This window comes from Ktedonospora formicarum (assembly GCF_016587355.1).
Lineage (GTDB): Bacteria > Chloroflexota > Ktedonobacteria > Ktedonobacterales > Ktedonobacteraceae > Ktedonobacter > Ktedonobacter formicarum.
This window is the reverse complement of record NZ_BNJF01000001.1, coordinates 4,371,719-4,429,389: the sequence shown is the minus strand read 5'-3', so window position 1 is coordinate 4,429,389 and position 57,671 is coordinate 4,371,719. Positions and strand designations below refer to the sequence as shown.

The window sequence follows — 57,671 nt, the reverse complement described above, 5'->3', positions numbered from 1 at the left end:
TATCAGTGCCGCGCAAGCATTGCTCCTGGGTGAGGGACAGATCGCCCTCGCGGGTGGTGGCGAGAATATGACTCAGGCTCCCCATGTCATTCGCGGCGCACGTGCTGGCTTCAAACTTGGCGCGGCTCCCCAGTTGGAGGATAGTCTCTGGGAAGGGTTAATTGATAGCTATATCGGGTGTGGCATGGCAATCACTGCGGAGAATCTAGCCGAGCAATACCATCTCTCGCGCGAGGAAATAGACGCATATGCACTTCGTAGCCAGATCGCGGCACGCAAGGCCCAGCAAGCAGGATACCTCGCAGAAGAAATTGTCCCAGTCAGCATTAAGGACCGTAAGGGCAATACAAGTTTGTTTAGCCAGGATGAGGGTATTCGCGATACCTCGCTAGAGGCACTGGCAAAGCTTCCAGCACGCTTCCGACAGGGAGGAGTGGTCACGCCGGGCAACGCCAGCGGTATCAACGACGCAGCGGCCTGTGTCGTGCTGGCAAACGAAGACGCGGTCAAGCAATATAACCTCAAGCCAACTGCGCGCCTCGTCTCCTGGGGCATCGTGGGCGTGCCTCCGGAAATCATGGGCATTGGTCCCGCCAATGCGATCCGCCAGGCCCTCAAGCGAGCCGACCTGCGACTCAACGATATGGATCGTGTTGAGGTCAACGAAGCATTCGCTTCACAATACCTGGCAGTCGAGAAGGAATTGGGGCTGGATCGCGACAAGACAAACGTCAATGGTGGTGGCATCTCTATTGGTCATCCACTCGCGGCTAGCGGCGCGCGTTTGGTACTCTCACTAACCAACGAATTGCGCCGCCAGCGACTCAAGTATGGTGTGGCTTCGCTCTGTATAGGTGGCGGACAGGGCATCGCAGCCATTTTTGAGAACGTCAGCGAATAGATTGGCAGGCGTCACGGGGTGCTGGTATGGCAGGTATCGGCGGGTTCATCAGCACCTCATGACACCGGTATGCCACTATCACTAGCTTATGCTCCCGATACAGATCAAGGCCATTTCAGGGATGGAGGCAGAGGAACGAGGCATGCATATGCTATAATTGGGCTACTGCTAACGATCCGAGAGCCGTTGAAGTCGGCAAGCGACAGCATTAATTCATCTGGACACTAGCACACTCAGGACTCAAAACCCGCACACAACGACGTATCTTTTTCAACCAGGAGGAATCGTTATGGCTAGTAACCTCAATTTTGAGGATACCGACACTATTTTGATTGAGAATCGCCTCTTCTCCCCTTCAAGTGATGTAGTAGATAATGCCAACATCACCGCTTACATGCGTTCCAAGGGCTTCGATGACTATGAATCCTTCTATAAGTGGTCGTTGGAGAGTCGCTTCGAGTTCTGGGACGACATGGCAAAAGAGCTTCATTGGTTCGAGCCCTGGACCAAAACCTTTGAATGGACCGATAAACCTTTCTTCAAATGGTTCACCGATGGCAAACTCAACATCGCCTATAACTGCCTCGACCGCCACATGGAAACGGAGACACGCCACAAGGTTGCCTTCTATTGGGAAGGTGATGATGGCTCTAACCGTACCCTCACCTATGAACAACTCTATGTGCTGACAAATCGCATGGCGAAGGCCCTGCAAAACCTGGGCGTCAGCAAAGGTGATCGCGTCGCTATCTACATGCCCGCCATCCCCGAACAGGTCGCGGCCTTACTAGCCGTCGCGCGCCTGGGCGCGGTTCATACCGTAGTCTTCGGAGGCTTCGCTGCTAGCGCTCTCCGCGAGCGCATCAATGACGCTGGCGCGAAAGTCGTGATTACGGCTGATGGCAACTATCGCGGTGGTAAGCATATCCAGCTTAAAAAGATTGCCGACGAAGCCGTGGAAGAGACGCCAACCGTCGAGAAAATGCTGGTTGTACGCCGCCTGGATAGCGATGTCAATATGCAGGAGGGGCGTGATTACTATCTGGATGAACTCTTCAAAGATATCCCAGAAGATACCGTGGTCCCCTGCGAGCCAATGGATAGCGAAGATCTACTCTATATCCTCTACACGAGCGGAAGCACTGGCAAACCTAAAGGCGTTGTGCATGTGCAGGGTGGTTATGCCGTTGGCGCGTATACAACCACCAAACTGGTCTTTGATATTAAACCTGACGATGTCTACTGGTGCTCCGCCGATATTGGCTGGGTAACAGGGCATAGCTATATCGTTTATGGTCCGCTAATGAACGGCGCGACCAGCGTGCTCTTCGAAGGAACACCTACCTATCCAACACCTGACCGTTGGTGGAGCATCATTGAGAAATTTAAAGTCACGATCTTCTATTCCTCCCCAACTGGCATCCGTGGCCTGATGCGCTTCGGCGAGGAGTGGCCCGCGAAGCATGATCTCTCCAGCCTGCGCGTACTGGGGTCCGTTGGTGAGCCCATTAACCCCGAAGCCTGGATGTGGTATCGCCACAATATCGGTCGCGACGAACTCCCTATTATGGACACATGGTGGCAGACCGAAACCGGCTCGATCCTGATCAGTCCGACGGTTATCCTACCCCTCAAACCCGGCAGCGCCTCGCGTCCCATGCCTACCATCGAGGCCGATATCGTAGACAAGAATGGCAATCCGATTGGTGAGAACAAGGGCGGCTTCCTGGTTGTTCGCCATCCCTGGCCCTCTCAGATGCGCACCATCTATGGCGATCCCGCGCGCTACCAGACCTATTGGGAAACCATTCCCGATGTCTACTTCGCCGGAGATGCCGCGACCAGGGACAAAGATGGCTACTTCCGCGTTCAAGGCCGTGTTGATGACGTAATCAAGGTCAGTGGTCACCGCCTGGGTTCAATGGAGATCGAGTCCAGCCTGGTCAGCCATCCCGCCGTAGCCGAGGCCGCCGCGATTGGCAAACCAGACGAAGTGAAGGGTGAGCATGTCAAGGTCTTTGTCATCCTTCGCGATGGCTACGAAGCCTCAGAGGAGATGGAGAAGACCCTCAAGCTCCACGTACGTACCATCGTTGGGCCGCTGGCGGTTCCCGATGAACTAGAGTTCACCCCCAGCCTGCCCAAGACCCGTTCAGGCAAAATCATGCGTCGCGTCATTCGCGCGCGCGAACTGGGTGAGCCAGTAGGCGATACCAGTACACTTGACGCCTAGTAGTTCCACCTTGAGAAGGAAACCTAATTGCCCTCCGAGACTACGATAGTCTCGGAGGGCATACACTTTATAGGCGAGCCTTCACTCAGCCTCCCCAAACCCCGAAAGCACGGACAACAGGCCGTGGCAGACGCTCAGACAAGACAGTATTAACCCTGCAATTCTTTCTGCCGTACTTGACCATATATCGAGCCTGGGTTATAGTAGCAGGTGCAATGTCGTTAGAGCAGAGCAAAACAATTTGGATGAGGCAGAGATATATGCCCGAAGTACAGCAAAAGCAAGATCTTTACACCTATTTGTCCGCTATAGTCAAGCAAGCGGCAAGTCATTATATTGAGCAAGAAGGCATCAACTACGATGTCGAGCAACTTCCCATCGACCTGCGCTTCTCCGCGCAATCCAGCTTTGGTGACTACTCCATCCCGGTCATGCCCTGGGTGAAGAAGAGGCTTGGCCGTCCACCACTACAAATCGCTGAGGCTATCGCAACATACATCAACAGCCTCCATGTGCCCGAGCTTGAGGAAGTTAGCGCAACCAAGCCCGGCTTCGTAAACTTCCGCCTGAGCCGCCCCAGCGCGGGACAGGCCATCATCGAGCGCGTCCTGGAGGAGGGGCCAGACTTCGGTCAGGACCAGACCGGTCAGGGAACACGGGTCATCGTAGAGCATACCGCCATCAATACGAATAAAGCGGCCCATGTTGGGCATCTGCGCAACTCCTGCCTGGGCGACACTCTCGTCCGCATGTTGCGCTCACAGGGCTACCACGTTGAGGCCGAGAACTATATTGATGATTCGGGCGTCCAGGTGGCAGATGTTGTCGTGGGGCAAATTCTGCTTCAAAAGGGGCAACTTCAACTTGCTGAGGGAAACGAACCGCTTCCAGGCGAGTCCTTTGACTACTATTGCTCACGTGTCTATGTAGCCGTAAATCGGCTCTACGAGGACAAAGAGTCGGAACGGGGACAGAACGCGATCCAGCTTCGCCGTCAGGTCCTGCACGCCATTGAGCATGGCGAGGAGCCCGAGTCAGGCCCCGACTATCCAACCCTGGCCGCCGATCTCTCGCATCAGATTGTACAAGCACACCTCCAGACAATGGCGCGACTCAACATCTCCTATGACCTACTCACCTGGGAGTCTGCCATTCTGCAAGCGGGACTCTGGCAGCATACCTTCGACTTCCTGCGCAAACATAATCTGCTCGAAAAGCCCGAGACTGGTCCAGCCGCTGGCTGCTGGATTCTGCCTTTTGGCGACAATGAAGGCGATAACGAGCGCATGAGCGATAAGATCCTGGTCCGCAGCGATGGCACCGCGACCTATACCGCCAAGGATATTGCCAACCAGCTCTGGAAATTTGGTATCACCGATAGCCCTGAATTCAACGTCCAGTTCCACTTCGTTCCCTGGGGTACTCAGCACGATGGGCGTCAGCTCTGGACCATGCGCACACCCAAGGACGCACTACAAAGCGATCAGGAGAGTGATCCCAAACGCTTTGGGCACGCGCAACGCGTCGTAAATGTTATCGACGTGCGCCAGTCATATCCTCAGCAGGTCGTTTACGAGAGCCTGCGCCGTCTGGGTTATGTTGAGCAGGCTGAGAATTCCAAGCACCTGGGCTACGAGGTTGTCACACTCTCAGCAGCTACCGCTGCCAAAATGGGCATCGATACCTCCGATGGGCGTGAATCCTACGCCATGTCGGGACGCAAAGGCATTGAGATCAAGGCCGATGACCTGATCAACGCGGCGGTTGAACGCATGCAAGAGACACGGCGACAGGAGGAGAAGCCGGAGATTGATGAAAGGACAGCGGCCATTCTGGCGGCCTCCGCTATTCGCTACTTCATGATCCGCTTCAACTTGCAACAGATCATAGCCCTGGACATGGATGAGGTACTACGTCCCAACGGAGATACCGGCGTCTATCTGCAATATGCCTATGCACGCGCTTCTAATATCCTGCGCCGCTTGCAAGAGGCAGGTTATACCATTCCTGGCAAGCTGACCACCTTGCCAGAGCAGCTAGCCCAAAGCGAGTGGGAGCTCTTACGCCACATCGATACCTACCCGCGCCACCTTGCAGAGGCAGCGGAGCAGATGTCAGCTTCGGCACTAGCCGCATATGCCTATGACCTGGCCGCGCACCTGAATGATTTCTACGAACATACACCACCAATCGTGAAAGAAGAGAACGAGCAAACCAAAGCCTTTCGCGCTCTGCTCGTTCAAGCCACGGTTCAAACGATGAATAACGTTTTGCGCATTCTAGGCTTTGAACCCCTGGAGCGCATCTAGCACCTTTTCGGAGAGCAACCGTGAAACGTTCAGTTTTATGGTCCCATCTCGACAAGCCCGGCCTTGAGCATCTCTTCCTCCATGCCCGTGAGGATGGGGTGCTCGCCGATGGGCAAGTCATTACACTGGAGCAAGGGGTGCCATTGCGTGCCCACTATGTCGTACATTGTAATTCCGACTGGCAAGTTGTTCAACTCGACCTCGATATGCTCGAACGTCAGGAGGCAAGTATTCACTTGCGCGCTGATGGAAGGGGCAATTGGTTCTTCTCCGAAGGAGAACCCATACCTGATCTCGAAGGCTGCATCGATGTCGATCTCTCCATCTCATCCTTTACCAATACGCTTCCCATCCGTCGCCACAAACTTGCTGTCAATGATTCAGTTGAGATCGTGGTCGCGTATGTCGCTTTACCCGACATGCAGATAACCCCGGTTCGCCAGCGCTACACCTGCCTGAGTGATATGCCGGGCGAACGTGTCTACCGTTACGAATCGCTTGACAATGAATTCAGTACCGAGATCACAGTAGATGACGATGGGCTGGTACTGAACTATCCCCATCTCTTCGAGCAAGTCACGGTCAAATAACCAAACCCCTTAGAAACATAACCAGACAAGCAATAGAGGGCAAGAGCGGAAACACAATGGAGATTTGTGTTCCCACTCTTGCCCTCTACGAGCCTATTCCACTCATCAATGAGCACTAAACAAGGGCATGGCGTATAGTATTGATCTGGTTGCGTACCCGCCGCGCCTCTTCAGCAGAGGCGCTCGCGAAGTCATCACCCGCGCTAGCATAGAGCACTGAGCGGGAAGAGGATATGATCGCCAATTCGCCGTGCTCGTCAACACCGGCCAGAACCGAGGCTTCAAGATCGCCTCCCTGTGCTCCAATACCAGGAATAAGAATCGGCATATGGGGACAGATAGCGCGAATACGGCGCAATTCTTCGGGATACGTCGCACCCACTACCAGACCACAATTCCCCTCAGTATCCCACTCCCGCACGCGCTGCGCCACGATCTCGTAGAGAGGACGCTCCTCACCCTGCTCATCAAGCACACGCACATCTTGCAGATCGCGCGCGCCAGGATTGGAGGTACGGCATAACAGGATCGTTCCCTTATCGCGATACTCCAGGAAGGGGCAACACTATCGCGCCCCATATAGGGATTCACTGTCGCGGCATCGCATCCATAGGTCTCAAAGAGCGTTCGTGCATAGGCGCGCGCGGTATTCCCAATGTCTCCACGCTTGGCGTCCGCAATAACTGGGATATGAGATGGTATCGCTTCGATCACCTCTTGCAAAGCGCGCAGACCTGCCGGACCAAGCACTTCAAAGAAAGCCAGATTGGGCTTGTAGGCACACACATATGGCGCGGTCGCCTCGATAATGGCCTGACAGAAACGCACTATCGCGCGCTCGACAGGCTCCTGGCGAAAACCTTTGGGCAAGCGCCCAGGCTCAGGGTCCAGACCCACACAGAGCAAGCTCTGCTGCTGGCGCGACGATGCAATCAACTTCTCAACAAAACCCATGTTGATCCTCTCTTTTCGAGCTATGATTGAACTTCCAGGGCCTTCTGCTTCGCCAGGAAGGCACGTCCCTTACCTAGCTCAATATTGACGGGCACACCATCGCGGCAGAAGGGGCACTCCTCGGCTGTATACGTTCGTAGAGACAACTCGATAAGAGCATGGATTGGCACATCACCAACCTCCTCCGCCTGCACATTACCACGATTCGCCAGGACACTCAAACCAACGACATTACCACCATAACGACGAATGGTCTCAATGGTCTGACGCGCGGAGTTACCTGTGGTCAAAATATCTTCGACGACCAGGATATTGCGCCCAGAGATCCATTTGTCATATCCTCGCCCAAAGTAGAACTGTTTGTCGACACCATCCGCACCCTTCTCGGCGAAGACTGCCAGCACCTCACCCACCGCTTTGCGCTGCGAGAGATGATACGCTGTCCATTGTGACAGAATTACCGCGCCAATCACTGGACCAACCACGACATCTATCTGCTCAGGATCATAGGGCTGAGCCATACGCTCGCAGATCGACGAGATAATTCGTGGTCGCAGATAGAGTGCATCTTTATTCACATAGACTGAGCTATGACGACCGGAACTATAGACGAAGTGGCTGTCCTTGACAATAGCGCCAGCCTCCTCAAATAACTGCATTACCTCAGGATCGTTCATATTGCTCCCTTTCCAGCACAATACACCTGCACATCAACATCAGGCAAACGGCCCTTTCCTTGCTTCAGGAAGGGGCCGTTTATACATTACGCTCTACAGCTATTTGAGTACCTCATCTACAGCATAATCATTCCATGCTTTGATGGGGAGCGTCTCCAGACGCTTATGAGTGATGGCGCTAATGAAGAGACGAGCCTGCTTGACCTTGGTAATGAGAGGGATATTGTGATCGACCGCGTGCCGCCGCATTGCGTAGTCGTCGTCAATCTCTTTCATGACATGGCGATCTACAACATTGATTGCCATATCGATCTTCCCCTCGCGGAAGTAGGTCAACACATTCGGCTCCATCTGCTCGTGTAGCTTATACAGTCGGGTCGTCTCAATCCCATTCGCCTGTAAGAACTCGCTGGTCTTCTCGGTGGCATAGAGTGGAATGCCCTTCTTCGCAAGCAAACGAGCACTTTCCAGGAAAGTCGCCTTCTTATCATCCCCACCCAGGCTAATAAAGACGCCCCGCTGGGGAATTTTCCCACCAGTAGCGATGATTGCTTTCAGATAGGCTTCTTCCAAATCGTCGCCGAAGCAAGCAACCTCGCCCGTTGACGCCATCTCAACACGCAGAATGGGATCAGCCCCGGTCAGGCGTGAGAAGGAGAACTGGGGAGCCTTCACCGCTGTAAAGGGTAGGTACGGCATCGTTACTACGGGGATATCCTCCTGGAAGAGGGCATCCACAAACATCTCGATCAGGTTCACACCAGTAACCTTAGAGATGAAGGGGAAGGTGCGCGATGCGCGCAGGTTCGCCTCAATCACATAGACCTGATTATCCTTAGCCAGGAACTGAATATTGAATGGGCCAGTGATATTGAGGGCGCTCGCGATAGCACGTCCAACTGCTTCAATGCGTGATTTCGTCTCGTCATTAATGGTCTGTGGTGGCAGGACAATCGTGGCATCGCCAGAATGGACGCCTGCGTTCTCCACATGCTCCGAAATGACAAAGGCTTTAATTTCGCCGCGCTGTGCGACGGCATCCAGTTCGATCTCCTTGACCTTCTGGAAGAAGCGCGTCACGGTCACGGGATATTCGGGTGAGACCGCCATAGCCTCTCCCACATAGCGCTCTAATTGGTCCTGATTGTAACAGACATTCATAGCGCTGCCAGAGAGCACATACGAGGGGCGTACCAGCACTGGATAGCCAACGCGCTCGGCGAAGGAACGCAGGTCCTCAATGCTTGTAAAGGTTGCCCATTCTGGCTGATGAATATTCAATGTATCCAGCAAGTGCGAGAAGCGATAGCGGTTCTCGGCCCCATCAATGTTCTCAGCACTGGTACCCAGGATCGGAATACCATACTGGTGTAACGCCGGAACGCGGTTATTCGGTGTCTGTCCACCCACCGAAACGATCACGCCATGAGGGGCTTCAAACTCGCAGATATCTGCGATTCGCTCGAAGGTCAATTCCTCGAAGTAGAGGCGGTCTGAGGTATCGTAGTCAGTCGAAACCGTCTCAGGATTGCAGTTGATGACGATGGAACGCTTCTGATACTTCTTGAGGGCCTCAACCGCGCTTACCGAGGTCCAATCAAACTCGACCGAAGAACCGATGCGGTAGGGACCAGAGCCCAGGACAACCACTCCATCTTCCCCAAACGCCTGAACATCGTTATGTTGAGCGTTATAGGTTGTGTATAGATAGTTGGTATCCGAAGGGAACTCCCCCGCCAGAGTATCAATCTGCAATGCGACAGGTACAATGCCCAGGCGCTTGCGCTCCGCGCGCACTTCTAATTCTGTCATCCCTGTGAGATCAGCGATACGCTTGTCACAAATACCAGCTTGTTTGAGGCGCGTGAAAGCATCGCGTGAGAGATCTTTTGTCTCACGTAGCGTCTCTTCCAGGCGCAAGATATGCTCAATACGCTTGAGGAACCAGTTATCAATACCGGTGATCTCATGAATCTTCTCGATGGAGAAGCCCTGCTTCATTGCCAGTGGAAGCGCGAAAATACGCTTGTGCGTGGGGCGATACAGGAACGTCTGGAAGATCTCTTCGGGCGACTCCAAGCCCTGGAAGCCACGCTCACTTGTCGCGCCCTCCAGATCCAGGTCGAGCATACGAATAGCCTTCTGGTACGCCTCCTCAAAGGTGCGACCAATGCCCATGACCTCACCGACGGATTTCATGCCGGTACCGATAGTGAACTCGACACCCTTGAACTTCTCCAGGTCCCAGCGGGGAATCTTGACCACCACATAGTCCAGGCTTGGCTCGAAACACGCCTGTGTGACGCCAGTCACTTTGTTCGTGAGCTCAGTCAGCGCGTAATCCAGCGCCAATTTTGCCGCGACATACGCCAGGGGGTACCCGGTGGCTTTACTCGCCAGAGCAGAGCTACGCGAGAGGCGCGCGTTGACCTCAATCACATAGTATTGTGAGGTCTTGGGGTCGAGCGCGTACTGGACGTTACATTCGCCCACAATCCCCAGGCTACGCACAATCGAAATAGCCGCTGTGCGCAGCATGTGATACTCGTGGTTGGTGAGCGTCTGACTGGGCGCGATAACTACGGACTCACCAGTATGGATACCCAGCGGGTCCATGTTCTCCATGTTACATACGGTGATACAGTTATCATAGGCGTCACGGACAACTTCATATTCAACTTCTTTAAAGTGGTGGAGATACTGCTCAATCAAGACCTGCGGCGCGAAAGCCAGCGCGCCCGAGACTATCTTGCGCAACTCCGCTTCGCTATGCGCGATGCCTGACCCCTGACCACCCAGGGCATAGCCCGCGCGCACCATCAGCGGGAAACCCAGTTCGTTGCCAATACGCAATGCCTCTTCCAGCGATTCAGCGGTGCGACTCTGAGGGGTGGGAATATTAATAGAGCGCAAGTGCTGCGCGAACTCTTCGCGATCCTCGGTCAGAATAATCGCGGAAACTGGCGTCCCCAGGATGCGCACACCATACTTTTCCAGCACCCCACTCTGATGAAGCGCTATGCCACAGTTTAATGCTGTCTGCCCACCAAAGGAGAGCAGAATGCCATCTGGGCGCTCCTTCTCGATAACTTTCTCGACAAACAGTGGAGTCACTGGCAGGAAGTATACCTGGTCTGCCATTTGTTTCGATGTTTGAATGGTTGCGATGTTTGGATTGATGAGGACTGTAGAGATTCCTTCTTCATGGAGAGCCTTGAGGGCCTGGGAGCCGGAGTAGTCAAACTCCCCGGCCTGCCCAATCTTAAGCGCGCCTGCACCCAACACCAGCACTTTTTGTAATGACTTCACTTAGATCAAAGCCCCCTTTGTTTCGTGTACCTTCTCCAGGAAGAGATCAAACAGCCATTCAGTATCCATGGGTCCTGGTGTGGACTCGGGATGGAACTGCACCGAGAAGATTGGTAGATAATTATGGCGCAGCCCTTCATTGCTGCCATCGTTAGCATTCGTAAACCAGGCCGAGAAGTCAGTCGGCAGTGTTCCCACAGCGAAGCTATGGTTCTGCGTCGTGATGTAACAGCGCTTACTCTCGGCAAGCAGGCAAGGCTGGTTCTGGCTCCGATGCCCAAACTTAAGCTTGTAGGTGTCGCCGCCAGCCGCCAGAGCCAGCAACTGATGCCCCAGACAAATACCCATTATAGGAATTTCGCGCTCGATAGCTTTGCGCAAGTTTTCAATAGTCTTTTGTGCCATCTTAGGATTGCCCGGTCCATTGGAGACCAGGATACCATCAAATTCGAACGGGACGTCCTCGGCGCACAGATCGTAATCCCAGGGCACAACAACGACGCGAGCGCCGCGAGCCACAAGGCTGCGCACGATATTGCGCTTGGCACCGCAATCGATCAGCGCGATGGTCGTCTCACCGCTCCCAAACTCGCGCACCTCAGGTGTTGAGACCTGCGCAACCAGATTCTCGCTATCGGGATCATGAAAAGGGATATCCTCTTCAAACACAATCTTGGCAAGCATTGTGCCATGTTTACGAATATACTGGGTGAGCTGGCGTGTATCTTTAATCTCTAGCGCTGGAATCTGCTCACGGCGTAGCCACGTCCCCAGATCCATTGTGCTTTCAACATGCGAAGGCGTCCCGACATAATTTGAGACAATCAAGCCAGCGGCATGAATGCGATCATCTTCCCACTTTGACGCGTCAGGCACGCCGTAGTTGCCAATAATCGGGTAGGTCATAGTAAGGATCTGCCCAGTATAGGAAGCATCGGTCAACGCTTCTGGATAGCCCACCATTCCCGTACAGAAAACTACCTCACCAGCTACCGGGCCTTCATATCCAAAGGAAAAGCCTTCGAAGCGCATGCCATCTTCCAGCACCAAGACCCCTTTGCGTGTAGTTGCCTGCGTCACCTGAGCATCCTCCACGACATCATTTAAAAGCGTATTTGTAGTGTCCACATCAAGCATCATAAGGGTATCCTTCCAGTATCGGCTACTCATGATCAGTCTACGTTTTCCACGCGAAATCTTGAGCGCATCTAATGGCGCTCATTTTCGCGTAAGAGCTCAGGCACGCCCCAGCACAAGGGCCAGGAGGGCCATACGCGTATACAAACCATTACGAATCTGTGAGCGCAGATACACGGCTCTAGTATCCTTATCGACCTCAGTGTCAATTGTTCCAATACGAGGCAGGGGGTCCATTACAATTGTTTCCTGACCGGCGTATTGCGCGAGCAGTGCGGGTGTCACCGTGAAGCGCTGGGCTACCATATCATTATATTCTGAAATCGAGTCAAAGCGCTCTTTTTGGATACGCGTCCAGTACCAGAACTGGCAATCCCTGGGGATATCTTTCTCGCTCGTAATTTCATGGATAATCAAATTACGGGAGCGGAAAAGTGCCAGGTCTTCGCGTTTGAGGCGCAATTTCTCGGGAGAGAGCAGATAAATTGTATTATTTTCGAAGAGTGAAAGGCCGCGCAAGAGTGAGTGAAGCGTCCGGCTATTGAGGACATCGCCAGCCAGCAAGCCAGTTAGATTATCCAGGCGACCAAAGCGTTCATACAATGTGTAGAGATCAAGAATTGTCTGTGTAGGGTGCTCATTATTGCCATCACCAGCATTCACGATCGGAATAAACTCGGCGCACATTGCCGCGCGTCGAGCCGCGCCTGGTTGCGGATGACGCAGCACAATGGCATCGGAGTAGGCTTCAAAGACACGAATCGTATCTTCAAACGTCTCACCCTTTTTGACAGAAGAGACTGTTTCCGGGTTCTGAATATCTATGGTTTGCCCGCCCAGGCGCTTGATTGCGGAGGCGAAGGAACCGAAGGTCCGGCTCGATGGCTCAAAGAAGAGGAGTGAGATGACCTGCCCGGCGAGTAGTTGGCATGGCTCTTTATCAAGCACAAGCTGTTTCATATGCCCAGCAAGAGCAAAGACACGATGCAAATCGTCAGCAGAAAGCTGGTCGAGAGAGACAATATCTTTGCCTTTAAAGTCACCTGCGATGGCAGAGAGCTTCTCGTTTGTAGATAGAGTAACAGTCTGACTCATAAACATCCCCTTTATTGCTATAGCTCATTCCCCGCGTACATAGACACATCGTTTTCCATGTATACCAAGCACAACCGGTTGACTGGTCATCATTTGCCTTTTCACCAGAGATGTAGGGTAGCTTGTGCCTGACAGCGCATGCTCCTCACATTCCGGGCAAAAAAAAATCCCCGCCTCCAAAATCAATGGAGAGAGGAAGGAATTCTCAGCTTCGCCAGGGCTGGATCACCCCCCCAATGGAAATTCCAATAACCAGACAATGTAGTTGCCTGTATTGTTCTTTTCCAGGTAGTCGAAGCCATGATGATACCACACCTTTTCAGCGTTCAAAATTCTTGGGAACTGGTCTCAAATTGTTAGAATTATACCTTCGGATCGTGCAAAAGTCAAGGGTTATGCCGTTTGCCATAAGGCCACCTGGATAGTTCTATCGGCTTTCGGCGCGCGAAGAAGAGGGGTGGCAACTTTCTTAAGAAAAGAAAGGGGCGACTCCGGTATTACGTTCATACCGAGGTCGCTCCTTTGCCCTTCTATTCTCCCTGGAGAGATATGCTCCTACAGATGAAAATGCTAGGACACAGTTACTACTGTCACATCAAAGACGATGGTCGAGTTTGGCGGAATCACATCGCCACTTCCTTCTTTGCCATATCCCAGATCAGGCGGGATAATCAAGCGACGCGTACCACCCGCTTTCATGCCGATCAATCCCTCATTCCAACCTGGGATCACACTTGCATTTCCAACATTCGCTAACTCGAAGAGCTCACCCTTGCGGTCATAAGAGCTATCAAATTTCTTGCCATTACTTTCTAACCAGCCCGTATACTCAACTTTGACGGTGCTACCTTTGGTGACCTCTTTCCCATTACCGGTCTTCACATCAATATATTGCAGTCCAGATTTCGTCTTTACAGTCTTACTAGTATCTACCACGGGAGGTTTGTCTGGGCCCGCGCTTGGAGTAGGGGAACCACCTGTTGCAGTCTGCACAGCATTCGCAATACCTGTCGCTGTCGCTTTCACCTCAGCAGTGCCCTTTGCGTCGGCTGTTGCCGTCGCGCTCTTGCTCGCCGCGAGGGCCAATTGATTGTTATATTGCTGGTATTGCACAATGCCCCAGACACCCAGGGCAATCAGTACTACAGCGACAATTGAGACAGTCCATGTCCTGGCACGGCGTTTACGCCGCTCTTTGCGGTTTATGCGCTCCTGCTGACGCTGCCCAGGCCGTCCTTGCTTTGGCGATGGATCTTTTTCGCTACGTATGGTCTGTGACATAATACGCTCTCTCCTCGTATCTGTGTAGAATAATTGCAGCTTGAGGTTACCATTATTTCTTATATCTGACAAGGGGTTAATTATAAGGTGGTACCGGGCTAAGATGCCACTAACTTATAACAATGAGGCAGAAGAAGGCCCATTTGATCGCTTTTAGGGCACCTCCATTGTTGTATACCACTGCTTTAAAGCCTATTTACCTCTTCAATTCCTAGCCTCCCTTTCCAGGCTATGCTATAATGTAGGTCCACGCACACCAATTTTTCAGGCTTTGCTAATATAAATATTACGTACACCAATTTCGTTATTCGACACACCTTAGCAACTCACATTACTCTTACTATGACAACAAACGAGCAAGAGAAGCTAACTCAGCTCCCGACAAACGAATACCTGCCACCCAAACCATCCCAGGGGTACATCCGTTACCCAACTATTCACGGAGACTCAATTGTCTTCGTGGCGGAAGATGACCTCTGGCTAGTATCAAGTAAGGGAGGCCGAGCCGAGCGCCTAACGGCTGGTCAGGGCCGAGTGAGTCATCCTCACTTTTCGCCCGATGGCAACTGGCTCGCGTTCGTAGGCCGCGAAGAAGGGCCAGCAGAAGTCTATGTAATGCCCGCCCTGGGAGGGCCTGCGCGCCGCCTGACATTCGACGGTGGCTCCTGCATTGTCCTTGGTTGGACACCTGACGGGAGCACGATTCTCTATGCCAGTAGTACAGGTCAATTCACGGCTAAATACACAGTCATCAACGCTGTCAGCCCTGCTGGCGGACCACCTCAACAAATACCAGTCGGGATGGCGAATGCTATTTCCTATGGCCCCAACGGAGGGGTGGTCATTGGACGTAACATCGAAGAACCAGCTTACTGGAAACGCTATCGTGGCGGAACCGTAGGGCATCTTTGGTGCGATGCGGATGGCAAAGGAATCTTTAGCCGCCTACTTAATATCCTCGGTAATATTGCTGATCCATGCTGGGTTGGTGATCGCATCTACTTTATCTCCGATCATGAAGGGGTGGGCAATGTCTATTCCTGCACACCCGATGGCGAGGACCTCCAACGCCATACCTTCCTGGACACTTTCTACGCCCGCCAACTCTCTACTGATGGTGAGCGCCTGGTGTTTCAGTCCGCCGCAGACCTGTATGTGCTCAATCCAACTCAGAATCAGGTCCATCTCCTACCTGTCTCATTGCCAAGCCAGCGCACGCAGCTGAGTCGGAAGTTCGTGCCAGCTGATCAATATATTGATACATTTACGCTTCATCCGCTCGGCCACGCCCTGGCGATTACTACTCGTGGCAAGGCGTTTTGCCTGAGTAATTGGGAAGGGGCAACGATCCAACATGGCATTCAGGACGGCGTACGATACCGCTTTCTAGAATGGCTCAACGATGGTTGGCGACTGGTAGCTATTAGCGATGCTCCCGGTCGTGAAACCCTGGTCATCATAGATCCTATAAGTGATAACGATCATATCCTGCTGACCGATATCGAGTTTGGGCGTACCATCGAATTAGCAGTGTGTCCCGTCGAGAACATCGTTGCCATTACTAACCATCGACAAGAACTGATTATTATAGACCTGGACACAAAACAGCATGGAGTTTTGGACCATAGCGAGCATGGACGAATCTTCGATCTTGCCTGGTCGCCAGATGGACGCTGGCTGGCCTATAGCTTCGCAAGCAGTTCACAGAAGCGCGCCATCAAGCTAGGCAACCTAGAGACTGGCGAGACCCACTTTGTCACCGAACCTATTCTGGCTGATGTCAGCCCCACGTTCGATCCAGAAGGACGATACCTCTACTTCCTGGGGTACCGAGTCTACAATCCAGTCTCCGACAATATGCAGTTTGAGTGGAGCTTCCCACGAGGAGTACAGCCCTATGCCATTCCCCTGCGCAAAGACCTCCGCTCGCCCTTTGTCACTGAATCACGACTTTCACGCGATCTGCAACGCAGACCCGGTTTCGCACCCGAAACAGCATCATCTAATGGTGCAAGCGCTCCTGCGCCATCATCAAGTGCCCAGGGGACACCAGCACGAATCCAGATTGATCTGGAGGGCATTACCAAACGCGCTGTGGCTTTCCCGACAGGCGAGGCTCGCTATGTAGATATTCTTGCCATGCGCGGTAAGGTCCTGTTCATGGTCGCTCCTTTGACGGGAGCACTCTCCGAGGGCAAAGGACGTGGATGGATCGAGAGTTTCGATATGGACACCCAGCGCCTGGAACGCATTTTTGATAACGTGAGCGAGGCGGAACTTTCCCGTGATAACTCAACACTCCTCTATCGCTCACGCAACCGTTTGCGGGTCACACGCAACGCGGAGAAACCACGCTCCGATGCCGATTACCCAGGACGCGATACGGGCTGGATCGATCTCAACCGCATCAAGGTTTCAGTGCTCCCCGCCGCCGAATGGCAACAAATGTTCGCTGAAGCCTGGCGCTTGCAGCGCGAACAATTTTGGACAGAGGATATGTCTGGTGTGGACTGGGATGCGATCTATGAACGCTATGCCCCCCTCGTCAAGCGGGTTGGCTCACGCTCCGAGCTCTCCGATCTGATTCATGAGTTACAAGGGGAGTTGGGAACCTCTCACGCCTTTGAGTATGGAGGTGAGTATCGTCTTGGGCACTACTATCGCCAGGGCTCACTCGGCGTCGATTGGGATTATGACCCCACCACAGAACGCTATCGGATTGGGCGTATCATCCAGGGTGACCCCTCCGATGAGGATGCGACCTCACCTCTCAGCGCGCCAGGTCTGGGCATTGCGGAGGGAGACGCGATCATCGCTATTAATGGTCAGCGAGTAGGGCCACGTCTGAGCCCTCAAGAACTCCTGGTCAACCAGTCGAGCAATGAAGTGAGCCTGGTTGTTGAGCCACGGGAAGGTGCAACCAGACGCGGCGTAACCGTCACAGCGATTTCGCTCTCAACGGAGAGTGATGCACGCTATCGCGATTGGGTTGAGCACAACCGCCGCATCGTGCATCAGAAGTCACGGGGGCAGGTTGGCTATATCCACATTCCCAATATGGGGCCACTAGGTTTCGCGGAGTTCCATCGCAGCTTCCTCGCCGAGTATGACTATCCAGCTTTGATAGTGGATGTGCGCTGGAATGGTGGTGGCAACGTTTCCAGCTTGCTTTTGGAGAAGCTCTCCCGCCGCCGCATTGGCTATAAATTCTCGCGCTGGGGCAAGCCCATGCCTTATCCAAAGGAATCTCCTCGCGGACCAATGGTCGCGCTCACGAATGAGCATGCGGGTTCCGATGGCGACATCTTTAGCCACAGCTTTAAGCTCCTAGAACTTGGACCACTCATCGGCAAACGAACCTGGGGCGGCGTTGTCGGCTATACACTGAACCACCAGCTTGTGGATGGTACTACCACCACGCAGCCAGAATTCGCGAACTGGTTCGAGGATGTAGGTTGGGATATTGAGAACTATGGTACAGAACCAGATATTGAGGTCGATATTGCCCCACAGGACTATGTGAACGACATCGATCCCCAATTGGAGCGCTCTATTAGCGAAGCGATGCATCTGGCTCGCGAGGCGAAGACGCTTGAGCCTACACCTGGAAAGCGCCCCTATCGCGGCTGGGTTAATCGACCCGATGAGAGTGACACCGATATCGAGAGCGCTTCACAGTAAGGTAGACACATAATAAAATGGTGGCGTAGATGTTCCTACGCCACCATTTACCATCTGAAGATTAATCCTCACGATGATGGACACAGCGCCCACCAACCCAGGTGCGAGCAATAACCGTTGAGGATACGCCAAAGAACAGCGTATCGAGCAGATCCTCGTCGCTCCATCCACGCACCTGTGGGTGTTCCAGGTCAATCTCCACAAAATCCGCGAACTGGTCCGGCGCAATCTCGCCCGTTGCGATGCCTAGAGCCTGGGCCCCACCACGCGTGCCAGTGGTCAATAGCAAAGGACCCGGCGCATCTAGTTCGCCCGCGACCAGAATACGCCGACGTTGGTAGCGCATACGCGCACTATATTCAGCCCAGCGCAGTTCCTCAAAGGGGTCCAGGCGCGTATTGCTATCCGCCCCAATCGCCAGAGGAATATTCCGCGCGGCCAGCTCTTGATAGGGAGCGATACCATCTCCGAGGTCACCCTCAGTGGTTGGGCACACGCAAACCGTGCAGCCATACTGGTCCAGAAGAGATAATTCATACTCGTTCGCATGTGTAGCGTGAATGATCGTCGTGCCGGAATATAAGGCATCATAGCGTTCCAGCAGCTCAATGGGTCGACAGCCGTGAACGCTTTGGCACTGCTCAATCTCCGCCATCTGTTCGTCTGCGTGTACATGTAGAGGAAGGCCATGCTCACGGCTATAAGCAGCAAGAGCCCGAAACCAGTCCCCAGGAACTGCACGCACCGAATGAGGCGCAAGCCCTACGGCAAATCCAGCCTGACGTAACGCCTCCACGCGCGCCAGGTATAGCTCCACAGAGCCGTCACAGAAGCGCCGCTGGCCCTCCTCTGCTGGCTGCTGAAAACCGCCTCGCGCATACGCGCTCAGAAGCATGACTACGCGTATACCTGCATCCTGACCAGCCTGCAAGATAGCTTCAGCCATCGCGTTCGGGCGCTCATAGGGAGTACCATCTAGCTGATGATGAACATAGTGGAACTCGCCTACGCTGGTATAGCCAGCGGCAAGCATCTCACGATAGGTGTGGTACGCGCTCTCATAGAGCAATTCTGGCGTCAAGCTTTGGGCCTGCGCATACATCGCGCGTCGCCAGGTCCAGAAGGTATCCTGGCGCGAAAGGGGTCGATGGGTATGTCCACGTAACTCACGCTGAAAGACATGACTGTGCGCATTCACAAAGCCTGGTAAGAGCAAGGTCTTCGGCAGATACTCAATCTGCTCACCCTCCGTAATCTGCTCATGCTGCCTTGCATCACCCATCATCACGATCCGCCCATCATCGCCAATCGCGATGAGCCTGTCTTTCTCCAGCCCTCCTTGGGTATATACATATGCCGGTGCCAGATACTTCACCAGAATCAAACCCTCAACTTTCCGCTAAAATCTTCCATGCTCGGTCCTCTACAACAAGCCGCGCCCACATTTTACCATGCGCAGGTCTGAGTGGTAATTATATAGGTGAAGCACTCCTAAGCATTTCTCCACATTTTCGCCCACCGTTTCTTTGGACACTGGTACATCCAAAGAAACGGTGGGCGAAGGATTATCCTTCTGCCCTCAACTAGAAAGCGAGAGGCAGGGCAGCCAGGCTCCGAGAGTTCAGACTGAAGTGCCAGGTAATGCTCTCTCGCGGGATAGCGAGGCGCAGGTTAGGCATCCGACGAAGGAGGGTAGTAAAGGCAATGTCTCCTTCCAGGCGAGCAAGTGGAGCTCCTAAACATGTATGAATGCCATATCCAAAGGCGATGTGACGATTGAGTGCGCGCGCGATATTTAAATCTTCTGGATCTGGGAACTGGCTCTCATCACGATTCGCCGAAGCAGGCAGCACCAGGAGCACATCTCCCTGCTGGATCTGTTGACCCGCCAGTTCGGTATCTTTCTTCGCGAAGCGTGGTGCCACAATAGTCGCGGGTCCATTATAACGTAGTAGCTCTTCTACCGCTGCTGGAATCAGGCTGTGGTCGGCTTTGAGCTTCTCAAGTTGTTCAGGATAATCCAGGAGCATCAAGGTGCCAGTCGCGATCAAATTGGAGGTAGTCTCATGACCTGCAAAGATGAGCAAAGTAATCATTGAGAAAAGTTCCGCCTCGCTGAGGCGATCTCCCTCTTCTTCAATGGCAATCATCTGGCTAATCAGATCATCCCCTGGCTGTTTACGCTTCTGGGCTACTAGCTGAGCAGTATATTCCCCAAACGCGCGTTGATGCGCCGCCACACCTGGATCGCGCCCTCCCACGCTTTGCCCCTGAGCCAACGCCTGCGACCAGACGCGAATCTGATCGTGATCTGAGCGAGGCACACCCAGCATCTCCGAAATGACGTTGATGGGCAACGGAAAAGCATAGTCGGTGACCAGTTCTATCTGCCCCTGGTCTTGTACCCGATCCAGCAGGGTATCAGCAATCTCCTGGACGCACGGGCGTAAGCTCTCGATATACCGGGGAGTGAAGGCTTTAGACACCAGGGAGCGCAAACGTCGATGGTCAGGATCGTCAACAGAGAGCATAGTTTGAGAGAGCATCATACTCTCCGCCCCGACATAATCCGCCGCAGTCTGATGAGAAGAGTTGGTATCGCCGATGGAACGAGGATCAACCGTAAAACTGGCAAGATCTTTAAGCACCTGGACAGCCTCTTGCATACGCGTCACCAACCAGGCCCGCTGACCAAGTCCTGGCAGGGAAAACGGTAACTGTATAACGGCTCCCATAGACCGCATCTGTGCGAATAGAGGAAAGGGATTAGCAACTAATTCCGGGGCACTGCCACTCAACACGCCCAACATCTGCTGTGATGAAGCGGTCTGATTCGACATATCCATGCTGTTTATCCTTCCATTTATCTCTTCTTTCCTTCGCGTATCCCTCTCTGCGGATATCCTGCCAAAAGGAATCACGCATCAGATAACCTGTTTCTGTTAGCCTTCGAGTTATACAAGTCTTCCAATACCGCAAAGAGCAGTATTTCTGTATCTTGACTCTCTTACCCTCCGATATCTCCCAGGTTCATGAGGAACTTGCTTGGTGGCAATCACCACCTTCCTGGTAAAGAGACATCTGTTATACTATCCATACAGGTGTCTCTTTGCAGTCTAAGCTCCCTGGTGGCAAACCGTCAAGCCACAAGAGCATGAGGATTGTTGACTAAGCAACAGAGGAGAAAGAGATGTTGAGAAACTCATTCCCCAATCCTGAAGATCCACGTGTCAAACGGACCCAGAAACTCCTCTGGGAGACTCTGCGTGCTCTGTTAGAGGTCCGTTCCTTCGAAGAAATCAGCGTCACCGACATTTGTACAGAGGCAACAATCAATCGGACAACCTTTTATAAGCACTTTGAAAGCAAATACGAGCTGTTATCCTATGGGATCAAGTTCGATCAAGAGACAGCACGCAGAAAACACTGTCAAGCCAAAAACGCAGAAGAGCGAGAGCAGGAACTTGTGCAATTATTTGAGCGTATCACCTCGGATTATCATTACTACGAACGCTTGCTAGTGGACAAAGAGAATCAAATGCTTTCTACCCTATTACGGCGCCAGACAGCAGAGGTAATTGAGGCGCAATTGGTGGAATCTCAAAAGAGTGGGCGTCGCTTCACAGTCCCCTTGCCTATCATCGGACAATTTTATGCAGGAGCTAGTTTGGCGTTGGCAACGTGGTGGCTTGAGAATCAACACACTATTTCATCTGAAGAGCTTGCTCACTACTGGCGTTACCTGTGTCAGGGCATGGAGCCGCTGCCGGATGGAGACACGGAAACAGAGCAATCATCACCCTCAACAGAACTGCATATGCGCTAATTCTGAGCGCTATTCAGAGAAGGAATAATCGCGTTAAAGATGAGTCAGGCTTAACGTGACATGCCTGGAGAGAGCAATGGCCCGCGTCTCCAATCAAATGAAACGCGGCCCAGAAGTAAGGATGGACCCGGTAATCTCGCGTCGATGATTGTGCCTGAGAGATAAATGCACGCTGAGCCTTGGCTAAAGCCCCAGCCTTGCTCTCCCCTCGCAGCAGTTCATAATAGAAGAGTTGCATCAGTTCCGCGCTACTCGCATCTTCGACTTTCCAAAAAGTGGGAAGCAGCGTAGCGGCTCCGGCATAGAGGAAACCACGCCCCAGACCAATGACCTCATCAACGCCCCCAATGACAGCGCGCCCTGTCTCGCAAGCACTTAATACGACCAGCGAGCACGACGAAAGGTCCAGATTGAAGGCTTCAATCGTGCTTAGTTGTCGATCAGACAGGTGAATGGAAGAGAAATTTGGCGCGTCCAGGCGAAAGAGGCCATGCGCGGCAATATGCACCAGTGGGCTTCGCGCCCCCTGCTCTCGCAACAAAGAAGTTGTCGCCTGCTCATTTAGCGCTGCCTCCACCCCCAGTTGAGTCGCAACACCTCTAGCCTCCTCAAGAGCATGTGGTAATCGTCCATGTTCAGCGAAACCCAGCACTAGCGCTTGGCGAAGAGCATCCCGGCTAAGTAATGTGCACTTTCCACGTCGCCGACAAACATCCCAGAGCGTTGCCGAAGGAAGATATGAAACCTCCACCTGCTCCACCAGAAAGCGATCACCATCCCACAGAGCATGGAAAGGCAGATAATGAAGAATGCCATATGGCACAATAACCAGTCGGTGACACCCTTGTATGGCTTCTTTTGCTGGACGCAGAAGGATGTCATAGAGGCGCTGTAACAATCCTGTACAGTTCTCTCGTAACTCCGAGCAGACTTGAGCCTGGTCCGGCATTCCTACCGAACGCGCCACCAGATCTAGATTCATTCGCAGCAGAGACATCAAGCGCTCAAGCTGCGGGACAGCCTCTGGAAGTCGCCTCACTACTATTCCACTGCGTGTCATCTGAAACACATAGAGATCCTGGGCAGCGATATAATATTCCAGAATAAGCGTCTTCGAGTCAAGCTTTGGGCCAAGTTGTGTAATCAATGAGTTGGTCCATTGCTTTTGCGGCAAATCCATCACTTCACGCATTGAACGCAGTTGCATCTGTTCCATCAGGTGCTCAATATGGCGTTCACGTTGTAACATTTCCTTACGAGCAAGCACAGGTCCCACAGCTAACCTACGACGTGCGGCAGTATCGCTCAGGTTACCTTCTTGCTCCACACCATACACAATCGAGCTGTACCATGCCTGCTCTTCACGCAGGTGAGAAATGTCTTCAAGTAACTTCTCGCTTACCTTGTCCTCCACACTGACACGAATATCGATGTTGTTACGCAGGTAATCACCCAACGCACGTGACTTGGCCTTTTCGACATAGACGAGCGCGCGCGATACATCTTCACACTGTAATGAGAGCAACATGGCACGCCGATATACCTCACCTTTGTTTTCCAGAAAACTGACACGCTCATCTAACACCAGGCGACTTTGTAATTCATCAATACGCTGAATGGCACGGTCATAATACGTCAAAGCCTCATTGATTGCACCACTGCGCTCGGCCAGATGTCCCAGCAGGTCATAGCAGAGATATTGTAACTCCAAGATCTCCTGTCCCTGTGCAATATCGAGCGCATAGAGACTCAAGCGCTGAGCGACTGAAGGATTCTGCCTCGCCTCAGCGATGCGCGCCTGCAACAGCATGGACCTGGCAAGGTTAGGCAGGTCTTCTTGATCGGCAAAGACGTCGGCAACATACTCAACCTCACGCAGACTCTCTTCGAGCTGTCCATTCGCATAATATAAGTCCGCACGGCGCAAGCGCGCAATCGCGGAGAGGCGCACAAAGCCGCCTTCCACCAACAAGATGCTTGCCTCACGCAGCAACTCATCAGCCTCTTGGTAGCGTTGCATAAGTGATGCCGCATTTGCCTGACGCATGAGTGCATGTGCGAGATTATCGCGCTGGGCCGAGGAAGAGCGAAAGAACTTCACCACTTCAGATGCCAGGTCATACGCCTCACGCGAGCGATTCAGGCGCAACAAGCAGACGCACATCTGATGTGTGGCCTCGGCGCTGGAATCATACATGTGGTACTTCTTGAAGGTCTCACGACACTGATTGTAGAGCAAGAGAGCCTGGCTATAGCGTCCCTGTGCAGAATAAATCTCGGCGATATTCAGATCCTCACGCGCAACGGAGATCTCTTCGTGATCGCCATACTGCTCGAATGTCGCGCGCGCCTGCTTGTGAAGCGCCACAGCCTCGCGGAAACGCCCTTGAGCCGCAAGGGTCAGAGCTTTGTTGCCCCGCGCTCGCGCAATGTGTAGATCGACATTCTCGCTACACATCTGGTAGGTTTCAATGGCCCGATCAAACATACGCAAGGCAGTATCATACTGAGCCAATTCATAGTTAATAATAGCCGCGTTCACATCGATCTGGCCCGCACGCAATAGCTTTCCATGGCGCACAAAGATATCGCGCGCGACCGCTGCATCCCGCAAAGCCTCAGTCATACGATTAAGATGCAGGCAAGCGCTAATACGCCCAATACGGGTACGCGCCCAACTCACCTCATCGCTTATTTCGAGGAACTCCTCACCAGCCGCATCCAGAAAAGGCAATGCCTCCTGATAGCGCTCCATACGACGCAACGCATCGCCACGTGCCATCAATCCGAGCGCATGATACGACTTATTGCGCGCGAGATCGCCTATAAGCATGAGGTAGCCAGAGAGCCTGAACGAAAGATCCACATCACTAAACCAGGAGCGGTCCGCCTCGGACTTCACCTTGTTCATCAATAGCTTGAGATCAGCGGCGGACAAACGAGGGACATACACATGGAGTAGCTTTAGCCCCTGCTCCTCATTCGCTCGTACCAGCGTAGCGGCAAGTTCTAGAGGTGCCATAGCGTTTATTTTCAAGTGCGCACTTCAGTAGCAGAGCCTGCGAAGAAACTCTTCTCAATGCAATGCATGCAGTTATATCCTATGCCTGCTCGTCAGCATCAAGGGTAATGAAAACTTCTTCGATTACCACGCAACGCTCTGAAAAGTGCAATTCTAGAGAATACATCTTGGGTGCGAGATGGGGAAAGATAAAGTTGCCCAACTCATCAATCTGCTGAGTATAAGTATCGCGTTCGTCTCGCGAGAGCAGTACGACCGGTGTTCCCTGTAACGATGAGAGAGATGTCTCTTTACGAGAGACGAAACCCACCAGTTGCGCGGTCCCATTTGTCTCTAGCTGAAGCGAAATGCTCACATCTTCAGCTGTATAGCGCTTCGGCCATAGAGCTGCGGCGCCACGGACTCCATAGAATGAGGGTTGGGGTGGCACCAGTATAGCAGCGACACGGCGTATACCTACGCGAACAGGCTCGAGGAGGCGATCAACGAGTTGCGCGCCCCTCTCCTTAACCACATGACTATTAGCCATCATAGCGGGAACAGCGACAGGTTTAATAAGCAAGTCATCCTGTTCCAAAAATGTAGATAACGCTTGGAACTCGGCGGCACACAGGACACAAGTACCCAGGTGTGTTTGCACCTGCGCCTCTTCCTCAGCATTCAGTAGCCCTAATTTATATTCACCTAGCTCCTGGTTTGAAGGACAATCCCAGCGATAGAGCTTGCTCGTCAACACCTGTTCAAGGCGTTGATAAGCAGCAAAGCGCGCCGTACAGCTCGCGCATTGCTCCATATGCTCCTTCACCACAGGCCGTACCTTCTCTCCTGCAAGGTATGCGATTATTTCTTCATCACGAATCGCACCTGGTTCACAACACTCCATAGGTGCTCCCTCTCCCGAATAATACAGCGCTCGTCCAGCCTGGCTGGTTCATACAACGATGCTTTGTACTCCTCTATTGTATCAATATACCAACCAAACGAACAGGCTTTATTTGGACGATTGTTGGGCCTCAATAAGGTTATGGAGGTCACTTACACATGTCCTTCTAAGTAAACGTGTGTTACCACTTTTTTCGTGGCTATGCCTTATTATCCGTTCTTATTGTTACTACTGAAAGAGTCTGCGCAGCCTTCGATTACGCCTCAGGCGCTCCAGAGTATTCCGTTTGATACGATACACATCATCAACTGTAGGGAAGAGGTGGCGATGGCGCTCACAAATTTCACTCGGCTTCATGCCCTGCACATAAGCGAGATAGAGTAAGATGCGTTCTTCCTCGCCATTCAATTCCTCTTGAATTACCGCCCACAAACGCTCAGCCGAGAGCCGAGCAACAACATCTTCAGCAGGATCATGCGCTGCTGGCTCATGCTCTATATCCTCAAGAGTCTCCTCATATTGCCTTGCCTGGCGTGCGCGTACCTCGTCTGCGACCACACTATGCACACACATTTTAAGGTACTTCAGAACCGAGGCGAGTGAATCGAAATTCTCGATTTTGGCGGGCGTGAGCGCCTGCGAGAACTTGGCAAAGGCACCATTTACTAGAGCGGCTCCTCCTTCCTGGCCTAACAATTGAGTTACGCTCTGGTGCTGTGTAACCCATGTCAGAACAAGGGGCGCGTATTGCTGGTAAATCGACTGCCACGCCGCATCATCACGCCTGATAATTGCGCGCCGAAACAATTCCAGGCAAAAACGGTCATTGGAGGTACTTTGCTTGAGAAATTTCGTTGTTTCCTCCGCACAACAACGCGCCAGTTCCGCTATCGATAGTTGCTCTGGTGGTTGGGTACAATCACCCTGTCCCCTCTTCTCTGATGATTGCTGAGAGAAACGAGAGAGGTTTAGAGACTCCATCGACAATTGCCCCCTACTTCCAATATTTACTAACATACCCCAACACGTATACAACGAACAATGCGCTTCTAATACCGTGAAAGAACAGGCCACTTCAGAATTCACGGTATCAATCACGTCGCGCTTTTCTGTTTATTATCGCATTTTTCTGGTGAAAAATGCTAGCAACTCTTCGAGATGCTCTGCATTTCTAGGCACGCTTCCGGCGTGTTACAATCGCAGGTTATAATTCCGCGCCATAGCTAGTGATGGCCCTAGAGCAGTTTCTTGAGAGTTTCGATACCGATGACAAAATATACACCGCGATACGTTTAATGATTCAAAGAGTCAAGGCAAAGAGCAGAGAAGGGGACCCTGTCTTCGCCTTGAGATAGGAGTTTCGGCACGCGATGTATACATGTTTTTCAATTTATGTCTTTTTATGTTATCCTATATGGTGCTCACAGAAACACTAGAGCCATCAGCCCCCCTTGTAGCTTTATTCCATAAGGCCTTACGCGAAACCTAACGCCGCTCGTCGCGGCTAGCGCACATTCCTTGTGCGAACATCTGAGCACGGAGCGCTAGCTGCCATGAAGGCAGCGCCGTGCCCTCGAATGAGGGTTGATGTTCGTATCAAGAAAAACGCGCTCAGGTTTTCGGAGAAGGCTTAACATGTGCTTACAAGATTAATCGCATCAAATGTTACCAATGGGTGCTCAATATGCCGCCACAACATGGAACATACACAGATAAATTGAATAATGTTATACAAGTCATTCAATTGGGACGCAAGACGGGCCGACTTAGTGTACAACGAGGCGAAGGCGCATCTCTGGAGCAGGGTGAGGTCATATTCTACCGTGGGCAGGTCACTCAGGCCAGTCTAGGGTATTTGAGTGACCAACAAGCATTATTTCAGCTCCAGAGCTGGAGTGGATGTCTTTTTACCTTCATCCCTCAAGGTGGAGAACGTAATACAGGTCCACAACCACCTGTAACGGGCCCCCAGCTGCCAGTAAATCAACATCTCCCAACGACACAATCCCTACCCAACTGGAATAGAGAGCAGGCTCCCATTCCCAACAATCGCTTCACCCCCTATGAACAAGTGATACCACAGCGCTTACGCGAAATGCAGAGTTCACTCTGGCTCTTGGAGCAAGCGGGATTAACTCGCAATCACCGTCGCCTTCTTCTGCTCATTGATGGCCATCGAAATATCGCCGAACTCACGCGCTTAACAGGCCGCTCACCAGAGGAGATACGGTATCTTCTCCTGGATCTTGAAAACATTGGCATTGTTCGGTAGTGTGTAAATATTCGTAATGTTAGGAAACCTTATGCCCAAAGCTGACTCTCAAACAAAGCAACGTCGCCTGATTTCATTACCATTGCGGATCGCATTTGGTCTGGTCTTTGCTACTATCATTCCTCTAGCGGTAACGCTATTTATCACTGAGTGGCAAACCCAACCCATTTTGTCTGATCGCGCAAATGATGCAATGCAAAGCGATGCCAAATCGCGCGTCGAGTTGATAGACACCTACTTAAAAGAGCGTGTCCTTGATGCCCAAACCATCACTCAGGTGGCAACCGTCCAGCAATATCTCGCGACTCCACCCGCTCCGACCGATCCTGCATATCAGGACCAGGTCAAGCATACAGTCGTTGCTCTGGCTGCTGGCATGTACCGGGATAAGAACTACACAACCTGGCAACTCTATGATAGCAAGGGTAAGATCCGTCTGTACTATCCCACAACTACAGCTCCACAACCACATGGAAAAGACCTGGTACCAGGGCACTATCTTGATAATGTGCTAGCTGGTCAAGACTTCATTTCGACAGTGTATTTCTCAAATGACAGTAAAGCGACAGTGGATATCTACGCTCCAGTGAAGGCTTCCACACCAGAAGGTAAGACAACAAATAAGCTCCTGGGCTTTATTCGAGTCACCCTGGGGTTAGATCGCATCTGGGACAGTGTGAAGTCTGATACCCAAAACGGCAAGGGAAGCTATGCCTTTATTCTCAATGAAGATGGGATACGCATCGCCGATACCGACCAGACACGCGTGTTACAGGCCATAGATACATTACCCGCTAATGTGAGACAGGAAATCACGGATGAGAAGCGCTATGGCGATATTGATCCCGTCCCAGTTACTAAAGATCCAACCCTAAGCCAACATCTACGAAACAAGGAAAATACCTACAAGGCCAAACTCGCGGGGCAGTCTGAGGAGTACCAGATCGTACAGAAAAGCACGACAGAAGTTCCCTGGAAATACTTTGTGCTCAGCCCTGTCAGTACCGTCAACGCGGTTGCCAATCAGCAGCTTCAGACCACAATTATTATCGCGTTTGTCATGTCCGGCCTGATGGCGATTATAGGTCTGTTCACTGGTCAGAGTCTGACCAGACCCATTCTGCGCGCCGCGAACTCACTGCGCGACAGTAGCGATGCGCTCAGCAGTCTGGCATCTCGCCAACGCGATGCGGCCACTGAGCAGATGTGGGTGGTAGAATCCTCCCAGATTGGACTCCAATCTGTCCAATACTATACCGAAGCCATCAACACAGCAGCTACACAGCTCGCAAATATGGCAAACAGTTTTACCCACCAGCTCGACCAGCTTGATCAGCAACGGCTACGCCAGGCCATTGAACGCGTGCAAAGCACCTCGAAGTACATAGAGAATGCGGCACAATATCAAAACGACAGCAACAAGAAACTCTCGACCGCGCTCAATGTAACCAATCAAGTTACCGAGCAACTCGCATCTGGCGCGACCTCAGCCACTGAGGCGGCGGCTCAGCTTGAGGAAGTGGTCAAGGAGCTACGCGCAGTTGTAGGCTAATCAAACCCTTTGGCCCACATTCGCTCTCACCAGAGCAAACGAAATGAAAGAGCCAGCATCCTTCCTACCAATGAAAGGGATGCTGGCTCTTTGGCATAATCTTAGCGCCTACTCACCGTAGGGGACCCAGATGTTCTTGACCTGGATGGAGGCACGCAAGAACTCCTCGCCTTCTCCCTGGAGGGGGCTGAGCCAATCACGCTGAGCTCCATAGTTAACCCAGGTTCGCTTCATATTTCCGGCAGAAGCGTGCTCAACCATTCTGGACCCTTCCTCAGAGCCAAAGTACCAGCAAGCTTCAACATCGTCATGCTCAGCAAGCACCTTACTCAAGGCATCGCGCTCGCCTGTCACAATGTTAATCACTCCGGCTGGCACATCAGATGTCTCAAAAATCTGGTAGCAGTCGGTCGCGCTCAAAGGAGCCTTAGGTGAAGGAATCACGACGACAGTATTACCCATCGCGATAGCTGGCGCGACGAGCGAGACAAATCCCAGTAACGGGTATTCATCCGGGCAGGCCATACCAATCACGCCTATCTGCTCATGCATCGCCAGGACGACGCCTCGCATCGGGGGGCGATGAATTGTGCCCTCAAACTTATCAGCCCAGGCGGCATAGCTAAAGAGGCGCGAGAGGGAGGCCTGAACCTCCTTAACCGCTTCTACATGCCCACAACCTGTCTGTTGAGCAATACGCCGGGCGAACTCATCCTCGCGCGCTGCCATATTCTCGGCAATATAATAGAGGATCTGAGCACGATTATGCGTGGTACCACTGGCCCATTTGCTCGCGGCATGGGCGGCTTCAACAGCATTACGAATATCTTTGCGATTCCCTTCGCCAACCTCACCAATCAGGCTACCATTGGCCCCAATGACGCGCAGGCTATACCCCGAATCTGGACGCGCCTGCTTGCCGCCAATAAAAAGTTTGGGCGTGCGATCAATGGCAGGCGGGTTGACCTCAGATAGTGTAGACTCCTCACGCTCCTCAGAGGCGACCTGGGGTTGTCTGGCCTTCGACACGCTCTTGCTTCCACTCCAGGCAGGGCGAATGTACTCGTACAAGCCTTCTTTGCCGCCCTCACGCCCAAATCCGCTCTCGCGATAGCCACCAAAGCCGCTGGAGGCATCAAAGACATTCGTGCAATTGATCCAGACACTTCCCGCCTTCACTTTGGGTGCAATATCGAGCGCCAGGTTGATATTCTCACTCCAGATGCTCGCGGCCAGGCCATAGCGGGTATTGTTCGCCAGTTCGACAGCTTCGGCAGGTGTGCGGAAGGTCATAGCAACCAGAACCGGACCAAAGATCTCAATCTGAGCGATAGTAGAGGCGGGGGTAACATTGGTAAAAAGCGTCGGCGGAAAGAACGAGCCTTCGGTTGGGCAGGCCCAGGACGGCTGCCACTTCTCGGCCCCTTCCGCTTCTCCTTGCGCGACCAGGCGCGTAATCTCTTGCAACTGCGCGGGAGAGACGATGGCGCCAATGTCGATAGCCTTGTCCAGTGGATCACCCAGGCGTAGTTTCTCCATACGCGCGCGAAGCTTGCTAAAGAGGCGCTCAGCGATGTTCTCCTGCACAAGCAAACGCGAGCCGGCACAGCAGACCTGTCCCTGGTTGAACCAGATGGCATCTACGACACCTTCGACAACACTATCCAGGTCAGCATCATCGAATACTATGAAAGGCGACTTGCCCCCCAGTTCGAGCGAGAGCTTCTTGCCTGAGCCTGCTGTCGCGCGGCGAATGCTACGCCCAACATCTGTCGAGCCAGTAAAGGCAATCTTGTTCACATCCGGGTGCTTAACTAGCGCGTCACCAACTTGCGAGGCTTCGCCAGTTACAATGTTGATAACACCAGCAGGTAGCCCGGCTTCCTGTATGATCTCAGCGAATTTGAGCGCGGTTAGCGGTGTGTAGCGTGCAGGCTTGAGCACAACCGTATTGCCCATGGCAATAGCTGGAGCAATCTTCCAGGCCAGCATCAGCAAGGGGAAGTTCCAAGGGATAATCTGCCCGACGACACCAAGCGGCTCGTAACCAGACAATTCACGTCCCATCAATTGCGCCCAGCCAGCATGATAATAGAAATGACGAGCGACCAGGGGAATATCAATATCGCGCGTCTCCCGGATGGATTTGCCGTTATCTAGCGACTCCAGAACAGAGAGAAAGCGAGCATGTTTCTGGATGGTGCGCGCCAGAGCGTAGAGATAGCGAGCGCGCACATGGTCCGGCGTCTTACTCCATGTCTTGAAGGCTTTACGCGCCGCGCTCACGGCAGCGTCAACATCATCACTATTGGCCGAAGCAACCTGCACCAGGGCCTTGTTAGTCGCGGGATTGGTGCTCTCCATATACTTTCCGCTCGCTGGCTCTACCCATCGGTTCCCGATAAATAAGCGGAATTGCTGATGCTCCTGCAGCCAGGATTGCACCGTGGAAGCCGCCTCCGGGGCCGGACCATACTCCATTGTCTCAAATATATCCATGACATTCATTGTTCTCTATACTCCTGAAGGTCAGACCAGCGGGTTATGATGTGCCGCCGCATAGTGTCCACTGACAAAGTGCTCTACCTGGCGCTCAATATCCGAGAGTAGGCCACTGGCTCCAATACGGAACAGTACGTTATTGAGCCAGTCATTACCAAGTTCTTCTTTCATCAGAATCAACCAGTCAAGTGAAGCTTTCGCGCTACGAATACCACCTGCTGGTTTGAAGCCAACCTTATAACCAGTTTGTTCATAGTAATCACGGATGGCACGAGTCATCACCAGACCCACGGGAAGGATCGCATTCACAGATTCCTTACCAGTCGAGGTCTTGATAAAGTCGGCACCCGCCATCATGCATATCAGGCTCGCCATGGAGACGTTGCGCAATGTCGCCAGTTCATGGGTCGCTAGAATGGTCTTGAGATGCGCCTCGCCACACGCCTCACGAAAGGCTTTCACCTCATCATAAAGAGCCTGCCAGTTCCCCGTCAGCACATGGGCGCGTGAGATAACAATATCGATCTCGCGAGCACCAGCCTTAACCGAAGCTTCTATCTCACGTAGTTTGAGGTCAAAGGGCGTCTGACCTGCGGGAAAGCCTGTCGAGACAGCGGCAACGGGAATGCTCGTTCCCTGGAGGGCCTCGACTGCCACTGGCACCAGGTTATGATAGACGCAGACCGCGCCTGTCTGAATGTGCTCAACACCGAGCGCATCTAATAACTCTTGCCGCACTGGCTGTCGGGCCTTGGCACAGAGTCGTATGACGTTGCCAGGAGTGTCATCCCCGCCAGGGTGGTCAAGTCGATGCAGGTGATCGCACGCAAGAGCCAGGCAACCTGCCATTCTTTCTTCACCGTCCGCCTGGTAGTCAGAGTGGTGGCACGGCGCTCGACAGCGCTACGATTAACGTGTACGCGGTGTATCCAGTCCAGATCAAGGGGCATTCCTGGGTTACGCGCCAGGGCGCTATGGGCCTCTTGTGACTGGTCCTTACTGTGTTGTAATTTGGGTTCTGTTGTTGTCATATCTCTCGTCCTCGCACTATGCTAGTGGCAAAAGTTAGCGTCCACAGGGCATTCTACCTCACAGCACCATAAAAGTCACACCCTCTTTCTCTAAGAAAGATCTATAAACGGGGTATAGAAATCGCTGATATTGACTATCAATATACTCTACGCCCGTCACGCTATTAGCGCGTGTCTATTTGACGCAGCTCGTACACTGAATAGTGGTAGGAAAGAGTATCCAGTATGACAAGTTAAGATAGCATCTTCTAGCTGCTTGTTGGGTTAGGTAAGAAATAGTACCGGATGAGGGGAGGAGAGTTGTGGAACATCAAGAACTGACCTGCCTGGTAACGATTCACGGTATCGGTTTTCAGCAACCACCAATAGGGCGTATTTCTGGATATGCCGATAGGCTGCACGCCCATCTGAATAAACACCTCAATGATTCGCAATTGAGCTCTGATCCCTTACGCGACTATTGCACGCGCGCGGGGGGCGATGGCCCTATCTATGTACAAAGTTGCTGGCCCTCAGGCACGCGGCACCGCGAGGCAGGACTGGCACGCCTTGGAGTTTGGTCGCAAGGCAGTCACAGCCAAATCGATACCACAAACGCACCTCTGACAAATGGGAAGGGGTGCGTTTCCCATGTAGCGCTAGTCTATTCGGATATAGAGGAAAATGTAGGAAGAGTGCTTCCCACACTCAACGCAAGCCTGATGACTCTCTGCTCGTTTCCGAGTTATATCTCGCCGCTCAGACTGGGACTCTTCTTCAAGAAAACGGTGCCCCCCTATTCTCAAGACATCACACAGGCAACCAGCCTCATGGACCTTCATTCTTACCACGCCGTGACCTCAAACATCAGAACAGTCCTTTCTTTATCCTGCAACAGTTGCAAACTGATGTCGCGGCATATGTGAGTCATAATGAGCAGCGCGAACGAATCCGTAGCTTTGTCCTTGATGCGCTTCTACGCCTGGCAAGCCGCACAGATGTTGGGCGTATTATCATCAACGCGCATAGCAATGGGACTGTCATCGCGTACGATGTGCTTCGCCAGCTCCCACTGTATGCGCGTCAGAAAGTAGCAGCATTCGTGACCGCAGGTAGCCCCTTGCGTAAGTATGTAACCCTCTTTCGCTGGGGACGAGATATCGAGAGCGATTTCGCGCTGACCACCTGGCTCAACTTCTGGGATGAACATGATCCAATCGCCGACCCCCTGGAACCACCTCTGTCATGGCGCAGAGAGACAACCATCCCTCCGAAAGGCCCTCAACTCTTCCAGCGGGTTGATCCCTATACCGGAGAACAATTCGACGTGGAGGTTGAAGATATACAGGTCGATAACCTGCGCTATAGTCAACGCGGAGGACTACAAGCCCACAACTACTGGGATAACGAGCGTCAGTTTGTTCTCCCGCTGGTCAAGCTACTTCTCCCACCCATTCCCTAACGCCAGATAGGACAGTGAGACTGCCCCATGCACAGATTGGATGTCACCTAGCGCCACGCGTCAATCAAGGAGGCCCAGGTGGGCATCTGTGTGTTGAACGCGTGTAAGAGTTTCAGGGTTGAACCCACCTCTCGCTCACCTAGCAAGCGCGCATCTTCGCTCTCTACTGACTCACCCAGCGAGCGCCGCATATTGAAGAGGAGCCACCCAAGCCAGGTTCCAAGAAAACCATGCAAGGCGATCTCACTGTCCTCATGAAGAACTCCTCCTGTCCGGTGATACCCTTCCAGGACCGCGTCAAAGCTCTCCTTGCGCACTTCGCCCGCGACAAGCCCACTCCAACAGAGAGCCACACCCACCAGTTCTAATGTTGGATTGATAGATCCGGCAGCCTCCCAATCAAGTAGGAACGGAGTCCCAGACACATGCCAGAGGACGTTCTTCTGGTCCAGATCACGATGGCTGACGACCTGCCGCTGTAGCAGTGTAGGGCCAGCTTCTTCATACAAGTGGCTCCACGCAATCAAGCGTGGCATGGCAGCACGCGCGGAATAAGCCCAGCTGAGGTCCCGCGAGGCAGCATGGAAAGTGAGCTTATCCCAGGTATCATCCGAGAAATGTTCCCACTCCTCTTCTTGATCTTCCGGCAAACGTAGCGCGGCGGCATGCATACTTGCAAGAATAGCACCTATCTGGCGAGCCTGTTCTGGTTCAGCGCTGTTAGTAGAGAGCATCCTTCCCTCGCGCCAGGGATAGATGAGAAAAGAACCATCATCATCCTGGTACAAGGGATCACCAGCGCGCTCAAGAGCGGCTATCGCTGGGATATCACGACGACGCATCTCGCTAGCAATCCGCTCAGAGGCGCGATAGGCATGCTCTATGCCAGGCTTGAGCATGATGGCAGGATTGAGTTGCTTAACCGCGTAGCGGCCCTGAGTCGTTTCGAGCTGCCACATCTTATGCAGCAAGCCTCCTTTCACCGCTCTCGGTGGCACGAGACTATCGCCAAGATGATAGGCATTACAGAGTTTCTGAGCTAGATCGCTATGCATACAATTCTTTTCTAGGCTGGGAAGAGCGCTTTCTGCTGTTGGTGGAAAGGAGCAAGCGCGTTATTCGCCTGCGCGATGGTCTGAAGGCGCTCAACCAACTCGGCAAACTGCTCACCGGGGATACTTAGCACCACTTCACCCGGCGTCATTTCTGTATAGGTGCGCGCACCAACGCAACCAAAGCTCAGCGAAGTCTCGCCAGTCTTTAAGGTGCGAGGGATGACGCCACAGGTAGGACGCCCGAAAGCACTTTGCCCACCCTGGAGCCAATTCACCTGTCCCAGCGCTTCAGCAATAAGCATGGACTGTTGCGTATCCATCATACAGAGCACCACATCCGGCTCCAGGGGCAAGAGATCCAGGCGACCATACACAATAAACTGATGTGGCTTCTGGACAGTTGGCAACGCGCTCACCTCGGCGGGCGAGAAATACTGCACATTCGCCATGGTCTCTACTAAAGCATTCGCACGCTCCACATCCGAGGCTGGCATTGTAAAGCCCATAGTCATCATACCGATGGGGCATTCCTTGTGATCTTCGGTATTCGCGTAAAAAACGCCCTGCTCCCCAAGACGCCAGAAAGTGCAGGCGGAGGGCACCCTCTTACCAATATGCTCAACCTGCTCTGGCACCTGCTCAAGGAAGGCCAGCCCTACGGGCTCATGTTGTAGCTGTAGATATGCTTTAAATTGCTGTACCAGTTCGCTGTTCAAGATCTCATCAATCCTTTCACATTCAAGCACGACCATCAACAACTATCGGGAATGGGCCAGGAGAAGCTACGCATCTAGCAATTGATGCGTTAACTGCCTGACCCTCAATCAGTGTACCACAATCAGGGCAGGCCCATCCTTCAGTGACGCATATCCATATACCAACCATTTAGTCCAGCGTGCATGAGCCTTGAGATCAATGAACGCGGTACTTTGCCGCAAGTACCTTTACCCAATTGCGCTGTTTCTCGCTTGGCGCGAAATTATTCTTCTTCAGGCGCTTAGTCATATCATCAATAAAGCGGCGCTCTTGCTCGCTGATACGACCGCCGCGCTCCTGCGTATCGAAGAAGGCTTTGACCATTTGCACCTGACGTCGCCACTGTGCCAGCTCGCTCGCCGAGAGACCGGTCTTTGCCTCCGCCGTCTGTGAGGACTGCCAACGCTCATACGCGGCGCGATCACCATCAAAGACCCCCAACCCGGCCAACTCGTCCGCACGCTCATTATGCTTATGCCCTGCATGACCACGCACCCATTCGAATGTGGGTCGCTGCTTGCGATAGCTAAGAAGCTGGCGATATATTTCCCACAGATCGGGATTCGCCTTCATCTGGAAAATACCTTGCGCGACCTTGATGGTGTACTCACTATCGCTATAAATGGTTAAAGGTAGCGTAGGAGGAGCAATAGAGAGCACTGCCAGCACTGCCGAAATCTCCGCGCGGTTGTTAGTCGTCGTCGCAGCTCTGGGGATATGCCCATAGCACTCCAGACATGCCGCGCCCTCTCGAACAATACCGTTCTGACTATCAACCGCCGCCCAGAGCAACGCGCTCCACCCGGCAGGCCCACCAGGATTTTTGATACATGCACCATCGGTAAAAGCAACGACGCCCTGTGCGTCCAGGCTCGGAAGCGCCTTACGCGCATCAGCCTGTACGCTTGCTCTCAAGACTGAATCCCATTCCAATGATTGATTACTAATACTCACAGCTCGCACTCGACTTTCCACAAAACTATTTTTAAGATTTTAAACGAAAACCAGCCCTGCTGTCGCGGCTAGCACTGACGTGTTCAAATTTTCGTATCATCAAGGAACAACTCTATAACGTTTCAGGCCTTTCTGTGGAGCATTCAGGGGACCTAATAATTTCATACCTTGATTAGAGCCAAAAGCGGAAGATAATTGCGATTAATTTCACGATTCCAAATTCAATACAGCACAGAGCGACCTCCTGTCCAGACTGGACAGGAGGTCGCTCTGTGCTGTATATGCAATGGGGTTGGCTAGACGAGCGCTTTTACCGCCAGTACAATGTGGTGCGCACTAATACCAGCTTCTTCTAACAGTTCAGCAGGGGTACCAGAACCGGGCATGTTCTGTACTGCCAACTTCACGATTTGCGGCATAGGGCCATCACGCTGCGTGAAAGCTTCAGTAACGGCGTCACCCAGGCCACCTTCAGGCCAGTGATCCTCAACAGTAATGACCTTATTACCAGCCTCTACGGCAGCCGCCAGCAACGTCTCCTCATCAATTGGCTTAACTGAGTAAGCATCGATGACGCGAATCAGGATATTCTCGCCCTTCAGTTGCTCATAAGCCTGAAGCGTCTCATGCAAAGTGATACCAGCCGCGACAACGGTAGCTTTGTCCTGTGGAGACTGCTTCACAACTTTGCTGCCTCCAACCATAAACTTCTCGTCGGGTCCATAGATGACAGAAGTCTTCTCGCGCGTAGTGCGCATATAGACAATACCGTCATGCTTCGCCATCTCTTCTACCAGTTGCGCGGCCTGATTCGCATCACTGGGATACAGGACGGTGCTGCCGTATACAGCACGCATCATCGCCAGATCCTCAAGCGCCATCTGCGATGGTCCATCTTCACCGATAGAGACTCCAGCGTGGGAGCCACAAAGGCGAATATTAGCACGTGAGATCGCCCCCATGCGGATAAAGTCATAGGCCCGCGCGAAGAAGGCCGCGAAGGTCGAGGCGAAAGGGATATAATGCCTGACCTGCATGCCAATAGCGGTCGCGACCAGTTGCTGCTCGGCGATATACTGCTCAAAGAAGCGCTCAGGGAAGGCTTTCGCGAACTCCTGCGCAAAGGTTGAGTTACTGACCTCTCCATCCATGGCTACAACACGGGCATTGGCCTCACCCAGCGCCTTAAGCGCGTCGCCATAAGCTTTGCGTGTGGCCTCGGAGGATTTTAACTCGTAACGTGGTAATTCGACAGCCTTAGCTGGGGGAAGGCTAGCAGGTTGAAGATCCTCTGGCTTCTGTACGGGGAAGTTCATGCTGCGAGCAGGCTTATGCAATTCTTGCAAAGCCTGGTCCTCTTTATCCTTCGGTACAGGCTTGCCATGCCAGCCCTCTTTATCTTCCAGGAAGGAGACACCCTTGCCCTTCTTGGTTTTGGCAATGATCAGCGCAGGTGAATCGTGTTCTTTGAGCGCCTCACTATAAGCCTGGTTGATCTCGTCGTAGTTGTGGCCGTCAATCTCAAAGGCACGCCAACCAAAGGCTCTCGCACGGGCCGCGTAAGCCGCTGTATTCCAGCCCAGTTCCGTTTGGCCGCGCTGGCCCAGACGATTACAATCCAGAATACCGATCAGGTTTCCCAGTTTATAAAAACCAGCCTTGTCGCAGGCCTCCCAGATAGAACCTTCAGCCATTTCGCTATCACCGAGCACAACCCAGACGCGATAGGGCAGCTTATCCAGGTACTTACCCGCCATCGCTACTCCAGCCCCAATCGGAAGTCCTTGTCCAAGCGAACCAGTCGCGACATCTACCCAGGGGAGGACAGGTGTCGGATGGCCCTCCAGGCGACTTCCGAATTTGCGCAAGGTCATGAGTTCGGCATCATCAATGGCACCAGCGGCCTTGTACATAGAATAGAGCAGAGGGCAGGCATGCCCTTTCGAGAAGATCAGATGATCGTTGTTGGGATGTTTCGGATTCTCAAAATCATACCGCAAATAGCTAATCATCAAGACCGACATCAAATCAGCTGCTGACATAGAAGAAGTGGGGTGTCCTGAGCCAGCAGCAGTCGTGCAACGAATGCTATCAACGCGTAACTGCTGCGCGAGGTTTGTCCACTGTTGAACCTGTGGTTGCGTTTGCGTCGTTGTCATACAAACTCCTCGTCATAGTAATACGAAACTACTTCCAAACTCCTGACGCGACCGGCTCCCTGTGCATTGTAGGAGATGAAGTTCCAGGATGGCAAGCTGATGCTTATATAAGCAGCAATTTCTTTCTGTATCTAGCATACCAACTGGATAAATGTTCTACTGGAGCCGTCTCCCCCTCACATCTCATTATTTAGCCTGTAAAAAGACACAGAATGATCTGACAGAGGGCTTTCTAGTTAGCACGCTTGGAAGCGGTCTCAAAGTGACAACGAGTACGCTCAATTCCACATGTTCGCGTTCAATGACGAACTCTTTATCCGAAAACCTAAGCGCGTTTTTCGCGATAGTTGATTTTCGGATAAGATCTAAGAGATCACAGTTCCAGTAAAGGGTTCGCCATTTAAGGCCTTCTCGACATTAGACAGGTTGTTTGCCTTCAGATACATGACACGCAAACTCAGTTCAGAAGCCAGTTTGGAGGCAATAGGATCAAAGGGGGCGCTGGCACCCGGCACCCAGGTATCGCCAACCATCGCGCGGTAGTCTCGCCAGGAGATCTGAGTAATGGGTTTGGCGTCGGGGTTAGACCGGGGATCGCTATCGTAGATGTAGTCAGTGTTGCTCAACTTCAAAATGGAGGCAATGTTGTAATCCTGGGCAAGCACAGCGGCGACATAATCAGTTGACCAACCCGGTTTCCAACCTGCCGCGATCACGACGGGCTTATCAGGCTTATGGATCAGGCTATAATCTTTGATAATGGCAGGATGCGCTAGATCCTTGAAGACGGTGCGGAAAAGTTGGGCATTGAGACGCGTAGCATGAACGCCGAGCCAGTCCAGGTCTTCATCATCCAGGGCTTGCCCGGTAATGATCGCACCCGCGTCCCGGTAATTGCGCGCCAACTTGCCTCCGCCTACGAAAATGAAGAAGCGGCGCTGGTAGTCTTGCACCTGCCTGCGTATAAATAGATTAAACTCCTTCAAAAAGTCTACATTCACGCCACCATTGGGTACGATCATTGACCCACCTAGTTTAATAACATGCGCCTCTTTATATGCCGATCCCATGAATGCTCCCTCAGTAGATGTATATAAATGTCGAGTTTTGCGTTTTTTACTGCGTTCTCAGGGCCGTACGCCGCCGTGATTATACCACAAAACACTATGCCAACAGGCATAGCTCTTAGGCAGAGACTAATCTACTATCCTACACAGCACAGGCACAGGACTATTGAATAGACACACTACGCAGATCAAAGTCCGAATCGGGAGAAGGGAGACCATACATATAGGTATGCAACTCAAGGTCGTCAAATGCACAGGATAGTGCCGCTCAGCCATCACAATGCGTAAAGGCATATCGCGGCAAGCATATATATGGCTGAGCGGTATAATAGACATGGCTTGATAAACAAATATGAATTGCCACGAATCGAAAAGTATAAGATGACCAGTCATCAAAAGTAGGAATGCATTATATGGCTCACCTATCCGGGCCTGATCCCACGCATCTACATTCCACACTTAAACGCTTCTGCCGCCAGTGCAAAGCCCTGCATACATTGTTGAGCACAACCCTTTCTGGAGATCTAACCCCAGAGGAACGCTCCAGGCTCGCACTGCTCACGCTGCAACGCCTTACGACGCTCTACTTTCTGCAAAGCGCGGGATTGCTCGCCGATGATCGAGAATATATACGGCACCTGTTAGAGCAGGGGCGGCAGCGCTACGGCCCCGACAGCTTTTATCGCTGCATCTTCCTTCCTCTTCTCGAAGAACTTTCGTGCTCATCAGATGAGAGTACAACAACACTGCCATGCCTCCCTCTTCCCCTTTTCTTCCCACTCCCTCTGGAAGTTCACCACATCGATTTCCCAGATAGCGCCTTCGAGGCACTTTTCGATCTCTTTGATGCCTATAGGTGGCGGCTTGATGAGCAAAGCGAAGATGATAAAAGCCTCTCCCCAATTGTGCTGACATTGCTCTATGAGCAACAAATCAAGCAGAAGGAGATGGGAGCCTATTATACCAGTGCGGATGTGACAAACTATGTCGCGAGTCACACACTCCTTCCCATCCTTTTTAATAGGGTGGCTACACGCCTCTCAGATGCACATGTGCGCGCGTTGCTAGCACGCGCACTTCACCACAATCCCCCCTCACGCTACCTTCCACGCGCACTCCAATACTCAGAGAGCCTACCCAGAGAAACGCCTTACGAACGTAAGGTACGCTTGAAACGGCTCGCAGAGCTAGAGCAGGTCCTGATAAGCAACAAAATTCAAACGCTGGAGCATGCGATAGCGTACAATCTTGATATCTCACGCTGGGCACTCGATGCTCTGGCAACCTGTGAGGATGTCGAGATACTGCTGGTTTTCTTTGGGGCGCTTGATGAACTATGTGTGCTCGATCCAACCTGCGGGTGCGGGGCATTCCTGTACGCGTCTCTCGCGCTTCTCAAAAATCTCTATATGATCTGTCTGAAACGTCTGATGGCTTTCGCGTCCGATCCACGTTGTCAGGCAATCCTGCACCGAGTTGAGCATTACGCCAGTCTAGAACACTTCGCCCTGGTAAATATCCTGTCGCATAATCTCTATGGCGTAGACCTCATGTCAGGCGCAACGTTGATTTGTCAGACAAGACTCCTGCTAGCGCTACTCGCCTGTGCCCCAAATGAGACACAGCTTCCCCTTCCCGAACTACGAGACCATATTCATACTGGGGATGTACTGCATAGCAATTTCGTGACTGGGAAATCTCAACACATAACTTCTGTTAATAAAGAAGGGGCTACTCTGCACTGGCAGCAGGCATTTCCAGGTGTTATGGCACGCGGCGGCTTTGATGTAGTACTGGGAAATCCACCTTATCTGGAACTCCGTCGTGAGCGCATAGACCAGCATTCATGCTCGACTACCTATGGCAATCTCTATGCGGAAGTGACGGCGCTCGCCTTACGTCTCACCCGCTCAGATCAGAGCTACATGGGTCTGCTTGTACCGCTGAGTATCTGTAGTGGCGCTCGCTTCTCATCCCTACGCACAGAGTTACGCCAGAACGCAGCCGAACTCTGGCTGGCAAACTTCGAGATCTTCCCCTGTCGCTTGTTTGAGGGGGCGTTTCAGCGCCTGACCCTTCTCCTGGCTAGGCACAATAGCTCCGAGACACATTCCCACCAGATCCATATCACGCGCCTTCAACGCTGGTACGCAACCGAGCGACCACATCTGATCGAGCTCATGCGCTATACACCACTCCCACCCCAACTCTCCGGCGATTCCTTCCCCAAACTGGGTGCTCCTCTGCATGGAAATATCCTACACAAACTCAATACACAACATCAGGCAACGACGCTTGGCGCCCTGCTTGCATCCTATGCGGCCTCTTACTTTGTCTACTACCAGGAGGCGACAAACTACTGGCTCAAAGCCATATGCCAAATTCCCTACTATAAGAAAAATGGCATTGCGATGCCCCCACCACATGGGCGCTACTTATATTTCGCAGAGGAAGCTCATGCTCGTACAATCATGGCTTTGATGAATAGCTCACTCTTTTATCTGTGGTTCGCTACGCACGCAGACGGCTTCCACCTTGCGCATTCGCTAGTCAAAGCTTTTCCGCTTCCTTACTCGCTGCTTACCTGTCAGGATATGGTCTCGCTCGCTCACCTGCTAGAGGCAGATATTCTGCGCAATGCCAACTATAGTACACGCAATACACAAGCAAACGCACAGCATACCCATCAAGGTCTTCATATCGAACTTATGGAATACCATTTAGCTTGTTCCAGACCCATACTTAATGAGGTCGACGAACTTCTGGCGCGCTTCTATGGCTTTAGCTCTGAAGAGCTAGAGTTCATTCTCCACTATGACGATAAGTATCGCTCCTGTTCTGACCACCATGAAGCCTGAGATGTCCAGGTGCAATCCATAAACGGAACCTACCCAATTGGGGCATAACAATACATGGGCCGCGCATCTATACGTTGCACTAATTAGAAGTGTAGTCTTCTTAGATAGACGATGAGGGAATCTAGCGTGGGACAAATGCAAGAACGGGTGATTCGTGCCTTCTCCAAACAATTCTCACGAGAACGCGCACACCTGCTAATCGCGCTCAAAGGCATCGATGATGATGATGAGCGCGAGCACTACACATCGTTACTACTCTACCGTCTACTCTTCCTCTACTTTCTTCAACAGAACGGCCTCCTCGCTGGCGAGAAGCACTATTTATGCAACCGCCTCCAGCAGAGCCAGGGTGCAGACACCTTTTATCGCGACATTCTGCTTCCTCTCTTTCAACAAGGACACATTCCTGGCACAGACAAACAACTTCCCGTCCTGGCAGGCCCCCTCTTTACGCCTCATGCTATTGAGTGTAAGCATCCAACTATCCATGTCCCTGATAGCTGTTTCGCGCGGCTCTTTACGTTTCTCAATACCTATGAATGGCGGCTCGATAACGAATCTTCTTCCTCACAATACGCGATGACACCTGATATCCTTGGGCACATCCTTGAGCAGCATGTCAATCAGCAGCAAATGGGAGCCTACTATACGCAAGAGGATGTTACCTCATATATCGCTCGCTATACACTGCTGCCACATCTACTAGAACGCCTTATTACTCGTTATCCTGAGGAATTCGCATCCTCCTCACCTCACTGGCACCTCCTGCGCTCGAGACCAGAACGCTATATCTATCAGGCGGCCCTTTCTCCTACATGTTTGCCTGGAGAGACGCAACAGGCATGTTATCAACGCCTTGCACGCGCGAGCGCAATCCGACAAACACTCCTTGAAGGGTGCATCCATACAGTAGACGACCTCATCACCCACAATCTTGATATCATGCGGCTGGTCACCGATATGCTCGAAGAGTCTTTCTCAGAGCGGCTCCTCCAGGCCTTTTTCGAAGAGCTATGTCAGCTCACCATCCTTGATCCCACCTGTGGTTCAGGTGCCTTTCTTTTCGCGGCGCTAGACGTGCTAGTCCTGCTCTATACAACCTGTTTGCGTCGCCTTCCAGCGCTCGCACATCACATACCAGAGCTTTCCGAGCCAAAATACGCATCACAACAACATCGCTATGCTATCCACAAGGCCATCCTGACACACAATCTCTACGGAGTGGATATCATGGAGGAGGCGATTGAAATCTGCACGCTACGCCTCTTCCTCAGGCTCCTCGCGCTATATAAGTATTCAGATGATGTTGTTTCCTGGCCCACCATTAACCATAATATACGGGCAGGAAACGCCTTGATAGGTTATGTGCAACCGCCAGAAGATCTGGCTGACGACGCTATACTCGATCTCGCGCTGGCTTCCGAATATGGTATCTACCCCAACGATGAAGAGCACGTCCATAAATGGCTCATTCAACACCGACCACTTCACTGGAGCCAAACCTTTCCAGAGGTTTTCCGGCGCGGAGGCTTTAGCGTCATCCTTGGCAATCCCCCTTATGTCGAGTATGACGCGCGCCAGTTCTCATATCATCTTCCAGACTATGAGACGCTGCCCTGCGCAAACCTCTATCCATGCATTATTGAGCGGAGTTGCCAGTTGCTCGCCCCTCATGGACACCAGGGTATGATTGTGCCACTGGCAGCTTTTGCCACACGCAATATGCTTCCATTTCTGCGCGGCTTCAAGCGCTGGCTCCCCACAAGCTGGCTTTCGTTCTATCACTTCCGGCCTTCTATGCTCTTCGCGGGTCAGAAGGCTGCCAGCATTCCAACGACGATCTATCTGGCGCGAAATACAGGACCGGAGCAGCGCTTCAGCACGCATGTACGTAAGTGGAGTACCGAGCAGCGCCCTTTTCTCTTTCCCACACTCCACTACTGCCAGGTCACGACGGCAACAGATGCGCTTAATCCCCACTATTACCCCAAGTTCGGCCATGAGCAGGAGAATATAATTATGGAGAAACTCCTGCGGCAAGAAACCATAGAGCGCTATATCGCGCCGCGCTCCAATCGGAACAATATGCACTACCGTTCGGCTGGCGGTCTCTACTGGAAGGTCTTTATCAATTTCCCATGGCCCTACCATACGACATCAAACAAGCGTTGCACCTTTCTGGATGGTTACGACCGCGATGTCTTTGTGGCTCTCTTTAATAGCTCGCTCTTCTGGTGGTACTACACTGTCACGTTCGATACATTTAATCTCAAAGATTACATGCTCTTCGGCTTTCGCTTTACCTATCCCACCAATCATCTCATCCTGGAAAACCTGAGCCAGCTTTGCGCCGAATTGATGCTCGACTATCGCCGGAACGCCCTGCACCGTCGAAGGGGGCAGACAGGTAGCTATACGGTCTTCGCAAAACGTTCAAAACCAATCATTGACAAGATTGACGAACTTCTGGCGCACCACTATGGCCTGACCACTGATGAACTGGCTTTCATCCAAAACTATGACCTTAGCTATCGCCTGGGACAGGAGAACGGGCCAGACCTCCTCTCACTTCCCTAGCCATCACAACCTTATACCCAAGAACACGCCACCACGGGCGTTTATGGTTAGAAGGCTAATTGTGAGGAAGCACACAGCGAGAATGCCAGTTTGCTCACGCAAAAATACAACAGTTTATGGTACGCTTCTGATAGGAAAAACATGCCCTGCCCGTCAGGGCACACGAAGCAAGTCTTAACCTATCATAAAGCTTTCTAACCCAGTTTGAGATAAATACGTGGCACTTCATGATAGCACCTGCGTTGATAGAGCAGAGAAAAGGCAAGGCCCTTGATGATACGCTGTACGAATTGTGGCACAGACAATCCAGTATCCTCAGCTTTCTGTGGATACTGTGGCAGGACCATGCAGCAAGAAGGTGTAAATGATCTTACCAGGCAAAATAACCAAACGTTGCTCAGTGAGCGTAACGCACCAACACACCTTTCAGGACCCCACTCGCCCGTTACCCCTCCCCCCATCCAGTCACTCCATTACCCATCTCTTATTCTGGTATCCAGCACAATACCCCGATGCCAGCCACACCCGGCTCACGCGAAGAGGAGGAAGAGCGTCGCCGGCGCGCGGCCTTGTTAGGGATTCCTCTGGCGGGTCTGGGAGCGCTCGATAATCAGACACAGAATGCACCAACAGTTCAGGGCACGCCCAGTCAGCCACGAATCCCTAACGCTCCTGGTACTCCTGGCATACAGCAGGCCATGGGAAATCTAGCGCCCAATATATCCGGCGCGGGGGCAGGTCTGGCAAGCACATCTGGTATCATGCAGCAGCCTCCTGTCTATACGCCACCTTCGGGCACTCCGTCGATGCCTTCGGGTGGTTCGCCTTCGGGTTCGCCAGGCACATCCAGCCCTCCGACACCACCAACATCTTCAGGATGTCTGCCCTGGATTCTTACGGTACTGACTGTCCTGGTCATTCTCGCTACAATTGGGACGCTTGGTTTCGTGCTCTTCACACCTGCGATCAGTCTCAATGGAGCCAGCGAGGTACAGGTAGGCAATACCTACCAGCTTCATGGGCAGGGTTTCCTTCCCTCTTCGTCCGTAACGCTCACTCTGGATGGTACACGCCCGCTGCTCGTTGAGACACCATCAGAGCAGAGCTCATTATCAGCCAATCGTCTCGGCGCTAATCTGGCATTAGCGCGTCAGCAGAGCGTGACTGGCAAGACGCTTACAGTATCGACACTCGGCGCGTTTGACGTCCAGCTCCACATTGATGCCTCCTGGTCACCTGGAAAACATACTATACGCGCGACTGGTAGCTCCTGGCAGCGCGAGGCCTCAATCCCCGTTACAGTACAACAGACTGGACAGACTAGCACAAAGGCCGCGCCAACTGCAACTCAAACGCCCACGCCGTCACCTACCACAACGGAGACGCCATCACCAACTCCAACTCCAACGGAAACAAGTACCACGACGCAGCCGCCCGCACTCGCAGGAGTCACGCCGCAACATGTTTCCTTGAGCGCGACCGCTGGCAATTCATCCAATACGGTGATAGTGACGCTCACGACGAGTGGAAGCGGCGCGCTCGATTGGCAAGCAAATGTGAAGGATTCGTGGCTAAAGGTCTATCCTCCGCAGGGGCAGATTCAGGCACCTGGAACGCAAGATGTGAATATCAGTGCTGATGCCAGCAATCTCAAGGGTGGCTCAACATACACGTCTTCGGTCACTTTCTATCATCCGGCTAGCAATACCTATGCAACGGTTACGGTGACGCTGACCGTCAAGCAGGCGAACATCTCTTGCATTGAGACTAATCCAACCTCCATCTCACTAACAAGCGTCAATAACTCAACTGATACCGCTCGAATCACCATCACCAATTGCGGTAATATCACTTCTGACTGGAGCGCATCGCTTAATGCCAACTGGGCAAGCCTGAGCCAGTACAGTGGCACACTTAGAGCGGGAGAGAGCATCACCATTGTCGTGAGCGGATCAGGCAATAGTCTCAAAGCTGGCACCTACAGCGCTACGATTACCATCTCCAATGGTGAGAAACAGGCTGTTGTGACCTTGACAATGCAGGTTAGCTACGATATTCGCTAACTTTTTCAATCCAAACAATACATGATAAAAAATCGTAATATGTTTCAGGGAGATACGACATGCCGCAGGATGCGCTCATCGGCAAGCAAATTGGAGCCTATCAGATCAAGTCCGCCATCGGCGAAGGTGGCATGGCTCGCGTGTACAAAGCCTATCACGAACGCTTACAGCGTGATGTCGCGCTCAAGGTTATCCTGCCCCACCTGAGAGGGCAGGATAACAATGATGATGAGACCGCGTTCATCGAACGCTTCAAGCGCGAGGCACTGCTTGTCGCGCGCCTGGAGCATCCCAATATTGTCGCGGTGTATGACTTTGGCGAGACAAACGCCGATCCCCAGGGGAACCGTTTAACGTACCTGGTAATGCAATACGTTGGAGGTGGAACATTACGCACCTATATGCGTGATGGACAGGCGCTTGATCCACGCCGCGCCGCGCGCTATACGCTTCAGATGGCGCGCGCGCTTCATCACGCGCATCGTAATGGAATCGTTCACCGCGATATCAAGCCACAAAATATGCTCGTCTCAGCCAGCGATCCCAATCATCTGCTCCTCTCAGACTTTGGGATTGCCAAGCTCTTCTCAACGAGTGATGATGCTCCACTTGGGCATGGCTCACAAGCCAACGCCCATCCCGCACTCACGCAAATAGGGCAGGTCATCGGGACCGCCGCGTATATGGCTCCTGAGCAATTCAATAATCAACAGGTGGATGCGCGCACTGATATCTATGCTCTCGGCATAGTACTCTATCAGATGCTCGCCGGAAGGCGGCCCTTTGAGGCAGAAAATCTGACGGGCTACCTCTATCAGCACCTGTTCCAAGCCCCCCCACCTATCCGCACGCTCAACCCTCAGATTCCCGATATCCTGGAGTTGATTACCTATAAGGCGCTAGAGAAGCAACCTGAACAACGATTCCAGAACGCGGAAGAGATGGCCCAGGCACTTGAAGATGCGCTCCCAGCCCTGACGCAACCGTCGTCGTCCTATTCACACTTTCCTTTAGCCAACTCATCGGCACAGACACTTCCTTCACAGCCGTCCGTACAACCAACGCATCCCAACTATTCAACTATTGAGGGGCATTCTTCTCCTGGTTTGTATGGCCCAGTCAACGCAACGTCGCTCCAGCAGTCCAATACGACACCTGTCACAATGCCAGGCTCCTTGTCCCAGATACCTTCCTATCAAACGCCAATAGCGCCCCGCCCCGTGCAACGCTCCCCACTATTTCGTCTCTCCACCATCGCAACCGCTGTCATCATCATTCTGGCCCTGGTCCTGATTGGAACACGAGTGCTTCCACTCTTAAACTTGAATCTGAATCAACCCTCATCACAGACAGCTCAGGCTTTTACTGATAATTTCGCAGATAGCAACAACCCTAATAAGTGGGTTGTTGGTAATCTTGACTCCCTCAATGCCTCACTAAACAATCACGCCTACAAAATAGTAGTCAACGATACAAACACGCACTTTCCTAACCCACAGGCGGTAGGCAAGCTACCTGAAAACTTCACCTGGACCATCACTATGCGCCAGGATAGCGGAGCGTCAGATCGCTTCTATGGTATGGCTTACCACCTCACCTATACAGGTCAGAGTGTAAGCTCCTGCTATGTTTTCGCTATCGATGGACAGGGCGATTACACCATTCTCCGCTACGATAGCAACAATGGACAAATTAGCTATCAAACACTCTGGTCTGCGGAATCGTCCAGTGCTCTCCATCAGGGTTTACACCAGGATAACACATTGAGCGTCACCGCAAAGGGTGATACCTATAGCTTTAAGCTCAACAATAAGCAACTCAAACTGCAAGACCAACAAACCACGCTCAAAGATAATCATTACTCGGCTGGATTGGTTGGACTGATGGTAACGGGAGCCTCTCCTATGGACGCCACACTGGGGCAGCCAGGCTTTACGACTACTTATGCTCAACTTCAGATCGCATAGTCCAGGTCGCTAGCTCATTTGCGCTGGAAGGTAAGGAAGACTATAATCGCATAAAGAAATTCTTTCGCCATCTACCGCAGCCAGTGCTCTCAATGGAGAGGAGCGTCATTTAACCGTGCTTAGCTTGCAAGAACAACTACAGGACGCCGCCGAGTTACTTCAGGTCTCACACAAAATCGTGGTCTTGACCGGAGCCGGTATCAGCACAGAGTCCGGTATCCCTGACTTTCGCGGGCCTGACTCGTACTGGCGCACGCATCCACCAACCAGCTATCGTGACTTCCTCAACAGCACCGAAGCGCGACGCCAGTACTGGCAATCGCGCCGGGCGTTGCGCCAGCAGATTGGAAACGCACGGCCCAATCACGCTCATCACGCTCTGAAGCATTTAGAACGCCAGCAGCGCTTGCTGGGCCTGATCACCCAGAACTTTGATGGTTTGCACCAGGACGCAGGCAACAATCCCCAACGCATTGTCGAATTGCATGGCACTTCACGCGTCGCGGCCTGTACGCTCTGCGGCATGCGATCCTCGATAGAAGAGCTTCAAGAGCGCATCGATGCGGGAGAGATTGATCCATGCTGCGAGCAATGTGGGGGTTACTTGAAGTCCGCGACGATCCTCTTCGGACAACGCGTCCCTGACGCCGAGCTTAGCCGCGCCAGAAGCTATGCGGAAGAGTGTGACCTTTTCCTGGTTGTTGGTTCTTCACTCAAGGTCACACCCGCCTCGACGCTACCACGCCTGGCCCTCCGGCGCAATATACCTCTCATTATCATCAACCTGGAACCCACCTCACTCGATAGTCTGGCTGATGTCACTATTCATGAGAAAGCGGGCGATATTCTTCCAGCCCTTGTCACGATGCTTATAGCTGATGCATAATGCCTTTAAATGTGACCTTTTTGGTCGACATAGATATGCTCGCGGAGGGAGACGTAAAGGATGCAAGCGATCTCACTGGCCTATGGCCCAGAGGCTCAACAATTTGGAGAACTCTTCCCGCAGCCGGGGAATGGACCACACCCAGTCGTTATACTCATACATGGGGGGTTCTGGCGTGCGCCCTATGATCTCACACTCATGGCAGGGATGGCACAGAATCTTGTGAAACAAGGTTTCGCCGTCTGGAATGTGGAATACCGACGCATCGGCGATCCAGGCGGTGGATGGCCCGGCACCTTTCAGGACGTGGCCTCCGCGACTGACTATCTGAATACGATTGCGTCCACCTATGACCTGGATATCCGACGTGTTGTCACGGTTGGACATTCAGCCGGAGGCCATCTCGCGCTCTGGCTCGCGGCTCGCTCCCAGTTTCCGCAAGACAGCCCCCTCTATATGCCCAACCCTCTCAAGCTCAGGGGCATCGTCAGCCTGGCAGGCGTATGTGACCTGGAACAGGGCTGGAAGCTGAACCTGGGCAAAGGCGCGGTCGCCGAGTTGCTCGGAGCGGGCCCTGAGCAAGTAGGAGAGCGCTACGCCAGTACCTCACCAGCAGCATTGCTGCCACTGGGAATTCCTCAGGTACTCATTCACGGCGATAATGATGACCGGGTTCCGCTCTCCGTCAGCCGCTCTTATGCCGACCGGGCTAGCCGGGCAGGCGATAGCGTGCGCTTTATCGAGCTACCTAATACCGATCATTTTGTACTTATCGATCCCGATGCCCAGGTCTGGACGCGCACACGCTACGAAATTCAGGCACTCCTGGGAGCCCAGCAGTTCGACGATGACCTATAATGTATGTGGAGCAGACGTACGAACCTCTGCTCCCTACTCTTTCACAGGCTTCGCCACCAGCCCCGCCTGTGAGGCAAAGATGTCATAGGTCATGCCATCGGCTGGCAAGAAGACTGCCGTTCCGTAGGCTGCCTCGACAAAGGGCGAACTCCAAGCTTGCTTGTAGACAGTCTTAAAGAACTGCCCATCGCCACCATTCAGATCCACCACTGTATGGTCTGAGGTCCGCTCTAGATCAGAATCCTCATAGCGGCCTTCGAGTCGTGTCAATTTATAGCCAGAATGCAGGCCCACCAGGTTCATCCAGCCTGGAAACTTCAGCATATTCCCCTGCAACATCCACTGGTCGCCTTTCACCCCATAGTTATCATGACTGGTCACGCGACCTTGCTGATCATACTGGGTCAATTCCAGGTTCATCAGGTGCGGGATGTTACTTATCGTACTGGCCTGGACACGCGCTACCTTGATTTCACCAGTGAGGCCAAGGTAACTCTGAGTCAATGAGGTCACCCACAGAATCACGAGCGCCAGCACCAGAAGTATCAAGCCACTCGCGCCCCGCATGGGCCTGACGCGCCTCCTTTTGCGCTTATAGCGACGTATTCCTTCTTCATCAACGTACGAAACAACTCTTCGCCCACCCGCAAGCCCCATCACTGAGGTGATGAGGAGCGCGAGCCCCCCCACAAACAAAATGAGTAATATAAACTGCGGCAAGCCAAACTGAACAGGATATTCCATTACGCGCCTCCCATAATAATAACCCTCTGCCCCAGGACAGCCGTGACATTCAATATTCGCCTGTTTCGATTAATATATTATACGAATAAATACAGGCTTTCAGCTCATCCCCCCATTATACCCGCCTGGACTTTGCATCGTCTCATTCTTTTTTGCCTCTAAGAAAGCGTACGTGCCAATATCCCACCACCAGAAATATCAATAGACATACAATGACTAAGGTTCAATTTGACAAAGTGCTGATGCATTAAATGCATTTCAAGTATTACATTAAACCAATCCTAAAGAATATGTATTTATGGCTTCTATTTTACTGCCTCATTCGTTAATGAGATTAGAAGGACAGTATTGAGCGTAAGGGACGGTATTCTCCTTCTTTTGATTGTCACTTTCTATGTGAGCATGCATATACTTACTTTATGGAGCAAACAATGCCGCAACCAAAAGCTATAATCTTCGACCTGGACGGGGTGCTTACTGATACCTCAGAATATCATTATCAAGCCTGGAAACATCTGGCAGACGACGAGGGTATTCCTTTTACCCATGAAGAGAATGACATCCACCTGCGCGGCGTCGGGCGTCGCGAATCACTAGCATACCTGATACGCGGTCGCCAGTATACAGAAGCACAAATTCAGGAGATGATGGAGCGTAAGAATAACTACTACCACGCTCTCATCGAGCAGATGACCCCTGATGAAGTGGTCTCTGGCGGAGTTGCCTTACTACAAGAGCTAAAGACAGCTGGTATCAAAATAGCTATCGCCTCTGCCAGTAAGAACTGCCGCCTGGTTCTTGATCGTCTGAAGCTAACAGACTACTTTGATGGCATCGCAGATGGGTATTGTGTGGTCAATGGCAAGCCAGCACCTGACGTCTTTGTCTACGCCGCTGGGCTGGTAGGCGTGTATACACCAGATTGCGTGGGAATTGAAGACGCGGATGCGGGCATTGAGGCTATCAAAGCTGCTGGCATGAAGGCAGTTGCTATTGGTCCCACCTCCCGTTTCCATCACGCAGATAAAGTACTTTCTACCATGGAAAACAAACACTTGCAAGACTTACTTATTGGATAGGCTGATATCGTATTTCCTTCCTAAATACTAGAGAAAAAATAAACTAAAGCGCGAAGCAACCGCGTCTCCTGCTCATGGCAGTAACGAAAAGGAAGAGTGCTCTGGTGAATCACTGGCACATCAATGAGGACACATTTGACCCAACGCTCAAGCACATTCTGAGCCAGGAAACTGTCTTTACGATTGGCAATGGCTATTTTTGCACGCGTGGCACCTTTGAGGAGGGCTATCCCCGCGATAATGTGGCGACCCTTCTATACGGCGTTTTTGATCACATTCCTATCGCCAAAGAGGAACTGGCGAATGCCCCTGACTGGACACGAATCCAACTCTTCATCAATGGCGAACGCTTTCGCCTCGACCGGGGCATCATCTTAGGCTACCACCGTTCCCTCAACATTCGCCAGGGAACAGTTCAGCGTAGCGTGCTCTGGATCAGTCCCTCTGGTGTCACAGTACGCGTGACCAGTGAGCGCTTTGCCAGCCTCGATGATGAGCACGTAGGCGCGATTCGCTATAGCGCGAAAATTGAGGACGCTCCGGGTGGTGAGCCATGTGAGATCTCAGTCATCTCAGCCCTAAACACTGCTGAGGGCAACTATGATGTCTTGCACCTGGAAACCGTTGATCAAAGTAATGTCGATGATATTCAGTGGTTACATTGCGAGACAAAAAAGACGCTGGTACAGATCGCCATGGCAACTACCTTTGATAGCGAGACGACAGGCTTCACAAAAGAAATCCTTAACTCCGATATCGCTCCCGGTATCCGCTATAACGGCGTGCTCCAACAAGGTCAGACTTTTGACGCGACCAAACTGGTCACCATCTATACCTCACGTGACGCAGTTAATGATCCACGTAACGCGGCAATACAGCACATACAAAAGCTTTTCGCCGATACAAAGCAACCCTACGATCAGCTACTCGCGAACAGCCGCGAGGCCTGGAATGCCTTCTGGGAGCGAGCGGATATCCTCATTGTGGAGGACAAAGAGGCCCAGATTGGCGCACGCTACAACATCTATCAATTACGCATCAACGTCTCATCACATGATAGCCGCTATAGCGTCGCGGCCAAGGGCCTGACTGGCTTCGGCTATCGGGGACACATTTTCCACGACACTGAGATCTTTATGCTTCCCTTCTATACCTATGTCATGCCAGAGGTAGCACGCAACCTGCTCATCTATCGCTATCGCCTGCTGGATGCAGCGCGGGTAAAGGCTGCCAACAATGGCTTTCAGGGCGCGCAATTCCCCTGGGAGAGCACACTCAGCGGAGAGGAGACAACTCCTAGTTCCATCATTCACCCCGAGACTGGTGAGGTCATTCCTGTTCTGAATGGCTTCATCGAGCTTCACATAACCGCCAGCATCGCTTATGCGGTCTGGCGCTACTGGCGCGTGACGGGCGATGATACGTTCATGGAGAAGTTTGGGGCCGAAATTCTACTCGATACAGCCCTTTTCTGGGTCAGTCGCGTCGAGGAAGATCCAGAGCGAGGCGATTATGTCATCAATGATGTCATCGGTCCCGATGAATGGCATGAGCACGTCAATAATAATACCTTCACCAACTATATGGCGAAGAAGAATATCGAGTATGGGCTTGCCATCATCGACTGGCTCGAGCAGCACGCTCCTGAGAAGGCAGAGCAACTAACGAGCAAGCTAGATCTATCAGAGCAAGACTTTAGCCACTGGCACGACGTGGCGAACAAAATACGCATTCTTCAGGACCCACAAACGGGCCTTTTCGAGCAGTTCGAAGGCTTCTTCAATCTAGAGCCGCTGGACCAGAGCAAGTATCATAATCGCACAGACTCCTATCAGGGTATTCTGGGCGTACACGCGATCCAGAAGTATCGCGTCATCAAGCAAGCGGATGTGCTTATGCTCCTCACAATCCTAGCTGAAGAGTTCGACGAGAAAACTAAGCGCGCGAACTGGGATTACTACTACCCCATCACCGATCATGACTATGGCTCATCGCTGACACCTGCGCTACATGCGATCCTGGCCTGTGAACTAGGAGAGACACAGATAGCCTACAAACTGTTTATGAAAGGGGCGCTTGTCGATATCAAAAACCTGCGCGGAAACACGCCTGAGGGTATTCATGCCGCCTGTTCAGGGGCGGTATGGCAAGCTCTGGCCTTCGGCTTCGCGGGCCTGCGTAATGAAGACGGTAAGCTGACTACTCATCCACATTTACCAGAGAATTGGTCACGCCTGGCCTTCTCCGTACAGTTCCATAGCAAAGAACTTCCAGTGGATATCACACGCTAGTACCGTATTTCAATAGAACGAAGCGTGGCTTATGGTAAGTTTGTCATAAGCCACGCTTTCACTCTGCAAGCGCGATGATCAGGTGAAGCACATGACTTTTGGGGAGCCGCGTAAATGCGGTCCAAAGCTCTTGACAACATCTCTTCTATCATGTATTATTCACACCGTACTCAATCGATGGCAATACAAGCGTCGACGAATATAAGCAGATCTGGCGCATTCGTCTAGTGGACTAGGACGCCGCCCTCTCAAGGCGGAGATCACGGGTTCGAATCCCGTATGCGCTACCAAAGTATCACCCTGAGGCAGGGACTTTATCTCTGTCTCTTTCATTTTCTGACACGTTGTCCCCAACATGTCTTCTGGCGCATTCGTCTAGTGGACTAGGACGCCGCCCTCTCAAGGCGGAGATCACGGGTTCGAATCCCGTATGCGCTACCAAAGAAAAAGAGGCAAGGGCATTAGTCCCTTGTCTCTTTGCTATGTAGGCGATATTTTGCTATATTTATTTAGGCATCTTCCTGGGGATTGTTCTCGGTGCTTCATCCCACTTCCCCGGAAACCAATACCAGGCCGTTGAGGACTGAAAGGATCTCCTAATGTATAAAAAGCTTTTATTTGTGATGGTCTGTCTCTCGCTATTCAGCGTCATCATCGCAGCTTGCTCTATCAAAGAACAGGTCGAAGCAAGTACCAAGGTGAAGATGGGTAGCGCCGACTTTATTGACAAAGAAGTTACCGTGAAAAAGGGCGAAAGCATTGCTCTGGTTGACACAGTGAGCGCACCCCACACTATCGCGAATGGTTCCTGGGCAGGCAATAAAGCAAAAGTCGCTACCGAGCCCGGTGCGCCAGTGGTTAGCAACGTAAACTTTACTGGCAATGACTCAAAGAATATCGGTCCATTTACGACCGCAGGTACATTCAAGTTCTACTGTACAATACACCCAGGAATGAACTTAACAGTCACCGTGGTCTAATCCAACTCAACCATCACATATCCGTGGAATATCTCTCGCGCCCCATCTGACAAGCAGAGATATTCCACTTTTGTTTTCGACCCATCCCCAGGCTCTTGCACTTCGCGTTGTTGAATGTCCCGTTGCCTGGTACTTTTATGGCACAGTTCATCCGATTCTCCCAGCCTTTCTCGTTCAATATGTTATAATTTCGGAAAAATCAATATAAAGATCACCACCTACTGAGCGCGAGGTAAATTCCCTCGCGGCCACAATTCACATCAGCAAATTTTCTAACACAAAGGCCAATAGAGAATGGAACATTCGTCACCACCAATACAAAACGGTAAGCCCAAACGATCAAGAGCGGCCTCTCTCTATCTTAAATGCGCCGCCTTCCTGACCCTAACAGTATTTAGCGTGCTCATCATCGCTTGCGGGGCCGATCCAAATAGTATAAGTGCGAATACTCAGCCCCAGGTCACTGTGACCTTTGATGTCAATAGCATCCATAAACAATCGACTGGCACAACCACACCCAATCATTGGTGTGGAGCCTGGGTCACCCAGACATCGCCAGCATATAGCGGCGATCCCCAACAGAAGACACTCGGCATCAATGGAACCTTTACCAAGAACAATGGCGGCAACCCGCAAGGCATGGCTGGCGCAACCGCAACAGCGATCATCCACTGGGGCGAT

The 57,671-nt window shown here is 52.3% G+C and carries 38 protein-coding genes, 2 tRNA genes and 2 pseudogenes (2 of these 42 running past the window's edge); 23 read left to right on the top strand and 19 right to left on the bottom strand.

The annotated features are described in order from the left end of the window. From K3T82_RS18970 to K3T82_RS18955, 4 genes are all read left to right on the top strand, one after another. Window positions 1–901, top strand: the 3' portion of a protein-coding gene (locus K3T82_RS18970; RefSeq protein ID WP_220195005.1) for an acetyl-CoA C-acetyltransferase. It extends 287 nt beyond the left edge of the window; the window shows 901 of its 1,188 coding nt (coding positions 288–1,188); its start codon lies beyond the left edge, outside the window; its stop codon occupies window positions 899–901. Between the two features lie 289 nt (window positions 902–1,190). After that, complete coding sequence (acs, locus tag K3T82_RS18965) at window positions 1,191–3,134, top strand: acetate--CoA ligase (RefSeq protein WP_220195004.1); 1,944 nt, start codon at window positions 1,191–1,193, stop codon at window positions 3,132–3,134. A gap of 260 nt (window positions 3,135–3,394) precedes the next feature. Continuing rightward, window positions 3,395–5,443 carry an arginine--tRNA ligase gene (locus tag K3T82_RS18960; protein ID WP_220195003.1) on the top strand — a complete coding sequence of 683 codons (2,049 nt, stop codon included), beginning with the start codon at window positions 3,395–3,397 and terminating at the stop codon, window positions 5,441–5,443. 20 nt (window positions 5,444–5,463) lie between these two features. Further along, the gene (locus K3T82_RS18955) at window positions 5,464–6,033 is read left to right on the top strand and encodes a putative glycolipid-binding domain-containing protein (protein WP_220195002.1); all 570 of its coding nucleotides are present in this window, start codon (window positions 5,464–5,466) and stop codon (window positions 6,031–6,033) included. A gap of 115 nt (window positions 6,034–6,148) precedes the next feature. Here the strand turns inward: K3T82_RS18955 and pyrF are convergent. From pyrF to K3T82_RS18920, 6 genes and pseudogenes are all read right to left on the bottom strand, one after another. Next, a pseudogene (gene pyrF, locus K3T82_RS18945) lies at window positions 6,149–6,987 on the bottom strand (orotidine-5'-phosphate decarboxylase). A gap of 20 nt (window positions 6,988–7,007) precedes the next feature. After that, entirely contained in the window at window positions 7,008–7,664 is a 657-nt protein-coding gene (locus K3T82_RS18940; RefSeq protein WP_220194999.1) for a phosphoribosyltransferase family protein, read from the bottom strand. A 99-nt stretch (window positions 7,665–7,763) separates the two neighbouring features. Next, a complete protein-coding gene (gene carB, locus K3T82_RS18935; protein WP_220194998.1) occupies window positions 7,764–10,973 on the bottom strand; it encodes a carbamoyl-phosphate synthase (glutamine-hydrolyzing) large subunit in 3,210 nt (1,069 codons plus the stop codon). Next, complete coding sequence (gene carA, locus K3T82_RS18930) at window positions 10,974–12,113, bottom strand: glutamine-hydrolyzing carbamoyl-phosphate synthase small subunit (RefSeq protein WP_220194997.1); 1,140 nt, start codon at window positions 12,111–12,113, stop codon at window positions 10,974–10,976. Between the two features lie 96 nt (window positions 12,114–12,209). After that, the gene (pyrB, locus tag K3T82_RS18925; RefSeq protein ID WP_220194996.1) at window positions 12,210–13,205 is read right to left on the bottom strand and encodes an aspartate carbamoyltransferase; all 996 of its coding nucleotides are present in this window, start codon (window positions 13,203–13,205) and stop codon (window positions 12,210–12,212) included. Between the two features lie 570 nt (window positions 13,206–13,775). Beyond that, window positions 13,776–14,486 carry an FKBP-type peptidyl-prolyl cis-trans isomerase gene (locus K3T82_RS18920; protein ID WP_220194995.1) on the bottom strand — a complete coding sequence of 237 codons (711 nt, stop codon included), beginning with the start codon at window positions 14,484–14,486 and terminating at the stop codon, window positions 13,776–13,778. A 342-nt stretch (window positions 14,487–14,828) separates the two neighbouring features. On the opposite strand from K3T82_RS18920, the gene K3T82_RS18915 reads away from it, so the two are divergent. Beyond that, the gene (locus tag K3T82_RS18915) at window positions 14,829–18,167 is read left to right on the top strand and encodes a S41 family peptidase (RefSeq protein WP_220194994.1); all 3,339 of its coding nucleotides are present in this window, start codon (window positions 14,829–14,831) and stop codon (window positions 18,165–18,167) included. Window positions 18,168–18,228: 61 nt separating this feature from the next. Here K3T82_RS18915 and K3T82_RS18910 read toward each other — a convergent pair whose 3' ends face one another. After that, window positions 18,229–19,542 (bottom strand): formimidoylglutamate deiminase, encoded by a 1,314-nt coding sequence (locus K3T82_RS18910; protein WP_220194993.1) that lies wholly within the window; start codon window positions 19,540–19,542, stop codon window positions 18,229–18,231. Window positions 19,543–19,750: 208 nt separating this feature from the next. Next, window positions 19,751–21,013, bottom strand: coding sequence for a cytochrome P450 family protein (locus K3T82_RS18905; RefSeq protein ID WP_220194992.1), 1,263 nt, complete (start codon window positions 21,011–21,013; stop codon window positions 19,751–19,753). Window positions 21,014–21,357: 344 nt separating this feature from the next. Here K3T82_RS18905 and K3T82_RS18900 point away from each other — a divergent pair, with 344 nt between their 5' ends. Continuing rightward, complete coding sequence (locus K3T82_RS18900; RefSeq protein ID WP_220194991.1) at window positions 21,358–21,993, top strand: TetR/AcrR family transcriptional regulator; 636 nt, start codon at window positions 21,358–21,360, stop codon at window positions 21,991–21,993. A gap of 13 nt (window positions 21,994–22,006) precedes the next feature. On the opposite strand, the gene K3T82_RS18895 is transcribed toward K3T82_RS18900, so the two are convergent. From K3T82_RS18895 to K3T82_RS18885, 3 genes are all read right to left on the bottom strand, one after another. Then, window positions 22,007–25,015: a CHAT domain-containing protein gene (locus K3T82_RS18895; RefSeq protein ID WP_220194990.1), complete on the bottom strand. Its 3,009-nt coding sequence runs from the start codon at window positions 25,013–25,015 to the stop codon at window positions 22,007–22,009. A gap of 79 nt (window positions 25,016–25,094) precedes the next feature. Then, window positions 25,095–25,898 carry a hypothetical protein gene (locus K3T82_RS18890; RefSeq protein ID WP_220194989.1) on the bottom strand — a complete coding sequence of 268 codons (804 nt, stop codon included), beginning with the start codon at window positions 25,896–25,898 and terminating at the stop codon, window positions 25,095–25,097. Window positions 25,899–26,126: 228 nt separating this feature from the next. Further along, the gene (locus tag K3T82_RS18885; protein WP_220194988.1) at window positions 26,127–26,879 is read right to left on the bottom strand and encodes an RNA polymerase sigma factor; all 753 of its coding nucleotides are present in this window, start codon (window positions 26,877–26,879) and stop codon (window positions 26,127–26,129) included. 703 nt (window positions 26,880–27,582) lie between these two features. Here K3T82_RS18885 and K3T82_RS18880 point away from each other — a divergent pair. Both K3T82_RS18880 and K3T82_RS18875 read left to right on the top strand, forming a co-directional pair. Then, on the top strand, window positions 27,583–28,170 hold the full coding sequence (locus tag K3T82_RS18880) for a DUF4388 domain-containing protein (RefSeq protein ID WP_220194987.1): 588 nt from the start codon (window positions 27,583–27,585) through the stop codon (window positions 28,168–28,170). A 31-nt stretch (window positions 28,171–28,201) separates the two neighbouring features. Beyond that, on the top strand, window positions 28,202–29,722 hold the full coding sequence (locus K3T82_RS18875; protein WP_220194986.1) for a cache domain-containing protein: 1,521 nt from the start codon (window positions 28,202–28,204) through the stop codon (window positions 29,720–29,722). 108 nt (window positions 29,723–29,830) lie between these two features. Here the strand turns inward: K3T82_RS18875 and K3T82_RS18870 are convergent, their stop codons facing one another. Both K3T82_RS18870 and deoC read right to left on the bottom strand, forming a co-directional pair. Then, complete coding sequence (locus K3T82_RS18870; protein ID WP_220194985.1) at window positions 29,831–32,230, bottom strand: aldehyde dehydrogenase family protein; 2,400 nt, start codon at window positions 32,228–32,230, stop codon at window positions 29,831–29,833. A gap of 21 nt (window positions 32,231–32,251) precedes the next feature. Then, window positions 32,252–33,174 (bottom strand): annotated as a pseudogene (gene deoC / locus K3T82_RS18865) (deoxyribose-phosphate aldolase). A gap of 383 nt (window positions 33,175–33,557) precedes the next feature. On the opposite strand from deoC, the gene K3T82_RS18855 reads away from it, so the two are divergent. Next, on the top strand, window positions 33,558–34,160 hold the full coding sequence (locus K3T82_RS18855; protein WP_220194982.1) for a hypothetical protein: 603 nt from the start codon (window positions 33,558–33,560) through the stop codon (window positions 34,158–34,160). After that, window positions 34,157–34,696 (top strand): hypothetical protein, encoded by a 540-nt coding sequence (locus K3T82_RS18850; RefSeq protein WP_220194981.1) that lies wholly within the window; start codon window positions 34,157–34,159, stop codon window positions 34,694–34,696. The genes K3T82_RS18855 and K3T82_RS18850 overlap by 4 nt, the downstream gene beginning before the upstream one ends. Before the next feature lie 47 nt (window positions 34,697–34,743). Here the strand turns inward: K3T82_RS18850 and K3T82_RS18845 are convergent, their stop codons facing one another. The 5 genes from K3T82_RS18845 to pyrH all read right to left on the bottom strand — a co-directional run bounded on the left by K3T82_RS18845 (window position 34,744) and on the right by pyrH (window position 40,690). Next, a complete protein-coding gene (locus tag K3T82_RS18845; RefSeq protein WP_220194980.1) occupies window positions 34,744–35,751 on the bottom strand; it encodes a phosphotransferase enzyme family protein in 1,008 nt (335 codons plus the stop codon). 11 nt (window positions 35,752–35,762) lie between these two features. Next, the gene (locus K3T82_RS18840; protein WP_220194979.1) at window positions 35,763–36,467 is read right to left on the bottom strand and encodes a DUF169 domain-containing protein; all 705 of its coding nucleotides are present in this window, start codon (window positions 36,465–36,467) and stop codon (window positions 35,763–35,765) included. 196 nt (window positions 36,468–36,663) lie between these two features. After that, window positions 36,664–37,422: a ribonuclease H family protein gene (locus tag K3T82_RS18835; protein WP_220194978.1), complete on the bottom strand. Its 759-nt coding sequence runs from the start codon at window positions 37,420–37,422 to the stop codon at window positions 36,664–36,666. A gap of 335 nt (window positions 37,423–37,757) precedes the next feature. Next, the gene (locus K3T82_RS18830) at window positions 37,758–39,620 is read right to left on the bottom strand and encodes a transketolase (protein ID WP_220194977.1); all 1,863 of its coding nucleotides are present in this window, start codon (window positions 39,618–39,620) and stop codon (window positions 37,758–37,760) included. Window positions 39,621–39,985: 365 nt separating this feature from the next. Continuing rightward, the gene (pyrH, locus tag K3T82_RS18825) at window positions 39,986–40,690 is read right to left on the bottom strand and encodes a UMP kinase (protein WP_220194976.1); all 705 of its coding nucleotides are present in this window, start codon (window positions 40,688–40,690) and stop codon (window positions 39,986–39,988) included. Window positions 40,691–41,100: 410 nt separating this feature from the next. Between pyrH and K3T82_RS18820 the strand changes: the two genes are divergently transcribed. From K3T82_RS18820 to K3T82_RS18795, 7 genes are all read left to right on the top strand, one after another. Next, window positions 41,101–43,545 (top strand): Eco57I restriction-modification methylase domain-containing protein, encoded by a 2,445-nt coding sequence (locus K3T82_RS18820; protein ID WP_220194975.1) that lies wholly within the window; start codon window positions 41,101–41,103, stop codon window positions 43,543–43,545. Window positions 43,546–43,680: 135 nt separating this feature from the next. Beyond that, complete coding sequence (locus K3T82_RS18815) at window positions 43,681–46,122, top strand: Eco57I restriction-modification methylase domain-containing protein (RefSeq protein WP_307811082.1); 2,442 nt, start codon at window positions 43,681–43,683, stop codon at window positions 46,120–46,122. Between the two features lie 273 nt (window positions 46,123–46,395). After that, on the top strand, window positions 46,396–46,698 hold the full coding sequence (locus K3T82_RS49940) for a zinc-ribbon domain-containing protein (RefSeq protein WP_420799276.1): 303 nt from the start codon (window positions 46,396–46,398) through the stop codon (window positions 46,696–46,698). Continuing rightward, entirely contained in the window at window positions 46,635–48,185 is a 1,551-nt protein-coding gene (locus tag K3T82_RS18810) for a BACON domain-containing protein (protein WP_220194973.1), read from the top strand. The genes K3T82_RS49940 and K3T82_RS18810 overlap by 64 nt, the downstream gene beginning before the upstream one ends. Before the next feature lie 59 nt (window positions 48,186–48,244). Then, entirely contained in the window at window positions 48,245–50,152 is a 1,908-nt protein-coding gene (locus K3T82_RS18805) for a serine/threonine protein kinase (RefSeq protein ID WP_220194972.1), read from the top strand. Window positions 50,153–50,267: 115 nt separating this feature from the next. Next, a complete protein-coding gene (locus K3T82_RS18800) occupies window positions 50,268–51,038 on the top strand; it encodes an SIR2 family NAD-dependent protein deacylase (RefSeq protein WP_220194971.1) in 771 nt (256 codons plus the stop codon). A 60-nt stretch (window positions 51,039–51,098) separates the two neighbouring features. Continuing rightward, the gene (locus K3T82_RS18795) at window positions 51,099–51,896 is read left to right on the top strand and encodes an alpha/beta hydrolase family protein (RefSeq protein WP_220194970.1); all 798 of its coding nucleotides are present in this window, start codon (window positions 51,099–51,101) and stop codon (window positions 51,894–51,896) included. A 33-nt stretch (window positions 51,897–51,929) separates the two neighbouring features. On the opposite strand, the gene K3T82_RS18790 is transcribed toward K3T82_RS18795, so the two are convergent. Then, window positions 51,930–52,640 carry a hypothetical protein gene (locus K3T82_RS18790; RefSeq protein ID WP_220194969.1) on the bottom strand — a complete coding sequence of 237 codons (711 nt, stop codon included), beginning with the start codon at window positions 52,638–52,640 and terminating at the stop codon, window positions 51,930–51,932. 431 nt (window positions 52,641–53,071) lie between these two features. On the opposite strand from K3T82_RS18790, the gene pgmB reads away from it, so the two are divergent. The 6 genes from pgmB to K3T82_RS18760 form a co-directional block, all read left to right on the top strand. Further along, entirely contained in the window at window positions 53,072–53,719 is a 648-nt protein-coding gene (gene pgmB / locus K3T82_RS18785) for a beta-phosphoglucomutase (protein ID WP_220194968.1), read from the top strand. Window positions 53,720–53,823: 104 nt separating this feature from the next. Beyond that, entirely contained in the window at window positions 53,824–56,010 is a 2,187-nt protein-coding gene (locus K3T82_RS18780; protein WP_220194967.1) for a glycoside hydrolase family 65 protein, read from the top strand. 213 nt (window positions 56,011–56,223) lie between these two features. Further along, window positions 56,224–56,300, top strand: a tRNA-Glu gene (locus K3T82_RS18775). A gap of 74 nt (window positions 56,301–56,374) precedes the next feature. Then, window positions 56,375–56,451: transfer RNA gene (locus K3T82_RS18770), tRNA-Glu, on the top strand. 158 nt (window positions 56,452–56,609) lie between these two features. Then, window positions 56,610–56,990 (top strand): cupredoxin domain-containing protein, encoded by a 381-nt coding sequence (locus K3T82_RS18765; protein ID WP_220194966.1) that lies wholly within the window; start codon window positions 56,610–56,612, stop codon window positions 56,988–56,990. Between the two features lie 294 nt (window positions 56,991–57,284). Then, window positions 57,285–57,671 carry the 5' portion of a hypothetical protein gene (locus tag K3T82_RS18760; protein ID WP_220194965.1) on the top strand. 321 nt of this gene lie beyond the right edge of the window, so the window shows 387 of its 708 coding nt (coding positions 1–387); the start codon lies at window positions 57,285–57,287; the stop codon falls past the right edge of the window.

Excerpts from the sequence above, each read along its gene's own strand:
- K3T82_RS18815 (WP_307811082.1), top strand. The coding sequence starts at position 43,681 with ATGCAAGAACGGGTGATTCGTGCCTTCTCCAAACAATTCTCACGAGAA.
- K3T82_RS18875 (WP_220194986.1), top strand. The coding sequence starts at position 28,202 with ATGCCCAAAGCTGACTCTCAAACAAAGCAACGTCGCCTGATTTCATTA.
- K3T82_RS18900 (WP_220194991.1), top strand. The coding sequence starts at position 21,358 with ATGTTGAGAAACTCATTCCCCAATCCTGAAGATCCACGTGTCAAACGG.
- K3T82_RS18920 (WP_220194995.1), bottom strand. The coding sequence starts at position 14,486 with ATGTCACAGACCATACGTAGCGAAAAAGATCCATCGCCAAAGCAAGGA.
- pyrH (WP_220194976.1), bottom strand. The coding sequence starts at position 40,690 with ATGGGATCGGCATATAAAGAGGCGCATGTTATTAAACTAGGTGGGTCA.
- K3T82_RS18795 (WP_220194970.1), top strand. The coding sequence starts at position 51,099 with ATGCAAGCGATCTCACTGGCCTATGGCCCAGAGGCTCAACAATTTGGA.
- K3T82_RS18960 (WP_220195003.1), top strand. The coding sequence starts at position 3,395 with ATGCCCGAAGTACAGCAAAAGCAAGATCTTTACACCTATTTGTCCGCT.
- acs (WP_220195004.1), top strand. The coding sequence starts at position 1,191 with ATGGCTAGTAACCTCAATTTTGAGGATACCGACACTATTTTGATTGAG.
- K3T82_RS18790 (WP_220194969.1), bottom strand. The coding sequence starts at position 52,640 with ATGGAATATCCTGTTCAGTTTGGCTTGCCGCAGTTTATATTACTCATT.
- K3T82_RS18915 (WP_220194994.1), top strand. The coding sequence starts at position 14,829 with ATGACAACAAACGAGCAAGAGAAGCTAACTCAGCTCCCGACAAACGAA.
- pyrB (WP_220194996.1), bottom strand. The coding sequence starts at position 13,205 with ATGAGTCAGACTGTTACTCTATCTACAAACGAGAAGCTCTCTGCCATC.
- carA (WP_220194997.1), bottom strand. The coding sequence starts at position 12,113 with ATGATGCTTGATGTGGACACTACAAATACGCTTTTAAATGATGTCGTG.
- K3T82_RS18905 (WP_220194992.1), bottom strand. The coding sequence starts at position 21,013 with ATGGATATGTCGAATCAGACCGCTTCATCACAGCAGATGTTGGGCGTG.
- K3T82_RS18870 (WP_220194985.1), bottom strand. The coding sequence starts at position 32,230 with ATGAATGTCATGGATATATTTGAGACAATGGAGTATGGTCCGGCCCCG.
- pgmB (WP_220194968.1), top strand. The coding sequence starts at position 53,072 with ATGCCGCAACCAAAAGCTATAATCTTCGACCTGGACGGGGTGCTTACT.
- K3T82_RS18820 (WP_220194975.1), top strand. The coding sequence starts at position 41,101 with ATGGCTCACCTATCCGGGCCTGATCCCACGCATCTACATTCCACACTT.
- K3T82_RS18885 (WP_220194988.1), bottom strand. The coding sequence starts at position 26,879 with ATGGAGTCTCTAAACCTCTCTCGTTTCTCTCAGCAATCATCAGAGAAG.
- K3T82_RS18890 (WP_220194989.1), bottom strand. The coding sequence starts at position 25,898 with ATGGAGTGTTGTGAACCAGGTGCGATTCGTGATGAAGAAATAATCGCA.
- K3T82_RS18895 (WP_220194990.1), bottom strand. The coding sequence starts at position 25,015 with ATGGCACCTCTAGAACTTGCCGCTACGCTGGTACGAGCGAATGAGGAG.
- K3T82_RS18830 (WP_220194977.1), bottom strand. The coding sequence starts at position 39,620 with ATGACAACGACGCAAACGCAACCACAGGTTCAACAGTGGACAAACCTC.
- K3T82_RS18765 (WP_220194966.1), top strand. The coding sequence starts at position 56,610 with ATGTATAAAAAGCTTTTATTTGTGATGGTCTGTCTCTCGCTATTCAGC.
- K3T82_RS18845 (WP_220194980.1), bottom strand. The coding sequence starts at position 35,751 with ATGCATAGCGATCTAGCTCAGAAACTCTGTAATGCCTATCATCTTGGC.
- K3T82_RS18880 (WP_220194987.1), top strand. The coding sequence starts at position 27,583 with ATGCCGCCACAACATGGAACATACACAGATAAATTGAATAATGTTATA.
- K3T82_RS18810 (WP_220194973.1), top strand. The coding sequence starts at position 46,635 with ATGCCAGCCACACCCGGCTCACGCGAAGAGGAGGAAGAGCGTCGCCGG.
- K3T82_RS18940 (WP_220194999.1), bottom strand. The coding sequence starts at position 7,664 with ATGAACGATCCTGAGGTAATGCAGTTATTTGAGGAGGCTGGCGCTATT.
- K3T82_RS49940 (WP_420799276.1), top strand. The coding sequence starts at position 46,396 with ATGATACGCTGTACGAATTGTGGCACAGACAATCCAGTATCCTCAGCT.
- K3T82_RS18805 (WP_220194972.1), top strand. The coding sequence starts at position 48,245 with ATGCCGCAGGATGCGCTCATCGGCAAGCAAATTGGAGCCTATCAGATC.